The sequence below is a fragment of the Lacibacter sp. genome, from assembly GCF_035299325.1.
Classification (GTDB): domain Bacteria; phylum Bacteroidota; class Bacteroidia; order Chitinophagales; family Chitinophagaceae; genus Lacibacter.
Genome location: NZ_DATGWT010000027.1, coordinates 1 through 57,671, shown reverse-complemented (window position 1 = coordinate 57,671; position 57,671 = coordinate 1). Strand labels below are relative to the sequence as shown.

Annotated in this window: 53 protein-coding genes (1 of these 53 running past the window's edge); 26 read left to right on the top strand and 27 right to left on the bottom strand. The window is 40.7% G+C overall.

Going from position 1 to position 57,671, the window contains the following annotated elements; all coding sequences use genetic code 11:
* The 5 genes from VK159_RS16240 to VK159_RS16220 all read left to right on the top strand — a co-directional run.
* On the top strand, positions 1-40 hold the 3' end of the coding sequence (locus VK159_RS16240; protein ID WP_324231215.1) for a DUF418 domain-containing protein. The gene continues 1,268 nt to the left of window position 1, outside the view; 40 of the gene's 1,308 nt are visible here — the last part of the coding sequence; its start codon lies off the left edge, out of view; its stop codon occupies positions 38-40.
* A 92-nt stretch (positions 41-132) separates the two neighbouring features.
* Positions 133-1,164 carry a radical SAM/SPASM domain-containing protein gene (locus VK159_RS16235; protein ID WP_324231214.1) on the top strand — a complete coding sequence of 344 codons (1,032 nt, stop codon included), beginning with the start codon at positions 133-135 and terminating at the stop codon, positions 1,162-1,164.
* 149 nt (positions 1,165-1,313) lie between these two features.
* Positions 1,314-2,144, top strand: coding sequence for a CHRD domain-containing protein (locus VK159_RS16230; RefSeq protein ID WP_324231213.1), 831 nt, complete (start codon positions 1,314-1,316; stop codon positions 2,142-2,144).
* 255 nt (positions 2,145-2,399) lie between these two features.
* Positions 2,400-3,215 (top strand): CHRD domain-containing protein, encoded by an 816-nt coding sequence (locus VK159_RS16225; protein ID WP_324231212.1) that lies wholly within the window; start codon positions 2,400-2,402, stop codon positions 3,213-3,215.
* A gap of 107 nt (positions 3,216-3,322) precedes the next feature.
* The gene (locus VK159_RS16220) at positions 3,323-4,363 is read left to right on the top strand and encodes an AI-2E family transporter (RefSeq protein ID WP_324231211.1); all 1,041 of its coding nucleotides are present in this window, start codon (positions 3,323-3,325) and stop codon (positions 4,361-4,363) included.
* An 83-nt stretch (positions 4,364-4,446) separates the two neighbouring features.
* Here VK159_RS16220 and VK159_RS16215 read toward each other — a convergent pair whose 3' ends face one another.
* The gene (locus tag VK159_RS16215; protein WP_324231210.1) at positions 4,447-5,496 is read right to left on the bottom strand and encodes an SO2930 family diheme c-type cytochrome; all 1,050 of its coding nucleotides are present in this window, start codon (positions 5,494-5,496) and stop codon (positions 4,447-4,449) included.
* A 108-nt stretch (positions 5,497-5,604) separates the two neighbouring features.
* On the bottom strand, positions 5,605-6,795 hold the full coding sequence (locus VK159_RS16210; protein WP_324231209.1) for a parallel beta-helix domain-containing protein: 1,191 nt from the start codon (positions 6,793-6,795) through the stop codon (positions 5,605-5,607).
* Between the two features lie 87 nt (positions 6,796-6,882).
* Here VK159_RS16210 and VK159_RS16205 point away from each other — a divergent pair, with 87 nt between their 5' ends.
* The 3 genes from VK159_RS16205 (at position 6,883) to VK159_RS16195 (ending at position 8,709) form a co-directional block, all read left to right on the top strand.
* Positions 6,883-7,704, top strand: coding sequence for an NAD(P)-dependent oxidoreductase (locus VK159_RS16205; RefSeq protein ID WP_324231208.1), 822 nt, complete (start codon positions 6,883-6,885; stop codon positions 7,702-7,704).
* A gap of 211 nt (positions 7,705-7,915) precedes the next feature.
* A complete protein-coding gene (locus VK159_RS16200) occupies positions 7,916-8,329 on the top strand; it encodes a PPC domain-containing DNA-binding protein (RefSeq protein ID WP_324231207.1) in 414 nt (137 codons plus the stop codon).
* Positions 8,330-8,331: 2 nt separating this feature from the next.
* The gene (locus VK159_RS16195) at positions 8,332-8,709 is read left to right on the top strand and encodes a hypothetical protein (protein WP_324231206.1); all 378 of its coding nucleotides are present in this window, start codon (positions 8,332-8,334) and stop codon (positions 8,707-8,709) included.
* A gap of 48 nt (positions 8,710-8,757) precedes the next feature.
* On the opposite strand, the gene VK159_RS16190 is transcribed toward VK159_RS16195, so the two are convergent.
* The 3 genes from VK159_RS16190 to lysS form a co-directional block, all read right to left on the bottom strand.
* Complete coding sequence (locus VK159_RS16190) at positions 8,758-10,884, bottom strand: S9 family peptidase (protein ID WP_324231205.1); 2,127 nt, start codon at positions 10,882-10,884, stop codon at positions 8,758-8,760.
* Positions 10,885-11,004: 120 nt separating this feature from the next.
* The gene (locus tag VK159_RS16185) at positions 11,005-11,589 is read right to left on the bottom strand and encodes an outer membrane beta-barrel protein (RefSeq protein ID WP_324231204.1); all 585 of its coding nucleotides are present in this window, start codon (positions 11,587-11,589) and stop codon (positions 11,005-11,007) included.
* Positions 11,590-11,740: 151 nt separating this feature from the next.
* On the bottom strand, positions 11,741-13,261 hold the full coding sequence (lysS, locus tag VK159_RS16180; protein ID WP_324231203.1) for a lysine--tRNA ligase: 1,521 nt from the start codon (positions 13,259-13,261) through the stop codon (positions 11,741-11,743).
* A 159-nt stretch (positions 13,262-13,420) separates the two neighbouring features.
* Here lysS and VK159_RS16175 point away from each other — a divergent pair, with 159 nt between their 5' ends.
* Positions 13,421-14,128, top strand: a complete 708-nt coding sequence (locus VK159_RS16175) for a DUF4197 domain-containing protein (RefSeq protein ID WP_324231202.1) — start codon at positions 13,421-13,423, stop codon at positions 14,126-14,128.
* A 189-nt stretch (positions 14,129-14,317) separates the two neighbouring features.
* Here the strand turns inward: VK159_RS16175 and VK159_RS16170 are convergent, their stop codons facing one another.
* The 6 genes from VK159_RS16170 to VK159_RS16145 form a co-directional block, all read right to left on the bottom strand.
* Positions 14,318-15,103 (bottom strand): sterol desaturase family protein, encoded by a 786-nt coding sequence (locus tag VK159_RS16170; RefSeq protein ID WP_324231201.1) that lies wholly within the window; start codon positions 15,101-15,103, stop codon positions 14,318-14,320.
* A 55-nt stretch (positions 15,104-15,158) separates the two neighbouring features.
* Positions 15,159-15,674 (bottom strand): hypothetical protein, encoded by a 516-nt coding sequence (locus tag VK159_RS16165; RefSeq protein ID WP_324231200.1) that lies wholly within the window; start codon positions 15,672-15,674, stop codon positions 15,159-15,161.
* Positions 15,671-16,126: a hypothetical protein gene (locus VK159_RS16160; protein WP_324231199.1), complete on the bottom strand. Its 456-nt coding sequence runs from the start codon at positions 16,124-16,126 to the stop codon at positions 15,671-15,673. The genes VK159_RS16165 and VK159_RS16160 overlap by 4 nt, the downstream gene beginning before the upstream one ends.
* A gap of 178 nt (positions 16,127-16,304) precedes the next feature.
* Positions 16,305-17,159: a flavin reductase family protein gene (locus VK159_RS16155; protein ID WP_324231198.1), complete on the bottom strand. Its 855-nt coding sequence runs from the start codon at positions 17,157-17,159 to the stop codon at positions 16,305-16,307.
* Between the two features lie 46 nt (positions 17,160-17,205).
* Complete coding sequence (locus tag VK159_RS16150) at positions 17,206-17,634, bottom strand: four helix bundle protein (protein ID WP_324231197.1); 429 nt, start codon at positions 17,632-17,634, stop codon at positions 17,206-17,208.
* Positions 17,635-17,714: 80 nt separating this feature from the next.
* Positions 17,715-18,722 (bottom strand): fumarylacetoacetate hydrolase family protein, encoded by a 1,008-nt coding sequence (locus VK159_RS16145; protein ID WP_324231196.1) that lies wholly within the window; start codon positions 18,720-18,722, stop codon positions 17,715-17,717.
* A 75-nt stretch (positions 18,723-18,797) separates the two neighbouring features.
* On the opposite strand from VK159_RS16145, the gene VK159_RS16140 reads away from it, so the two are divergent.
* From VK159_RS16140 to VK159_RS16120, 5 genes are all read left to right on the top strand, one after another.
* Entirely contained in the window at positions 18,798-20,645 is a 1,848-nt protein-coding gene (locus VK159_RS16140; protein ID WP_324231195.1) for a glycoside hydrolase family 9 protein, read from the top strand.
* A 38-nt stretch (positions 20,646-20,683) separates the two neighbouring features.
* A complete protein-coding gene (locus VK159_RS16135; protein WP_324231194.1) occupies positions 20,684-21,361 on the top strand; it encodes a polysaccharide deacetylase family protein in 678 nt (225 codons plus the stop codon).
* Positions 21,358-22,857 carry a UDP-N-acetylmuramate--L-alanine ligase gene (locus tag VK159_RS16130; protein WP_324231193.1) on the top strand — a complete coding sequence of 500 codons (1,500 nt, stop codon included), beginning with the start codon at positions 21,358-21,360 and terminating at the stop codon, positions 22,855-22,857. The genes VK159_RS16135 and VK159_RS16130 overlap by 4 nt, the downstream gene beginning before the upstream one ends.
* Before the next feature lie 268 nt (positions 22,858-23,125).
* Complete coding sequence (locus tag VK159_RS16125; RefSeq protein ID WP_324231192.1) at positions 23,126-24,013, top strand: cupin-like domain-containing protein; 888 nt, start codon at positions 23,126-23,128, stop codon at positions 24,011-24,013.
* A 99-nt stretch (positions 24,014-24,112) separates the two neighbouring features.
* Positions 24,113-25,204, top strand: a complete 1,092-nt coding sequence (locus VK159_RS16120; protein ID WP_324231191.1) for a rhomboid family intramembrane serine protease — start codon at positions 24,113-24,115, stop codon at positions 25,202-25,204.
* A 35-nt stretch (positions 25,205-25,239) separates the two neighbouring features.
* Here the strand turns inward: VK159_RS16120 and VK159_RS16115 are convergent, their stop codons facing one another.
* Both VK159_RS16115 and VK159_RS16110 read right to left on the bottom strand, forming a co-directional pair.
* Positions 25,240-25,725, bottom strand: coding sequence for a hypothetical protein (locus VK159_RS16115; protein ID WP_324231190.1), 486 nt, complete (start codon positions 25,723-25,725; stop codon positions 25,240-25,242).
* Positions 25,726-25,740: 15 nt separating this feature from the next.
* Entirely contained in the window at positions 25,741-25,905 is a 165-nt protein-coding gene (locus tag VK159_RS16110; protein ID WP_182803083.1) for a hypothetical protein, read from the bottom strand.
* A 220-nt stretch (positions 25,906-26,125) separates the two neighbouring features.
* Here VK159_RS16110 and VK159_RS16105 point away from each other — a divergent pair, with 220 nt between their 5' ends.
* Positions 26,126-26,959 (top strand): CvfB family protein, encoded by an 834-nt coding sequence (locus VK159_RS16105; protein ID WP_324231189.1) that lies wholly within the window; start codon positions 26,126-26,128, stop codon positions 26,957-26,959.
* Between the two features lie 14 nt (positions 26,960-26,973).
* Here VK159_RS16105 and VK159_RS16100 read toward each other — a convergent pair whose 3' ends face one another.
* The 4 genes from VK159_RS16100 to VK159_RS16085 all read right to left on the bottom strand — a co-directional run bounded on the left by VK159_RS16100 (position 26,974) and on the right by VK159_RS16085 (position 33,825).
* Entirely contained in the window at positions 26,974-30,123 is a 3,150-nt protein-coding gene (locus VK159_RS16100) for a T9SS type A sorting domain-containing protein (RefSeq protein WP_324231188.1), read from the bottom strand.
* 253 nt (positions 30,124-30,376) lie between these two features.
* A complete protein-coding gene (locus VK159_RS16095) occupies positions 30,377-31,228 on the bottom strand; it encodes an HAD-IIA family hydrolase (RefSeq protein ID WP_182803077.1) in 852 nt (283 codons plus the stop codon).
* A gap of 33 nt (positions 31,229-31,261) precedes the next feature.
* Positions 31,262-32,320 carry a hypothetical protein gene (locus tag VK159_RS16090; protein ID WP_324231187.1) on the bottom strand — a complete coding sequence of 353 codons (1,059 nt, stop codon included), beginning with the start codon at positions 32,318-32,320 and terminating at the stop codon, positions 31,262-31,264.
* 155 nt (positions 32,321-32,475) lie between these two features.
* On the bottom strand, positions 32,476-33,825 hold the full coding sequence (locus tag VK159_RS16085) for a glutamine synthetase family protein (RefSeq protein WP_324231186.1): 1,350 nt from the start codon (positions 33,823-33,825) through the stop codon (positions 32,476-32,478).
* Positions 33,826-34,075: 250 nt separating this feature from the next.
* Between VK159_RS16085 and VK159_RS16080 the strand changes: the two genes are divergently transcribed.
* Both VK159_RS16080 and VK159_RS16075 read left to right on the top strand, forming a co-directional pair.
* On the top strand, positions 34,076-35,188 hold the full coding sequence (locus tag VK159_RS16080) for a radical SAM protein (protein WP_324231185.1): 1,113 nt from the start codon (positions 34,076-34,078) through the stop codon (positions 35,186-35,188).
* A 22-nt stretch (positions 35,189-35,210) separates the two neighbouring features.
* Positions 35,211-35,798 (top strand): hypothetical protein, encoded by a 588-nt coding sequence (locus tag VK159_RS16075; RefSeq protein ID WP_324231184.1) that lies wholly within the window; start codon positions 35,211-35,213, stop codon positions 35,796-35,798.
* Here the strand turns inward: VK159_RS16075 and VK159_RS16070 are convergent.
* The 3 genes from VK159_RS16070 to VK159_RS16060 are packed head-to-tail and all read right to left on the bottom strand — an operon-like array spanning position 35,773 to position 39,250.
* Positions 35,773-36,543, bottom strand: a complete 771-nt coding sequence (locus VK159_RS16070; RefSeq protein ID WP_324231183.1) for a sterol desaturase family protein — start codon at positions 36,541-36,543, stop codon at positions 35,773-35,775. The two genes, VK159_RS16075 and VK159_RS16070, sit on opposite strands and share 26 nt — an antisense overlap.
* Positions 36,540-37,631 (bottom strand): acyl-CoA desaturase, encoded by a 1,092-nt coding sequence (locus tag VK159_RS16065; RefSeq protein WP_324231182.1) that lies wholly within the window; start codon positions 37,629-37,631, stop codon positions 36,540-36,542. Before VK159_RS16065 ends, VK159_RS16070 begins: the two co-directional genes overlap by 4 nt.
* A complete protein-coding gene (locus VK159_RS16060; protein WP_324231181.1) occupies positions 37,631-39,250 on the bottom strand; it encodes a hypothetical protein in 1,620 nt (539 codons plus the stop codon). Before VK159_RS16060 ends, VK159_RS16065 begins: the two co-directional genes overlap by 1 nt.
* Positions 39,251-39,534: 284 nt before the next feature.
* Here VK159_RS16060 and VK159_RS16055 point away from each other — a divergent pair, with 284 nt between their 5' ends.
* From VK159_RS16055 to VK159_RS16040, 4 genes are all read left to right on the top strand, one after another.
* Positions 39,535-40,293, top strand: coding sequence for an SGNH/GDSL hydrolase family protein (locus VK159_RS16055; RefSeq protein ID WP_324231180.1), 759 nt, complete (start codon positions 39,535-39,537; stop codon positions 40,291-40,293).
* A gap of 86 nt (positions 40,294-40,379) precedes the next feature.
* Positions 40,380-42,287 (top strand): ABC transporter ATP-binding protein, encoded by a 1,908-nt coding sequence (locus tag VK159_RS16050; RefSeq protein ID WP_324231179.1) that lies wholly within the window; start codon positions 40,380-40,382, stop codon positions 42,285-42,287.
* A 137-nt stretch (positions 42,288-42,424) separates the two neighbouring features.
* Complete coding sequence (locus VK159_RS16045; RefSeq protein WP_324231178.1) at positions 42,425-42,802, top strand: hypothetical protein; 378 nt, start codon at positions 42,425-42,427, stop codon at positions 42,800-42,802.
* Complete coding sequence (locus VK159_RS16040) at positions 42,789-43,184, top strand: hypothetical protein (protein ID WP_324231177.1); 396 nt, start codon at positions 42,789-42,791, stop codon at positions 43,182-43,184. The genes VK159_RS16045 and VK159_RS16040 overlap by 14 nt, the downstream gene beginning before the upstream one ends.
* A gap of 73 nt (positions 43,185-43,257) precedes the next feature.
* On the opposite strand, the gene VK159_RS16035 is transcribed toward VK159_RS16040, so the two are convergent.
* Positions 43,258-43,692: a hypothetical protein gene (locus VK159_RS16035; protein ID WP_324231176.1), complete on the bottom strand. Its 435-nt coding sequence runs from the start codon at positions 43,690-43,692 to the stop codon at positions 43,258-43,260.
* A gap of 105 nt (positions 43,693-43,797) precedes the next feature.
* Between VK159_RS16035 and VK159_RS16030 the strand changes: the two genes are divergently transcribed.
* Entirely contained in the window at positions 43,798-44,595 is a 798-nt protein-coding gene (locus VK159_RS16030) for a hypothetical protein (RefSeq protein ID WP_324231175.1), read from the top strand.
* A gap of 299 nt (positions 44,596-44,894) precedes the next feature.
* Positions 44,895-45,431: a hypothetical protein gene (locus VK159_RS16025; protein WP_324231174.1), complete on the top strand. Its 537-nt coding sequence runs from the start codon at positions 44,895-44,897 to the stop codon at positions 45,429-45,431.
* Between the two features lie 340 nt (positions 45,432-45,771).
* Here VK159_RS16025 and VK159_RS16020 read toward each other — a convergent pair whose 3' ends face one another.
* Positions 45,772-46,260 (bottom strand): hypothetical protein, encoded by a 489-nt coding sequence (locus VK159_RS16020; RefSeq protein ID WP_324231173.1) that lies wholly within the window; start codon positions 46,258-46,260, stop codon positions 45,772-45,774.
* Between the two features lie 264 nt (positions 46,261-46,524).
* Entirely contained in the window at positions 46,525-46,980 is a 456-nt protein-coding gene (locus VK159_RS16015) for a hypothetical protein (RefSeq protein WP_324231172.1), read from the bottom strand.
* 159 nt (positions 46,981-47,139) lie between these two features.
* Here VK159_RS16015 and VK159_RS16010 point away from each other — a divergent pair, with 159 nt between their 5' ends.
* Positions 47,140-47,355, top strand: coding sequence for a helix-turn-helix transcriptional regulator (locus VK159_RS16010; RefSeq protein ID WP_324231171.1), 216 nt, complete (start codon positions 47,140-47,142; stop codon positions 47,353-47,355).
* 412 nt (positions 47,356-47,767) lie between these two features.
* On the opposite strand, the gene VK159_RS16005 is transcribed toward VK159_RS16010, so the two are convergent.
* Positions 47,768-50,905, bottom strand: a complete 3,138-nt coding sequence (locus VK159_RS16005; protein WP_324231170.1) for a DUF3427 domain-containing protein — start codon at positions 50,903-50,905, stop codon at positions 47,768-47,770.
* Between the two features lie 559 nt (positions 50,906-51,464).
* On the opposite strand from VK159_RS16005, the gene VK159_RS16000 reads away from it, so the two are divergent.
* Positions 51,465-51,713, top strand: coding sequence for a hypothetical protein (locus VK159_RS16000; RefSeq protein ID WP_324231169.1), 249 nt, complete (start codon positions 51,465-51,467; stop codon positions 51,711-51,713).
* Between the two features lie 97 nt (positions 51,714-51,810).
* Here VK159_RS16000 and VK159_RS15995 read toward each other — a convergent pair whose 3' ends face one another.
* The 3 genes from VK159_RS15995 to VK159_RS15990 all read right to left on the bottom strand — a co-directional run bounded on the left by VK159_RS15995 (position 51,811) and on the right by VK159_RS15990 (position 57,194).
* The gene (locus tag VK159_RS15995) at positions 51,811-52,221 is read right to left on the bottom strand and encodes a DNA mismatch endonuclease Vsr (protein ID WP_324231168.1); all 411 of its coding nucleotides are present in this window, start codon (positions 52,219-52,221) and stop codon (positions 51,811-51,813) included.
* A gap of 81 nt (positions 52,222-52,302) precedes the next feature.
* The gene (locus VK159_RS23685) at positions 52,303-52,458 is read right to left on the bottom strand and encodes a hypothetical protein (protein ID WP_414672831.1); all 156 of its coding nucleotides are present in this window, start codon (positions 52,456-52,458) and stop codon (positions 52,303-52,305) included.
* 164 nt (positions 52,459-52,622) lie between these two features.
* Positions 52,623-57,194, bottom strand: coding sequence for an FG-GAP-like repeat-containing protein (locus VK159_RS15990; protein WP_324231167.1), 4,572 nt, complete (start codon positions 57,192-57,194; stop codon positions 52,623-52,625).
* Positions 57,195-57,433: 239 nt separating this feature from the next.
* Here VK159_RS15990 and VK159_RS15985 point away from each other — a divergent pair.
* On the top strand, positions 57,434-57,671 hold a 238-nt coding region (locus VK159_RS15985), incomplete at its 3' end, for a hypothetical protein (protein ID WP_324231166.1).

The following is a 57,671-nucleotide window of genomic DNA, read 5'->3' as shown; positions in this document are numbered from 1 at the left end:
TAGTTTAACATATTGGAAGCGTCAGCCGTTTGTAAAATAAAATTCAAAGCCTGTTGTGTGATCATACAACAGGCTTTGTTCTTTTGAACTAGTCGTGCAAATACTTTTTTTGCGGCTATCTTTGATCCCTCAATGCCGCAATTACACCGTAACGATATACTCAACCTTTTTTCGAAGATCACGCCACGTCGTGCATGGAATATGACGAAAGTGTGGAGCAGCTACCAGTTAAGCCGATTTTTAAAGAAGCCTGTTCAATGGGGCTACCCCATTTCTATTTCGTTTGAACCAACTACAAGCTGTAATCTGCGTTGTCCTGAATGCCCGAGTGGTTTGCGTGAATTCACCCGGCCAACAGGTATGTTGCAGAAAAGTTTTTTTGAACAAACGATCGACGATATTCATAAAGATCTGCTTTATCTCATCTTTTATTTTCAAGGTGAGCCCTATCTCAATCCTGAGTTTTTACCAATGGTAAACTATGCTGCAAAGAAAAAAATCTATACAGCCACCTCTACCAATGCACATTATTTAACGGAAGAAAAAGCAAAGCAAACAGTAGAAAGTGGTTTGGACCGTTTGATCATTTCCATTGATGGCACCACACAGGATGTGTATCAGCAATACAGAGTTGGCGGCAAGCTTGATAAAGTATTGGAAGGCGCAAAGAATATTGTGAAGTGGAAGAAAGAACTCAACAGTAAAAAGCCATTTGTTGTGTTCCAGTTTTTAGTGGTGAAACCAAATGAACATCAACTGGAAGATGTAAAACAATTAGCAAAAGAAGTAGGTGTTGATGATGTGTGGTTTAAAACTGCACAGGTATACGATTATGAGAATGATCCAAACAAACTCATTCCAACGCTTAACAAATACAGTCGCTATAAAAAAAATGCTGATGGTTCTTATTCACCCAAGAATAAATTGCAGAACCATTGCTGGAAGCTCTGGCATGCAAATGTTATTACCTGGGATGGATTGGTAGTGCCCTGTTGTTTTGACAAAGATGCCATGCATCAACTCGGGAATCTAAAAATGCAATCGTTCAAAGAGGTTTGGCACAACGATAACTACAAACAGTTCCGGAGCGAACTTATGACCAGCAGAAAGAATATTGATATCTGCGCCAATTGCAGCGAAGGATTAAAAGTGTGGGAAGAGTAGTTTTCTGTAACGTTACCATCAACTCATTTCCGGCACGGTTTCGGGTTTGGTTTCATACCTTATTATTTTAAGAGGCAACCAAAGTGAAGCGTTCTCCGTTACTGTGTATTATGGTCAGCTATTTAATAATTAAGCTCAAAACTATCAGCATGAAAACATTGGTATTAAATTCGGCAATGTTGCTTATTTGCACAGCATTTCTTTTTTCCTGCAAAAAAGATAAAAATGATGGCCCTTCAGTAAGAATTGTAAAAGAGTGGACGCTTCCTTTGAGTGCAAAAAATGAAAACCCTGCGCCTGCAGGCCGTAATGAAACCGGAACGTTTGTGTTACGTATTATGAGTGATAATTCTGTTCAATATAATATCACTGTTACCGGCCTTACTGCCGGTGATGCATTAACTGGAGCACATATTCATACAGGCAACCCGGGTGTTAATGGCGGTGTAATTTTAAACTTTGCTCCAACATTTACGGGCGGCTCGGCATCTGGTTCTGTTGCAAATGTTCGGCCAACCTTGCTCGACAGTATGAACAATGGTATTGCCGAATTGTATGTTAATGTTCACTCAACCCAAGTAACAAGTGGGTTGGTAAGGGCGCAGTTAAACAGCACTGTTCAATGGGCGCAGGATGTTTCTCTTTCCGGAGCAAATGAAGTTCCTGCGGTCACAACTACGGCAACAGGTTCTGCAAGGTTTCGTTTAACCACCGATGGCAAATTGTACTATGTTGTAAATGTTACAGGCTTAACAGCAGGCGATGGAGATCTGACTGCCGCACATATACATAACGGTGCTGCCGGTACAAATGGAACTGTTTTGGTTGGATTAATAAGTGCTGTGGCAGATTTTGGTGTAAACAAACAACTGCAGCTAACCGATGTGCAAAAAACAGCAATTGAGGGAACTGGTGCCTTGTATGTAAACGCACATTCTACCCTTTTCCCTGCAGGTATTGTAAGAGGTCAGATTCGATAACAATCACATCTTAAAATATGACCGGGCATTCAGCCCGGTTTTTTTATGCATGTATTTAATTGCTTGTCTTTCTTCAATTCATGTTCTCATTTATCTGACGTTTACTGGTTAGGGAAGAGCATCTTCCTTAATTCTTCTAATACATTTCATGATTCACACATTTTACTCTTGTGGCATGGTTTAAGCCACAATGAGCTACTCAGCTAATCAGGAGAATTTTATATCTCCAATTTCATTATTAAAAAAATGTGCGTTATGCAAAAATTCTTATTAAAAAGTGCGGTGCTGCTATTTTTACCTGCTGTCTTCTTTTCCTGCAAAAAAAATAAAACCGATACAACTGTTGTAAAGGAGTGGTCGCTCAATCTGAGTGCAAAAAATGAAAACCCCGCACCTGCAAGCAGGGCTGAAAGCGGTTTGGCAACAATTAAACTCATGAGTGATAATTCAATCACTTACAATTTTAATGTTACCGGTCTTGCAAGTACTGATGCGTTGACTGCAGCGCATTTTCATTCCGGTAATGCGGGCGCCAATGGTAGTGTGATCTTAAATTTCAATCCTTCGTTTTCGGGAACCGCTTCAAGTGGTACAATTTTAAATGTGCGTCAATCATTAGTTGACAGTTTAAAAAATGATGCGAATGAAATTTACTTCAACGTTCATTCAAACCAGGTTGCTTCAGGTCTCGTTCGTGCGCAGATCAACACAAAAGTTGAATTGGCAATGGATATCATGTTAAGCGGAGCCAATGAAGTTCCGGCAGTAAATACTTCTGCTACAGGTATGGCACAACTCCGACTGACTGCTGATAAAAAATTATACTCAGTGATAACTGTTAGCAATCTTGCAGCAGGCGATGCATTACTTTTTGCACATCTGCATAATGGTGCTGTTGGTGTAAACGGTGCAATTGTATTGGGCATTGCCGGGTCTGCCAGCGATTTTGCTGTTAATAAAGTATATGCTCTAACCGATGCTATTTATAATTCCATCAAAAGTGATGCGATGTATGTAAATGCGCATTCAACACTTTACGCAGGTGGTGTTGTAAGAGGTCAGATCCGATAAAAAACCCTTCCTCTATTATACAGCCGGGCAAAGCCCGGCTTTTTTTATTACATGAAATGATCATGTGATGTTTCTTATACATTCTGTTTTATTTGTAATTTCATTGCATGGCATCATTCAGCAGCCGTTTACGGCAAATTATTCTCTTAGTTGTTTTAATTGCATTGGGCTTACTGCTCGTAAAAGAGCTCTATATTTTTCTGCCGGGTTTTCTTGGCGCTATCACACTTTATATTCTCAGCAGGGGTTGGTACCGCTATCTTACCATTAAGAAAAAATGGAACAAGAGTTTAACTGCAACAGCTTTCATGCTCGGCTTCCTGGTGCTGTTTGGATTACCTGTTTATTATATTATCAATTTACTATCGCCAAAAATTACTGAAGTATTCAGCCATTCAGATGAAGTAGTACAGGGTTTAAAATCTGTTTCGGCACAAATAAAAGAATGGACGGGACAGGAATTGTTTACCGATGAGAACGTAGCTGAACTGCAGAAACGGGTTGCGAATTTTTTCCCCGCTTTTCTGAACAGCACAGCCATGATCGTATCTAACCTTGCGATGATGTTGTTTGTTTATTTCTTTATGCTCACCAATGGCAAAGCCATGGAAGCATCATTCGATTATTTTATACCCTTACACGAAGAAAATATTGATATCCTTGCTAAAGAAACCATCAGCGTAGTAAGAGCAAATGCTATTGGTATTCCGCTCATCTCGTTGATACAGGGGATTTTTGCACTCGTTGGTTATTGGATATTCGGCATCAATGAATTTGTGCTGTGGGGTTTTATTACCGGCGTGTTTGCCTTCTTCCCGATTGTGGGAACTACGTTGATATGGGCGCCGCTGGTTGTGTTCCTGTTTTCACAAGGCAATACCGGACAAGGTATCGGCTTATTGATCTATAGTTTACTTGTAACCGGCAATGTTGATTACCTCGCAAGGGTTACCCTGATGAAACGTTTAGGCGATGTTCATCCGCTTGTTACTGTACTGGGTGTTATTGTGGGATTAAGCTTGTTTGGTTTTTGGGGTTTCATTTTCGGACCATTACTCATCAGTTATTTTATGCTGCTGTTTAAAATTTATACAAACGAGTTTGGATCAATGAATCCGGTAGAAAACCCACATAATCATGGCTCATAATAACCACTAATTGCCATAAAGAGCACAAGAAGAAAATTTACTTTATTGCGTTGTGGTACTTTGCGGCTTCGTGTCTTTGTGGTTCAATTTTTCCCAATTTCTTTTATCCATTTTGAAATCAACGCCACACCTTCTTTATGAACTCTGTTGCGTCCAAGTTCAGGCATCGCAATACCCGGATCAACACTATTCATTCGATAGATCATAAACGATTGGTTGGGTTTACCCGGATCAATGGCATATTTTAAATGACCACTTCCTCTGCCTGCTGCTACAGGTGTTTTATTAATGCCTAAAGCAGTTGGGTTTGTTGTATGTATATCTAAGAACAAGCCCGAAGTATTTGCCGGGCCATCGGGATTATGACAATTTCCGCAGTTAATATCAAGATAGGCTCTTGCACGATCGTTGAGTGTTCCGCTTTGTTCATCGTTCCATTTTGCATTTGCGGGAACCGTTGAGGTTGGCAGATCGATAAGACCCAGTTGTTGCCAATACTGCAATTGATTTCGTTTCCCGTCTGCATAAACATAGTCGCCATTAAGATGCCGGGCAGCAATACCAATCGGAATGATGGTATCCTTACGACCATGACAACCCTTGCATTGCGGTTGACTGGGAACAACATATTGTGCTTTTAGTTTCTTTCCTGCCGCATCAATGTATTCAACAGTTGTTACATCACCAATAGGCTCAAACACCGCTTCTGTTTGTTCTTCGTTCCATATGTATTGATACGTGTGCCAGCCGTCTTCCATATTTGCCAGCAACCTTGTTTCAATAATCCGTTTGCCAAGAGCTGGTTTGCGCACATCGTTGAAGTAATAAAAGTTTTTGATGAGCACAGTACCCAACGGCATATCGAATGCTGAGGTAGAGTTGTAGTTGATCTTTTTACCGGCAGGTACTTTTATAAATCTTGCTTTCTCGGCATAATCACTGAACAATGGCGTATTGAGATCGTAAGGAATGATACCATCAGCAGGTTGCAGCTCATTCAATTCTCCTTTGAAGAAATTGTATTCGCTTAGGTTTTCATGAAACTGAAAAGATGGATCGGTTTGTTTATTGCTGAACGATAGAACAACAAACATAAAAGTCAGCAAAACAACTGTAACGATCAGTTTCTTCATGGTTCGAATGTATAATTTTCAATTGTCATTTCGACGAAGGAGAAATCTGCCGGGCTATGTACTGCAGTTGAACAGATCCCTCCTTCGTCGGGATGACAGTATTATTCATCAATTTTTCAATTCTGTTTTCGGTACCGGCTGCAACGTACAATCATGTTTCGATGCATCTCTGCTGATATGCTTAAAACCGTTCTCTGCATCAAGATTTGCAAAGCTTTGATTGCTGTTATTGCGGATGCAAATCTGTGCAGGTTGTTTTGTATCCACAATCCCATCGTATTGTATATGTGGTACATTTTTTCCGAATCGTAATTTAAAACGGTACATCTTGCCCATACGTCCCTTACCGGTTGTTCGCACTGCTTCACGTTCGTAACTGTTATTATAAATATTGATCTGCGTTGGAAAAGGGTAGTATGATGAATCCTTAATTGGATTTTCGGTAATGTAATAACTCACAATAGCTGTGCTTGCAGTAATATTATTGATGATCTTATTTTCAAACACATCAACGTGATTTGTTGCAAGGATCATTACACCGGTTCCCTGCGGCACTTTACCCACAATATTTCCCTTGGGTGCAAAGTTGACATGATTGTTATGATGCACATTGTTGCGATACACCCGTATGTAACCACCTTTTTTCTGCACAAGATCGGGCAGATCAAAAATTAAAATACCACCGGTATTATTGGTGGCTTCGTTATCATACACATCAGCATACAAAGAATTTTCAATTTCAATTCCAGCTACATTTTCGGTGGCTTTTGAATTTTTTACAATAATGTAACTGCTTTGTCCCACATAAATGCCCGCATCACTTGCACCTCTTGCTTCACAACCATCTATCAACACATTGGTACATTGAACAGGATATAAACCATAAGCCCCATTCTTGCTGTTGGCTCCTCTTGTCCACTCTGCTTTCACCTGTTTAAACGTTATGCCATCTACGTTCTGTGTTTTCACTGCATCTCCTTTGGTATCCTGTACCGTGAGATCCTGCAATACAATATTTTTTCCGTTGGTAACTTTTATTCCCTCTGCACCACTCACCTGGTTGCTGAAGTTAAGAATGGTTTTATCCATTCCTTTTCCTTTAATGAGTACATTTTTCTTTCCATCGAGCCACAAACTCATATTGAGCTGAAACGTTCCTTCCGGCAATTCAATGATTGAGTTATCAGTTGCAGTAACAAACAGGCGCTGAATTTTCTTTTGTTCTGTTTCCTGCGATTGAACAGTTGCAAACGAAACTAATAAAACAAATGTTGAAGTAAGACGAAGTTGGCAAAGCATAAAGGTTGTATAAGGTTGCAGACAAATTACAAATTCTTTTCTATGCTTGCAGGGCTTTCCCTAACTTTCATTACTAAAACGTTTGTTATGTCATTCAATGGAAAAACAGTTTTTATTACAGGTGCGTCGAGAGGTATTGGTAAAGCAATGGGGTTGAAATTGGCGAAGGAAGGAGCCAACGTAGTGGTGGCAGCAAAAAGTGTGGAAGAAAACCCCAAGCTGGGCGGTACTATTTTTTCGGCAGCTGATGAAATGACGGCGGCTGGAGGAAAAGGACTTGCCATTCAATTAGATATTCGTTTTGAAGATCAGATACAGGCAGCTGTTGATAAAACTGTTGCAACATTTGGTGGTATTGATATACTCATCAATAACGCATCGGCTATTTCATTAACTCCAACAGAACAAACCGAAGCGAAACGTTTCGATCTCATGCATAGCATTAATGTGCGTGGTACATTCCTCATGACGAAAGCCTGTATTCCGCATTTACGCAAAGGAAAGAATCCACATATACTCACCTTATCACCTCCCGTTAATTTAAAACCGAAATGGCTGGCCGGGCATATTGCTTACACACTCACCAAGTTCAACATGAGTATGATGACACTTGGCTGGAGCGAAGAATTAAAGAAAGATGGTATTGCAGCAAACGCACTCTGGCCACGTACAACCATTGATACTGCTGCTGTAAGAAATTTGTTAGGCGGTGAGGCATTAGCGAACATGAGCCGTACTGTTGATATACTTGCAGATGCTGCACATATTATTTTAAGCAAACCATCGAATGAATGCACCGGCAATTTATTTATTGATGAGCAGCTTTTTGCTGCAGAAGGAATTACTGATTTAAGTAAGTATAGTGTAGTACCGGGTGGTAAGTTGTTTACTGATTTATTTGTGGACTAAGAGATTGAAAGATGAAAGAAAAATTGTGCGCTTCGTTTACAAATTTTCAACACAGAGAAGCAGAGATACGGAGAACGGAGAGGATTTGAATGTTTGAATTTTGGACATTGGTTTTTGGATTTTTCTTCTTTGTGCTTTAGTGCCTGTGGTTCAAAAAATGAAATACTTATTCATACTTCTTTTATTCGCCGCATGTAAAACAAAACCAGCCATGCAAAACGACGAAGTAAAAATTCACGCTTTCCGTTTAAAACCCGGACAGGATCTGAAACAGGAAATAACCTCTTATGTGCAGCAGCATAAGATTGAAGCAGGCTGGATCATGACCTGTGTGGGCAGTGTTACACAATACAATCTTCGTTTTGCAAATCAACCTGATGGTAGTAAAGCCAATGGTCATTTTGAAATTGTGAGTTTGGTTGGAACAGTCAGCATCAACGGTTCACACCTGCACATGAGTGTGAGCGATAGCACCGGTGCAACAATTGGTGGTCATTTGCTCGACAGCAACATTGTTTATACCACAGCTGAAATTGTAATTGGTGAAGGCAAGCAGCTTGTATTTACCAGAGAGAAAGATGGAACTACGCATTGGGAAGAACTGCAGATAAAACCAAAACAGTAAGCATGTTTAAGCTCAGCCGTTTGCAGGTGATCAGCTTGTTTTATGCAGCAGCTTTATTGCTGTTTACAGTTTACTGGAGTCAGTATTACGACACTTACGCAACAAAAAAAGGTGAAGAGTTATTTATTGCATTGGAAGTATTGTTGTTTGTCAGCTTCTTTTATTTTGTTGTGCTGCAAATCTCCATTGCAAAAACCAATTGGGTATTGACCTTAATGCTGCCGATCATTAACGGCATTATCAGTTTCCTGTTTACCATAGTTGTGTTATGGCTTGGTTCGTTAGATGGCAATCCGGAAGAAGATATTTTGATTTTTGGTACTGTTTATACATCTCTTTCGGGGGTTGAGGGATTGGTGTTGTGGAATAAGACAGAATAAAAAACCGGAGCTTATAACTCCGGTTCTCTATTTCTATCATTCAAAAATTTATCTCAACACATCCTTCGGCACTTCTCTCTCCAATAAATTCTTATAAATAAACATTGCTATTTCATTTTGTGAATGGATCTGCTGGTTACCACCCCAACCATGACGACCACCGGGGTACAACATAAACTCAAAATGCTTTTTCTTCTCCTGTAATTTTTTCACCAGTTGCATACTGTTCTGCATATGCACGTTATCATCCATTGTTCCATGATAAATACGCAGCAACCCTTTGTACTTATCAATGTGTGTGTAAACAGAAGATGATTTGTACCCTTCCGGATTTTCTTTCGGCGTATCCATAAAACGTTCAGTGTAATGAGTGTCGTATAAACTCCAATCGGTAACACTGCCCCCAGCCAAACCATGTGTAAAATAATCAGCACCATATGTTAAGGCATAAGCACTCATATAACCACCATAGCTGAAACCGCTGATGGCAACTTTATTCTTATCAACACCTGCATTTTCAATCAACCATTTTACAATCGTGATCCAGTCTTTCATTTCCCAGTAACCAAGGTTGCGGTGCATGTAGTTGATCCCCTCCTTTCCAAAGTGACCACTTGCACGATGATCCATCGCCACCTGTATCATTCCTTCTTTCGCCCACCATTGTTGCTGCATGTTTAACGCCCAGCCATCAGAAACCGTTCCTGCATTCGGACCACCATAAATGCTGATCATCACAGGATATTTTTTATTCTTATCGTAATTAGCAGGCCAAACAATCCGCAACGGCAGATCATATTTTCCATCTTCACTTTTTACACGCAGCAATTCCGTTTTTGCCAAAGCAGTTGTAGCAAAAGCTTCACCAACTGCATTTCCTAATTCACGAATCACTTTTCCTTTGTTGTTAACTACTACCATTACATCGGGCGTTGCAACGTTTGAATAGTTGGTTACGAAATGCATTCCGTTAGGTGATACTCGAATATTGCGATGTGTAAACTCACCAAATGTTAAGCGCATTAAACCAGTGCCATCAAATTTTACTTTGTACAGATCAAATCTTGCACTGTTGTCTTTACGGCAGGTGAAATAAACGAGTTTGTTTTTTTCATCAACCAGGTTTACAGCAGTAACTGTGTAAGAACCGCTGGTGATCGCATTGATGCGTTTACCACTCATATCATGCAGGTACAAATGATTCCATCCTGTTGCATCGCTTTGCAGAATAAACTGTTTGCCATTTTGCAAAAAAGTAATCCGGTTTGCATCGTCGAGATCAACCCATGTTTTTTGTGTTTCATCGTAGATCACTTTCTTGCTGCCATCTGCCAGGTTCATTTCATATACTTTCAGGTTATCCTGAGTACGTGGCATCCACTGGATCCATAATGCACTGCCATCCGGTTTCCACAAAGGCATACCAAAGTATTGATCATCTTTCTGATTAAAATCCGCCCACACAGTTGAGCCACCATCCGGAGCCACTACACCAACTTTTACTTCAGGATTTTTATCGCCTGCTTTGGGATAACGTGTACGTTCAATAAAACCATGTTGTCCTTCTTCGCTGTAAATAGGAAACATCGGCACTTCGCTTTCATCCATGCGCATGTAAGCGATCTTCTTACTATCGGGGCTCCACCAAAAAGATTTGTAGCGGCTTGCACGACCAAGAATTTCTTCGAAATAAACCCAGCTTGCATAACCGTTCAGGATCACATCGGTACCATCGTTGGTAAGCTGTGTTTCTTTTTTTGTAGCAAGATTGATCGTATACAGATTGTTGTTACGAGTAAAAGCAACATATTGTTTATCTGGCGAAAGAACAGGATTTTTTTCTTCATCAACATTGTTGGTCAAACGTATTTCTTCGTTTGCCATTTTCAAAAACAGATCCTTGTCTTTATAAATAATTTCCGGCACCACCACCATAATATGCATGTCGGGTGCTTTGTAATCGGTTTCTTTTCCTGTTTTAATATCATGTACATATTGTTTTCCTTCACGACGAATAATGAAACTGTTATCGCCTGCCCATTCTACAAACTGCGGTAATGGCTTGGTTACTTTCTGTGCCGCTCCTTTGAGCATCTGATCGGTGGTTAATGCTGTTTGAGCCGATGTTGCTGTGGCAACGATCATCCACAACAGAAACAATCCTGTTTTTCTCATGCTTGAATTTTTTTAAGGGGATGAAGATAATTTTTTTGCTGATTGCCTGCAGGTGAATTGGATGAATGGAATAAAAAAGCCGCAGTTGTTTTCAACTGCGGCATAAATATGAATTGTCGACTACTTTTTCTTTCCGAGATTAACCTGTACACCAAAGTTGAGATTGAGCGTTCCCGTCGAATATTTGATTTGTCTTTCCAAGTCTCTGTTATAAGTAAGTTGCGAAAACAGGCCAATTTTCGGAGTTACAAACCAGGCGACACCTGCTCCACCACCAGCATTCCAGCTAGCCGAAGTGTAACCTTGTGTATTTCCATTAACAAATTTTGTTTTTTCAGATAGCCAAATACGCTCTGCCTCTAGGGTAACATACGGCCTAACGGACTTTTTGCCGATGTAGTATTTTGAATATGACTGTATTCCAAAGCTGTTCGATATGCTCTTTGTATAATAACCGGACATCCGACCTCTTGTCATCCCAAATAAAACGCCTGCTCCAACTTCCCAATTGTCTTTTACAAAAAACCCAACATTGGGATTGAGTTCTATAGAGAAACTCTTGATTAAGCCGTTTGATATATTGCTGTGCTGCCCGCCACTATTGCTTCCAAATTGGCCATTAATATTAATGGTTCCTTTTTCTGTTTGTGCAATGGACGCAATACCTAAGGTGAGTAGCAGTGAGGTTAAGTAAAATGTTTTCATGATTATAAATTTTCAGCAAAGAAATTATCAGACTCTGTTATAAAAAAGCAAAGGGTTGAATATGTTTTTATTTTAACATATTCCGAAAGCAACAAAAAAGCCGCAGCTGTTTCCAACTGCGGCTACTTATTTAACATTTATACTTATCAACTTACTCCACTGTCTTCTCCGGTCTCATCATCGGGAACAACAACACATCCTGAATGGAAGGTTGGTTGGTCATCAACATACACAAACGATCGATACCAATACCAATACCGCTTGTTGGCGGCATACCATATTCCAATGCACGTAAGAAATCATAATCAATAAACATCGCTTCATCATCGCCACGCTCTTTCAGTTTCACCTGGTCTTCAAAACGGTCACGTTGATCAATAGGGTCATTCAACTCACTGTATGCATTCGCAACTTCTTTTCCGTTGATCATTAATTCAAAACGTTCTACCAATCCGGCTTTGCTGCGATGTTTCTTTGTAAGCGGACTCATCTCAACCGGGTAATCAATAATGAATGTTGGCTGAATACATTTTGCTTCGCTTGTTTCACTGAAAAGTTCATCGATCAACTTGCCTTTACCCATTGTGCCATCAACACGAATGTTGAGTTGCTTACACACATCACGCAAACCATCTTCTTCCAAGTTACTTACATCAATACCGGTATTTTCTTTAATGGCCTCGAATATAGAAATGCGTTTGAAAGGTGCTTTGAAACTGATATTTTTATCACCTACTGTTACATCGGTTGTGCCGTGCAATGCAATGGCGATTCGCTCCAACAGATTTTCTGTTACATTCATCATCCAGAAATAATCTTTGTAAGCGGTGTACCATTCAAGAATAGTGAATTCTGGATTATGTGTGCGGTCCATGCCCTCGTTACGGAAGTTGCGGCTGAACTCATACACCCAATCGAACCCACCAACGATCAAACGTTTTAAATAAAGTTCATTGGCAATACGCATGTACATGGGCACATCCAATGCGTTGTGATGTGTACTGAACGGACGTGCCGTTGCACCACCTGGAATGGTTTGCAATACCGGTGTATCAACTTCCAATGCACCATGTTCGTTCAGATATTCACGAATGGTATTGATCATGATGGTACGTTTTACAAACGTATCCTTCACTTGTGGATTAATGATGAGATCAGCATAACGCTGACGATATTTGAATTCAGGATCGGTTACTGCATCAAAGGTTTGTCCTTCTGCTTCTTTCACTACCGGTAATGGCTTCAGTGATTTTGTAAGCACAGTTAATTCTTTCACGTGCAAACTTGTTTCACCTGTTTTGGTGGTGAACACAAATCCTTTCACACCAATAATATCACCAATGTCTAATAATTTTTTAAACACAACATCGTAGAGCGTTTTGTCTTCCCCTGGGCAAATATCATCCCTGCGCACATAGATCTGCAAACGGCCATGACTATCCTGCAATACTGCAAAGCAGGCCTTGCCCATATCACGCACACTCATAATGCGGCCCGCAATACAAACATCCTTGTACTCTTCCTTTGTGTCTTCATTAAACCCGGCCTTAACGGCTGTTGAATAATGGGAAACCGGATATAAAGGTGCAGGGTATGCATCAATGCCCAGTTTAGTTAACTCAGCCAGTTTCTCTCTACGGATGATTTCCTGTTCGCTCAAATGTGTACTCATAACGATTGTTTGATGTAAAGCCTTGCTGTTGTTTGGCTTCTTTTTAACAGCCCGCAAAATTACCGTAAGTAGGGCATACCAGCAAAGCAAGTATCTTCGGCACAGAATATGCAACGTTTTGCATTGAAAAACCGTTTATTAATGAAAACAAACCGACAGATGAAAAAAATTATCCTCTCTCTTACCCTTGCGGTATTTCTTTTAAGTTCTTGTGAGGTATTAAGCCAGTTACCCGGCGCTTCGATGGGCACGCAGGTGACCGAAGGCGAAGCCGGTCAAGGTATTAAAGATGCATTAGGACAAGGACTGGGCCGTGCAGTTGTGAATCTTAACCAGACAAATGCCTTTTTTGGCAGCGATTTCTATAAAATTTTATTGCCACCTGAAGTGCAGAAAGTGGAGCGTACCCTCCGGAATATTGGGTTGGGCAGCACAGTTGACAAAGCCATTCTGCAGATCAATCGTGGAGCTGAAGATGCGGTTGGTTATGCCAAGCCGATTTTTATTGACGCCATTAAGCAAATGAGCATCAGCGACGCCATCAATATCATTCGTGGACCAAAAGATGGTGCAACGAATTATTTCCGTGAAAAAACAAGCGCTGCATTGATCGCTGCTTTTTCACCTTCTGTAAAAGCATCGTTGGATAAAGTAGAAGCAACAAAATATTATGGTGATTTGGTGAATGGTTATAACCGTTTGCCCACAACACGTAACAAGATCAATCCCGATCTTACAGCTTATGTGGTTGGTAAAACGGTGGATGCCTTGTTCGACCAGATCGCTAAAGAAGAACTGGAGATCCGTGAAAATCCATTGAAGCGCACAACAGAAATTATGAAGAAAGTGTTTGGTGCGAAGTGGTAAGCTAAGAGTAGAAAGAAGAGAAAAGAGAATAAAAGAGGGCTGCACTTGGTGCAGCCTTTTGCTTTTATATTGTTTCTCACTGATTTCACAGATCAGCACAGATCTAGATATTCAACTTCTGAAGACTCCTTTCTTTGTGACTCCGTGTCTTTGTGGTAAAAATTGTGAGCGAAGCGAACAACAAATCCTTTACTCCTTCTCCTCATTCAAACTCTTAGCTCTGCCTTTCACCTCATCAAACTTCGCATCATAATCATCACGCAGCGTTCCCAAAAGTCTATCCCAAAACAAAAAGTATAATCCATAATTACCGGTGAAGTATTGGTGATGCTGGTTATGTGTAACAGATGTGTTGATCCACCGACCGATCCACGTACGTTGAAAATTTTTAGGGAATAATTCCCAGCCCAAATGACCATACACATTGTAAAACATCTGGAACAAAAAGAAAAAGAACAGGTGGGCTTTAGTAACAGGTATGGTATAGATGAGTACGATCAAAATACTTACTTCAAGAACTGCTTCCAATGGATGAAAAGCAAAAGCTGCCCAAGGTGAAGGGTTGGTGCTTTTATGGTGAATGAGATGAAATATGCGGAACAGTTTGGGATGATGCATCAACCGGTGAATCCAATAGAAATAGGTATCGTGTATCAGCAACATTAACGGAAAAGCCAGCCAGAAATACAATTGTCCATACTGGTTGATGTCTTTATAAAACGTGGTTGTTTTTCTTATTTCTGCATGGCCAAGAAAGAACCAGGGCACAAATGCAAACAGGAACATGGTACAAAGCGAAAAGAAAATTTCCCGTTGGTAATCTTTGTTGGCAGGAAAGCGTAATTGAATTTTCCTGAATGCGATCTTCTTCTTCAGTAAAACATACCATAACAAAAAAGCCAGTCCGGCAATAACAATATATCGCAAACCAATTACCAGGAAATAACTGATCCATGTACCGTCGGGCTGAAGCATGCTGTAAAGTTAATGCAGGCTCCGGTTACCGCTAATGAAAATGGTTTGTGGGCATCTAATTTTTATTTGATCTGTTCTTATTGTGATGCCAAATCCTGAATTTATCAAACCGGGCTTTCTTGCCATCAATGACATATCGCTTTCGCTTAAACATCCGGAAAAGACTATACCCGAAGAGTAGTGGCGAAAGCCAAATCAGGAAATTAGCTTCACCCAATCCATTATTAAACACCGGGATCACACCAGTGAGCATAAGATAAATAACCGTCATTCCACCCAGGCTCAACAAAAAAACCAGCCAGTTTGCCTCCCTGTAACGGATTGAAATAATATCAGAATAAGGAATTTCCACCTGTTCATAAATAAATCCCTTCCTTACTTCTTTATTTGTTCCCGGGAGAATGTAGATGGAGCTGTCTGTTACATATTGCAGTTGCCCCAGGACTATTTTTCCTCCTGTTGTAATAACTTTTACAAACGGAAAGGTATCACGCTCATTCCAAACAGTTGCAGTTGCATAACTTTTCATTATAACAACAGTTAAGATCAACAAGGTAAATGTGTGTTTCATAGGTGGATGGTTAATTTGATTGAAGGAATTGTAACTCTGCTAATTCTGTTTCGTTGCATTTTTTTGATGACTTGTTCTGTTGTTGATACTGAAAATGCTCTTTTATTTTTTGATGATACAACAAAAAGAGGTTCACCGGTAACAATAGCGGCAATACCGGTTGTGAATGAACTGTTCTCTGTATGATGATTGCTGTTTGTCACCTTAGCTGTAACCGGTACTTCTTTTACGCTTGTTTTTACCATATTAGTACTTGCCGCAATTCTGGCTGCGCCAACCCCGGATAAGAGAAATCCTCTTGCGATAAAAATAATACCTCCAGTTGTTTGCCGGTTAGTTTTAAGCTGATACTGTTTTGCTGAAAGTATTTGAGTGGTGTCTGTGGGTATGGAAGATGCCGTAACGCTGTTTGCAAGCATAGCCACCAGCAGAATTAAGATAAACTTTTTCATACACAGAAGTTTGATAGTAGTTGATGATCGATACAGGTTTTACCCTGTTTCTTTTCTACCACTAAGCTATTTCCGGTCTGAAAAAGTTCCTAATTGATGTTTACATAATGAAAAATGAAGGTTTGCAATTTTTGCCGAACAACGTAACCGAAAAAGAATCTTTTATGAAAATATGCAATTAACTATCAGCCAGCAGTATCTGCCAAGCTTCGTTCACTTTTCCCGCATCTAATAATTCCTTTGCATACCTGTGCAGTTCCTGGTCCATTTCATCAGGATTAATAGAGAAATATTGAATGATATTTTTCAACCGCTCGTCTTCAAACGTTGCATCCACAGTTGGGTAGTCGTGTACATTGGCCAGTTGACCAAGATTGTTGCCGGTTAAGATATTGCTGTTACGGATCGTTTCCGGCAGGGCATCAATACCAATGCCGAGCTGTGTATTTGGTTTGGCTACATGAAATAAACTGTTCTCATCTACTTTGCAATACCAATCGCCGCCGAGGCGTGCAATATGATGCAGCTTCCGCTGGTCGATCATGGTACCTTCTGCATTAAGAATGCTTTCATCAACGTGCATGCGCAACACTTCGCAAATAACAAGATTGCCTGCACCACCTTCAGTGCCGAGTGGCTTTACTTCAATCACCTTGCATTCCATCTTCACTTTGCTTTCTTTTACCATTGGCGGCTTTACAACTGTTGCCACTTCTTCTGTAAATCCAGCTTTCACAAATTCGTTCACCTCTTTAGGAAATTCGCAGCTTGCTAAACTAACTTGTTGCACCATGTCATAATCAACGATGTTGATCACCACCTCCGGCACTTCTAACACATTCTGCAATGTATGTTTGGTAGTATTGTCTCTCACTCTTCGTGCCGGTGAAAACACAACAATGGGAGGGTTCGAAGAAAACAGATTAAAGAAACTGAAGGGGCTCAGGTTAACGTTCCCTGCTTTATCGATGGTTGATGCAAAACAAACGGGTCGTGGAGCAATTGCATGTTGCAGCCATTGTTGTTTTTGCATGGGAGCGAGCTGTTGTAAGTCAATAATCACTGTTACGAGTTAAATGTTATGGGTTACGGGTTTGTACACCCTGTAGTTTTGTTGAACGGGCTTTTTCATCGGTTATTCTGGTTTTTACTTTCTTCATCAGTTCGCCAATCTGGCTACTAAGCAACTTTGATTCATTACACATTTCTGACCCTTCTTTAACTTCAATAAATTTCATCCGAAGAATGAACCTTATCTTATTTCTTATTTCTCCACAAGAACCTTTTGCCATTCGAAGAAAACGATAAAAATCCGGGTTATTGTTATACTCAAAACCTTCGGCTATATTATCCGAAATAGAAAGAGCTGCACCTCTAAGCTGGTCTTTTAAACTAAAATCTTTCTGAATAAACTTATTTGATTCTGCCAGCTTGTAAATCTTTTCGGCAATCTCTTGTGCTTTTTGCCAAATAATCAAATCTTCGAAACAGGTGATTTTTGAATTCATAAATTAAAGTTTAGGTTAACGGGATGTACAAATTAATCAGCACAATCGAATTATGCAACCCTTAACCCATAACTCTTAACTCATAACTTCTTCTTAGCTAAGATCGAAAAATCATCCTCTTCGCTCACCATCGTATTACTCAATCTTCCTAATCCATCAATTTCCATTTCCACTATATCGCCTTCCTGTAACCATTGTTCTGTATAGTTCGGATCGTTGAATTTACCAGTGCCGTTGAGCTCTAAAAAACAACCTGTACCAACAGTACCGCTGCCAATAACATCACCGGGATAAAGATCAACACCATACGATGCACGTTCAATGATCTCTGCAAAAGTCCAATCCATATCAGCAACATTACCTGCGCTCACCTGTTTGCCGTTCACCCAACATTTCATATTCAAATTCCAGTTAAGACCGGTATGATTTTCTTTTGCGGGCACAACATGTTGTTGCAACTCATCGAGCGTTACCAACCATGGACCAATTGCTGTAGAAAAATCTTTTCCTTTTGCCGGACCAAGATTCAGCAGCATCTCTTCCATCTGTAAACGACGTGCACTGATATCATTCATGATCATCAATCCTGCAATGTATTCATCAGCTTCTTCTGCACGGATATTACGTCCGTGCTTACTGATAACAATCGCAACTTCCAATTCAAAGTCGAGCTTTTCAAAATGATCGGGCATGCAACGCACATCACCCGGGCCTTGTATGCTGTGATGATTGGTGAAATAAAAGATCGGGTATTGATCGAACTCAGGGATCATATCCACCTTACGATTTCTTCTGGCAGCTTCCACGTGCTGACGAAACGCATAACCATCCCTGCAACTCGGAGGCATAGGAACTGGTGCCAGCAATTGCACTTGCTCAACAGGCACAACATTACCCGGCATTAAGCGACCTTCCTGTACTGCTTTTAAACTTGCCTGGGCAAGTTCAAGATACTCATCCCAGTATTGCAGAAACATATTCATGCTTGTTGGCAGATCAGGATGTAGCGTGTCCATATCATACACAAGTCCGTTGTACAATGCCGCTAACTGTTCGTGTTCGTCTTTTAAGTAAGAGATCAATTTCATAATGGCAATAGTTTAATACTGAAGAGGCCAAAGGTAGAGAAATCAACAGCACAGAAAATTTGTTACCTTAATTCTATGAAGACCTTTGTTACCATTGCTATAATCATCCTTGTATTTGTTGCACTCAAAAACAAACCCGGGGCAGAAACTGCATGGATACGCATTAACCAACTCGGTTATTTACCCAACGGAGCCAAAGTAGCTGTTTGGTGCAGCAAAGGAGAGAAAGGAATCAGTTATTGGGAATTGGTTGATGCAGGCAATAACAAAGTAGTATACAAAGGAACTGCCGGAAAAAACTTTGGCGCTTACGGACCATTTCAACAAACACATCGTTTAAATTTTTCTGCATTTAAAAAAACAGGGAAGTATTATTTGAAAACAGGCAACACGGTATCTCCTGTATTTACAATTGGTGAGGATGTTTATAAAGGAACTGCTGATTTCTGTTTACGCTATATGCGGCAACAACGGAGTGGCTTCAATCCGTTTCTGAAAGACAGTTGTCATACACAAGATGGTTACACATTGTATGGAGCAGCTGCCGGTTTACCCGATAGTACATACATCGATGTAAGTGGTGGCTGGCACGACGCAAGTGATTATTTACAATACTCCACTACCAGCGCCAATGCAACGTATCATCTGCTGATGGCGTATCGTGATTTCCCAACTGTGTTTACTGATGAAAAACTGGCGAATGGCTTAGATGGAAAAAATAATCTGCCCGATGTTTTGGATGAAGCCAAATGGGGGTTGAACTGGTTGTTGAAAATGCATCCACGTGATGATTGGATGTTTAACCAGTTAGGTGATGACAGAGATCATATCAGCATGCGTATTCCAAAAATGGACAGCCAGTATGGAAGAGGCTTTCAACGACCCGTCTATTTTATTAATGGAGAAAAACAACAACGTGGAAAATTTTTAAACAATACAACCGGAACAAGTTCAACTGCGGCGAAGTTTGCAAGTGCGTTTGCGTTGGGGTTTGAGTTATTTGGGAAAATCGATCGTGATTATTCTAATGAATTGGCGATTAAATCTTCTACTTCCTTTGCTTATAGTTCAAAAAATAAAGGAGTAACACAAACGGCATCTGTAAAGGCCCCATACATTTATGCAGAGGATAATTGGAAAGATGACGTTGAACTTGCCCACATCCAAATATATAATAGCCAGGAAAATAATCTTGAAAACTACAGATCCATATCCATTACGGCTCATCCAACACCTCCCTCCAAAGAGTTGGTTAACGCTTCTTATAAATATGCAATTCAAGAACCCATCACCCCTTGGCTTGGTGCTGATACCGCCAATCACTACCAATGGTATCCATTTATCAATCTTGGACATTACGAATTAGCAAAGCAATTAAAAGATAGCCGCAGAGATACCATCATTGGTTTTTACAAAGAGGGCATCAATCGTGTCTGGAGCAAAGCCAAACAAAATGCTTTCTATAGGGGCGTTCCGTTTATTTGGTGCAGCAACAACTTAACCGTTTCATTCGCCATGCAATGTTACTGGTACGGGCAATTAACCAACGATCAGCAATTTGCAGAACTGGAGCAAGCCAATATCGATTGGCTCTTTGGTTGCAACCCGTGGGGCACAAGTATGGTATATGGTTTACCTGCCTGGGGCGATACACCTGTTGATCCGCACAGTGCATTTACCCATCTGAAAAATTATCCGATCGATGGCGGTTTGATAGACGGACCGGTTTATACCAACATCTTCAAAAGCTTAATTGGCTTGAAACTATACCAGCCTGATGAGTATGAGCAATTCCAAAGTGAGTTAGCAGTGTATCATGATGACTATGGTGATTACAGCACCAACGAACCAACCATGGACGGCACCGCATCACTCATTTATTTGCTGGCAGCGATGGAGGCGCAAAGCAAGCCAAAAAAGTAAACGCCTCCGCAGGAGGCTTTCGTTATGATCGTGGAGCTGTGGTGCGTGGCGATACAACAAAGAAAGAGTTAGCGCTTGTGTTCACCGGTCATGAGTTTGCTGATGGCGGAACAAAGATTCTGCAAACATTGAAGCAACAAAATATAAAAGCCTCTTTCTTTTTTACAGGAGATTTCTATCGGAACAAAAACTTTCAGCCGCTTATTCAGCAACTCAAAAAAGATGGTCATTATCTTGGCGCACATTCCGATAAACATTTGCTTTATACGGATTGGAACAAACGTGACAGCCTGCTTGTTAGTAAACAGCAATTCAAAAAAGATCTGCTGCAGAATTATGCAGAGATGAATAGTTACGGCATCAGCAAAACAAAAGCAAGTTTCTTTCTTCCTCCATACGAATGGTTTAATGATTCAATAACTGTTTGGACAAAACAACTTGGCTTGCAACTCATCAATTACTCGCAGGGCACAAGATCAGCAGCAGATTATACTTGGCCCGAATTACCGAACTATCAAAGTAGTGAAGCCATTTATCAATCTATCTTTAACTATGAGCAATCAAAACCTTCAGGCTTGAATGGCTTTATTCTTTTGTTACACATCGGCACGGATCCAAGGCGAAGCGACAAATTTTATCATCTTTTGCCGCAATTAATTCAACAAATCAAAACAAAAGGTTATAAGCTGAAACGGATTGATGAAATTTTGAAATGATCTCTGCGATCAACTCCTTTTCTCCTTTCTCTCCCGATAGTTATCGGGATAAATACGCTAAAAAATTCCACTTACATTTGCTTTCTATGATCACTTCTATTAACGACTTCAAAAACGTTTTCTTCATTGGCGTTGCCGGCACCGGCATGAGTGCCATTGCGCAATATTTAAAAGGCATTGGTAAAGAAGTAAGTGGAAGCGACCGCTACTTTCATCCGGGTGAACCAAATGAAACAAAAGAAAAGCTGGAAGCAGAAGGAATCCTTTGCTTTTTGCAAAATGGAGAAGGCATTACTACTGCAACTGATCTCGTCGTGGTATCAACTGCTGTTGAAGATACCGTTGAAGAAGTGATCAAAGCCAAACAACTGAACATTCCTATCATCAAACGTGCAGAGTTGTTAGCCATTATTGCCAGAAGTAAAAAAACAATTGCAGTTGGCGGCACCAGTGGCAAATCAACCACCAGTGCCATGTTGTTTGATATATTGCAACATGCAGGTATGCAACCCAGCATCATTAGTGGTGCAGGATTAACCAGTATCATCAAAGAAGGAAAGATCGGCAATGCAAAAGTAGGTAGTGGAGATTGGCTGGTAATTGAAGCCGATGAAAGCGATGGCAGTATTGTAAACTATACTCCCAAAGTTGGTTTACTCATCAACATTGATAAGGATCATAAAGAGATCGATACACTCATTGAAATTTTTGAACAGTTCAAAAAGAATACCTCACAATTCTTCGTTGTGAACCAATCGCATGCGTTAGCAAAAAAATTATCAGCAAATCCGGCACATAATTTTTCAGTTGATGTAAACGATGATGCTGCTTATCATGCAACCGGTTTTAAACAGGATGGTTTCAGCATTTCATTCAACATTCAAAAAAGCGGAGGGCAATCACTCATCACTGATCACTCATCATTCATTCTGCACTCTCTCGGCAAACACAATATGGAAAACGCCCTTGCTGCTGCAACAGTTGCTCATCTCATCGGCGTTCCATTGCAAACAGCTGCCGAAGCGTTGAAAAATTATGAAGGCATTTACCGTCGCCACCAGATCATCGGGCAAAAGAATAGTGTTTGGCTGATCGATGATTATGCACACAACCCGGCCAAATGTGCGGCAAGCATTGAAGCTTGTCAGCCATTGGCAAAAAAGGTCATCGCCTGGTTTCAGCCGCATGGTTACGGACCAACAAAATTCCTGCGCAACGATTTTGTAGAAGAGATCCGTAAGGCCCTGCGCCCGGAAGATGAAATATGGATGAGCGAAATTTTTTATGCCGGTGGCACTGCCGTAAAAGATATTTCAGCCAATGATCTTATCAACGATCTCAAGGCAAAAGGGTCACAAGCCTTTTTTGTTGAAAACAGGAACGATCTGGTTGCAGCCCTTCGTCCGCATTTTACAGAAGATTGTGTGTTGCTGCTCATGGGTGCACGTGACCCCGGACTGGAGCAGTTTGCAAAAACGGTATGGGAACAGTTGTGAGATGTCTGATTTCTGATGCAGGAACTATGATTGAGAGTAATTTGGAATTTGGATTTTGGACATTTGGTTTTCCTGTGCCTTGTTCCTTGAACCTTGTGCCTTGTTCCTTTCAACCTGGATTTTAGATTTTGGACATTGGGTTTTCTTTTTGTTTTCAATTGTAAAAATTTAGTTGCATCTGACGTCTATCAGCCTCACAAGGCTTGCCGTTCCTCAAATTGGCCTAAATTTGTGCCGCTTACAACTGATTAGTGTAAAAAAGGCAAACATGAAGATGAATATCGAAACAGCAATTCCTATCGTGGATGGCACAACCATCACCCGTAAAGAATTTACCGAAAAGTACCTCAAACCCCAGAAGCCTGTTATTCTTCGTGGCTTATGGAAACAATATCCTGCTTACGAAAAGTGGACGATGGATTATTTCAAACAATCCATGGGCGATATAAAAGTGAAGCTGTTCAGCACCAAAAAAGCCAACCCAAGTGAAACATTAAGTGTGGCACATGCTGAAATGAAGTTCAATGAGTATCTTGATCTCATCGAAAAAGAACCCACCGATCTGCGTTTGTTCCTGTTCCCCGTTTTCAAACACAAACCCGAACTGTTGAAAGACTTTGGGTACCCAAACATCACGGGCCGTTACATCAAAATACCATTTATGTTTTTCGGGCCGAAACATTCGGTAACCCGTATGCATATGGATATTGATATGAGCAATGTGTTTCTCACACAGTTTGTTGGCAAACGTCGGGTGGTATTATTCCCTCCTGATCAAAGTGATTTTTTATATCGGTTACCGTTTAACGTGCATGGTTTGGTGGATATTGATAAGCCCGATTTTGAAACATATCCTGCCATGCAATATGCAAAAGGTTACACCGGTTACCTGGAGTATGGCGACACCTTGTATATGCCTAGTGGCTACTGGCACCATATTGAATATGCTGAAGGTGGGTTTGGTTTATCCGTACGTACCATTGGCGCAAGCGTGGGTACCATCCTGACAGGTTTATGGAACGTAACCCTGCAACGTAAGTTCGATGATATCATGTTCAAGATACGTGGACAAAAATGGTTTAACTACAAAAAGCAACTGGCCATTAAACGTGCAGAGAAAGCGATGCAGAAGATACAGGCCGCAGCTTTGCAATAAAAGAAATCAATTAAGGAAAGGGTTGCAATTCGCAGCCCTTTTTTTATTCTCATAATTTCCGGAAGAAAGTTATTTTTATCTATCACTTAACCACCCTCTATGCCTCAGGACGAAAACGGTAGTCTTTCAGTTACCTACACTATCATTGGCATCAATGTTCTTGTTTTTATGATCATGGGGTTACAGGGCGCAGGTATTTTCGAAGCAAATGGTTTGGTGCATCTTCGCTGGGGAAGCAATTACGGGCCGCTTACAGCAAGCGGCGATTGGTGGCGATTGTTTACCGCAATTTTTCTTCATTTCGGTATTCTCCATCTTGCGTTTAATATGTATGCACTTTTTTCTATTGCTGCATATCTCGAACCGATGTTGGGAAAACTACGGTACATCACTGCTTATTTATGTTGCGGCATACTCGCCAGTCTTGCAAGTTTATGGTGGCATACTGATTCAGTAAACAGTGCCGGTGCATCCGGTGCTGCGTATGGAATGTATGGTGTATTCCTGGCATTGCTTACAACGAACATCATTGCTAAAAAAGCACGAAAGCCATTATTACAAAGTATTGTGATCTTCGTGCTTTTCAATCTTGCTTACGGACTGAAGGGGGGCATTGACAGTGCTGCTCATATAGGAGGATTGGTAAGTGGCGCCATCATCGGTTACTTGTTTGCTTTCAGTATCAAAAAAGAACAGAAAAAACAAACTGCTTCATGGGCTGTGCCTGCAATTGTTGTGCTGAGTGTGTTGATTTGTGGTTGGTATCTGCAGCAAAACAAAGTAACAGCAGAAGTGCGCAACAATGTTCTTCGTGATATAAAAAACGATAGCTACCCCGATGTAGATCGTTTCAAAGAATTGTATGAGCAATTTGTGATTGTACAGGATGACGCCTTGCAGATCTATCATCAACATGGCGACAACCTCTCGAGTTTACCTAAACCGGTACAGGAACAATTCAAGCATAAGCTTGATCAGGCAAACAGCATTGCGGTAAAAATGATGAACCTGAACGTGGGTGACGAAATGAAAGAATTAGCAGCAACGGTTAACCGGTATGTTGAATTACGCAAAAAGGAAATGGAGCTCACCATGCGAATTTCAGAACAGCCAACCAATGCTGACACGCTGAACCAGGAGCGGGAACTGGTGAAGAAGGAAATTGATAAAGAATTGCTTAAACTAAAATAAAAGAGGGCGACCAATGGTCGCCCTCTCGTTACTTATCAGGCCATAACACTTTGACCTTCCCAATCATCTTTTATTTTTCTGAGTTTAATTGCATAAGGAATCAGTAATAATAATTCCAACCTTAGTGATAATACAAATCCATTTCCTTCTTTAAAAAATGGATAACCAAACATTACAAATCCACAAATAACAATTCCAATAAGAGCGTCTACAATTCCCAACTTTATAGCCCACCCAGTTTCTTTCAACAAACCAATAGAAACAACCCCTTTCAACAAAAAAAGACCCATAAGTAAAAGACCAGTGATGGACAGTGGTCCATTTGTTTCAATTCCATAAAGTGACATATGAAAACCGAAACCTAAGAAAGCAACAACTAAGCTTATCGGAACTAGCAATCCAAAAATCAAGAAGATCCACATGAACACTTTAATCCACCAGGGAAGAAGCTTAGATCGTTTGATTTGCGAATTAGTAATTATTTCAGTAAGGACGTCTGGCTGATGTTCCATAGAGTTCATAAACAAATCAAACATTTACGCTCCTCTTTGTGCGCCGCCAACATGCTTTCCGGCATTACTTGACGTTTTTGTATTTGCCTTTCCGCCTCCTTTTGGTGCAATAAACATGGATGATTTATTACCTGCCGGCGCATTTTTCTTTTTGTCTTTTTTATTCTTTCCTGTATTAAACAACGACATAACTATGAGTTTTAGTGAATAATAATAGTGGGTTCGTTTGACGCTGCAAACGGACGTGAATATACCAATTCTTTTTTTGAGCCACAAAGACACGAGGCTAAAGAAAACCCAAAATCCAATGAAAGTCACAAGGGACAAGGTACAAGTTCAAGTTACAAATCATAAATCCAATATCAGAAATCAGCCATCTTCTTCAGTCTCTTAACTTATCTTCGTTCTAATGGTAGAAGTTGGTCAATATAACCGTCTTATCGTAAAGCGTTTGAAAGATGCCGGAGCTTATCTTGATGATGGAGCTGAAGGCATCCTGCTACCAAAGCGTTTTGTGCCACGTGGCACAAGAGCGGGCGATGAATTAACGGTGTTTGTTTACCACGATGGTGAAGACCGGTTGATCGCTACCACACAACACCCAACCGCCGTAGTGGGCGATTTTGCTTTGATGAAAGTTGTAGGTACCAGCCCGCATGGTGCTTTTTTAGATTGGGGTTTGATGAAAGACCTGTTTGTACCCAAGAGCAAACAAATTTCAGCCATGCGTTTGGGTGGCGAATATTTGGTGCATGTATATATCGATGAGCAAACAGGTCGTGCAGCAGCATCGCAATACATTGAACATTTACTGAGCAATGAAGAACTGACAGTAAAAGAAAAAGATGAAGTGGAGTTGATCATCTATCGGCAGACAGAATTAGGCTGGTCGGTCATCATCAACAAAAAACACATCGGGCTTTTATTTTTCAGTGATGTGTTTCAACCACTCAACATTGGTGATAAAGTAACAGGCTACATTAAAACCATTCGTGAGGATGGAAAGATCGATGTAGGTATTGGCAAACAAGGTTACCAGCGTGTAGAAGATGAAGCACAAAAAATCATGCGTCTGCTTGCAGAAGGAAACGGCTATCTCCCCTACCATGATAAAAGCGATCCCGAAGAGATCTACAATTTCTTCGGCATGAGTAAGAAAGCATTCAAAATGACCATTGGCAAACTCTATAAAGAGAAAAAGATAGAGTTAACGAAAACCGGAATTAAAGCGGTAGAACAATAAGTAATTTAATTTCTCTACAATATTGTTAGCTTAACTGCTTTTAGTGTTTGTTGTTTCCCGGTTTTAATCACCAATACATAATTCCCCGCCTGTAATCTGTTACTGAATTGTATTTGCTTTGTTTGCCCCGGGCTCCACATCAGCATATTACTTTCAATTAATCTTCCTTCCGTGTTATACAACAACCACTGGTAACGGCCCGCTTCTGTATTACCAAGATCAACTGCCACCATATTGGAAAGAACAGGATTAGGAAACAGCTTAAACCCTTCTACTCTTACCGGTTCATCAACTGAAGTAACAACACCCGTTTTAAGGAGCACAGTTTGTATGTATGCGTTTTCATCCAGGTCGGTTAAGTCGACATTTGAATTTCTTACACCCACTCTGCTATTAAAGAAAACAGGCGACCCTTGTGACGTGTATGCAAAGCTGATTAATGAATCGTTATAAATATCACATCCAAGCATTGTTTCCAAATATGGAGAAGCCACTCTGAATACTTTTTTGGCAACAAAATTTGTATCGAACTGAATTGTAACTGCATCTGACATACCTGCATTGCCCACATTTACGGTATCTATCACAAGCGGACCAAAATTGCTTCCCGAAGCATAAAGCATTTTATTATGTGCCTTTAAAGAAGTAAACACAAAGTCTGGCTTAACCTCACTTCTGGAATTGAAAACCCGATGTTTGTAATAATTTAAATCTGTGTCCATTCCCAGGATGAAACTTAGGTAACTGCTACTATCAGTTATAATGCGGTTATTGTTGAAATAAATGGAGTCTTTTAAATTAGATTTTCCAAGCAATAAAAAAATCTTATTATTTACTTGTGCGCTTGTTTTGTATATAGAGTTTAAAGGACCAATGGTTGCAGAACCATTCATACTAAAAAAGCTTGTATTTGCGACCAGCAGGTATAATTTATTACCCGTACTGGTGGGCAGGGGATTTGTTACAGAATAATTGGTTGCTGCACTTAATCCATTGTGAAAGCTAAACGTATTTCCTGACGGACTCTGACTCAGGTTACTAACCCATAAAATTTTAAAGCTCTTTGCCAGCGTATCTGTGATTAGTTCTGTCGGCAATGTCAAGGATGTATTTGCAGACGCTGAAAACTTAACTGCATCCAATATGTTTCCAGAAGTGTCGAACCTTGCAACATACATGCCTGATGTGCTCGTAAATGATTTCCCCGGCACGTTAAGCGCTGTGGAAGTTCCCACACTTGCAACTGCCAGGCTTCCATCAGAAAAAACATCAAACATAGGCGCTGCACTAAAAGGCGCTGGTAAGAACAGTACTTTAAACTTTCCGTCTTTATCAAATATTAAAAAGCCGGTTGTTTGCGGCGGGTTTGATGTTACGAAATAAATAGATGTATCAATTCGAATATAATTATTCGTTCCACTATTACGTGGCCCAACCAATGCAAATGAAACATAGACCATTTCATTTCTTGTGGCAATTTTTTGAATTTGAAAATTAGCGAAGCTGTGATTTAATCTTTTATACCAACTTACCTGGTCCTTCTTATTCATGCCTACAAAAAACAAATCACTTTTCGCCAGGTTGCTGACAATATTTGTTGAATCAATATCAAGCGCAGTTTTGCCTTTCGCCAGTCCAACGATGGCCTTACTGCCATCGGAAAAATATTTCACATAGTTAGTAATTTCACCTCTGTCCGCATTCGTTTTCATTCCACCGCTTAAAACATTGAGTGAAGTATCTACTATCCATGGATTCCATATATTATCGATAAGATGTAAAAAATAAAGCTTCCCTTTCCTTTGCGTAAAAAAAGCAGGTGTTACCGTGGGGCTTTCATAAAGCGTATGATCTCCAAGCCAGGTTACTTTACTATCGCTCAAATCTTTTCTTGTTCTAACTACAAAGCTTTTGCTGGGCCCGGCAAAGTCAATTTTAGCTTTTAACCCATAGACTAAATCAACCTCTTGTGTCTGTGGGCTGATACCTTTCACGGGCAAGGCATTATTCATTCCAGTTATACGGCCACGGAAATAATAATAATTACTATCGGCTGCTGTATGACTTAAACCGACTCTAAGAACAAAACCACCTATTCGCTGAATATTTAAAGGTTTTACTTTGGCTGTTACAAAGTTTGTGTCCATTACTACAAGCAAACTTTGGTCACCCACAGGTACATTAAAACCATCGAGTGTATAGCTCCCTGTATTACCGGAGCCAGCTAAAATCATGAACAAAGAATCGCCTTTTTCAGACATTGTAAATCCAGTATTCTCCAGCCATAAAGTATAACCATACCCTTCCCCATTTGGATTTAATATTTTATACTGAATGTCTGAAAAAGAGGTATCGGTTTTTATCAGCAGTTGGTAATTTGATCGAACGGGAAAGTTAATTGTTTGAGAAGCAAACTGCATACTTTCGGTAGTTGCTGTATTGAGCAAAAATATCAGTTTATTGTTAGCAGCCGGAGCAGAGTTGATTAACGTAGGGTTTGTAGAACCGGGCGGTGAGGAGCTCAACAATTTATGGCCTTTGAAAGTGCCGTCCGTAGCCATGTAAAGAAAAAATGCTCTATTGGTTGAAGCAGCATTTTCCAACAATGATTCTTCGAAGTAAAGCGAAGCTGTATTCATATTGTTTTGTACTCCATAAACATAAAGAATGTCGGATGATGGCATAAGCTTTGGAAACGGTAGTGAGTTTTTTCTTACCCACTGAATTCCTCCAGCAGTTGTATCAATTTTTAAGATAAGTGAAGTAGGAATACTTGACGAGTAAATATTATAGGTTACATCATCAATTTCTGTCGCTTGATAAATCATCATGCTTAGATAAAGCGATCCGTGATGAAACACAAAACTTGAAAAAAGATCTGTACCGGTATCACCAATCTTTTTGGCCCATACAACCTGGCCATTGGTATTCGTTTTTACAACAAATAAATCTTCAACACCATTACTTGTAAACAATGTTTGATTATTAATGACAAGTGCACCTTTAAATGTTCCGGCATAATAAATATTCCCAGCGCTGTCAGTTGCCTGTGCCTGCATTTGCGAGGAGGGTTCCTGGTAACCCAGCAATTGATTCGATAATGTTTGACTGAAAATTGAAAACGAAATAAGGAGGGTAACGGCAAGAAGTATAGATTTCTTCATAGCATCTGTTTATTGGGTACTAAAAATAGTGCATTCATGTAGAAAAAATACAGCAGACTCAACGGAACAGTGTCCTTGAATTCATATTTTCCAGACTACTGTTTTTCAAAAATTCATCTGTTACGCAGTTGTATAAATTGTTACTCATTTATAATAAAAAACAGCGCACTAAAAAGAGTGCACTGTAGAATAAAGTCGAATAATAATAAAAAGAAAAACCAGGATAATTTTTGCAACTAGTCTAAATACCACATCATACTACCGCACTTTCACAAACATAAGTCGGCACAATACCTGTTGCACGGATTCTTGTTTCTGCATCATCGGGTAATGTATTACCTGAAAGAACCAGCACAGTATCTAGTCCAAACTTATTACCACCAAGAATATCGGTGTGCAACGTATCACCTACCATCAGGATATCTTTTTTGCTCACCGGAGTGCGCTCACGAATAAGATCATAGGCAAACATGAACATCTGCGAATCGGGTTTGCCAAAGCGGATGAATTTTTTACCGACTATACTTTCGATCATGGTTGCAACACCACCAATGGCAATCGATACTTCATTACTTCCGGTGATGGGATAAATATGATCTGTATTTGCAACAATAGCAGGTATGGTTCGCTTACGTAAAATATTTACCGTTCTGTTCAGATCATCAAACCAGTTAAAGCCTTCATCATCCAATAATACCAATGCGTTTACCTGGTCAATATTGTATTGTGTAATGGCACTCACAGGCAATGTGTGCAAACCCGAACTATCAATATAATGTGCCGAACTTTCGGTACCGAGATATGCAACAATTCCATCATTCACTTTCAGATCAAGATATTCTTTCGCCAGCATACCTGATGAAATAATCCGATCGTGTTGAATAATATCCAATCCAACTTTATGATAACTCTCCGCCAGCTGCATCGGGCTTCTCGATGCATCATTCGTCACGATATAATATTCTTTGCCCTGCTCTTCAAGATAGGCAAAGGTTTTTTCCATGCCGGTGATAAGCCCGTTGTAACTTTTGATAACGCCGAAGGCGTCGAAAAAAATTATTTTGTACTTATCTACTACCGATTTAAAATCCTGAACTGAAAACATGCCGTTGTTGGGTTTTAAGAGTTACAGCAGGTGTTATTTTTTCACAGGTTCCTCTTTTATCTTCAAAGCCTTGATCAATTTCTCCGCATCAAAATCTCTGTCAACAGAAGGAAGATAGATCTCATAAGCTTCTGCTTGTAATTTTTTTGCATACTGTTCGCTGAAGAAATAACTGCCGTCCTTAATAACATAGTTCAATACAAAAAAACGATAGCCTTCTTTTAAGAAACGCAACTCATCTGCAGTAAGCGGATTTACTTTATGGTATTCTTCCAGGAAAAGAATAAACCGGTCTTCCATCATGGTGTTGATATAATAACTGAACACCGTTCTGTCGCCCGCATCACTCACCACCCTGCTGAAAAAATAAAAATCCATCATGCGGCTGCTCATACGGAACCAGTCATAATCCCAACGTGAATACAATTCAAGTTTATCTGTTACCGAGAAGTTGCCGATGTTCCAATCAATAAACACTGGGATGGTTTCAAATGAAGCCGCATTTGTTTTCAACCGGTTCTTCAAAAAAAGTTCGCAATGATATTTGATCATATCGGCCTGCGCCCTTGTGCCGAACTGTTTTTCATCAGCTTCCACCCGCTCCATCAATGTATAAATATCGGTGCGGAGTGTTTTAGATGATTTCGGTAAATTATTCCGAAGCTTCGAACATGCTTTGTGAAACCTGCCGATCTGTTGACCGAACTTACGGATCAGTTTATCATCCAATCGTTTGGGCATACGCTGCAACACACGTACGGGATTATAAAAAACCACCCAGGCATCTTTTTTCTTATAACGGTAATGATACGTGTACACCCGGTTATTTTTCAGCAACGATTTCGCCAGCAGGTTTTCAAACGGGTACAACAAGTTGTTTGAAAGTGTATGGATGATGCGATGATCCTCTTTGAAATGTTCGTACTTACCAAAATAAGAAAGCTTGGCAATCACAATATCTTCATCTTCAAAAGTAATGCGGTACACATGGTTGGTTGATACCATGGCACTGATCTCTTCTATATGTGCAATCTTTTTCGTGGCGTCATAACCTTCCCACGCTTTATGAATAATTTTTAATGCTTCAGTCATACTTGTTGTTTAAACCACTAAGGCACGAAGGCGCAAAGGAACACAAAGATAGAGGTCAAGGAACAAGGTTCAAGACACAAGAGAGAATACCCAAAGCCCAAAATCCAAGGTTCAAGTACCGAAATCATAAATCCTACATCCGAAATCAGACATTGTTAGATGATCTCAAAATACCGCTTCAACTCCCAATCAGTTACATGTTTATCAAACTGACGGCATTCCCATAAACGTGTTTTTGTAAAATGATCAACAAACTCATCACCAAACAGATCTTTTGCAATGGACGACTGCTGCATATGTGTTGCTGCTTCCAGTAAGGAAGATGGTAATACGCCGTTGTCTTTATCCGTATAACCATTCCCTTTTGTTGCCGGAATATTTAATGGCAGTTGATGTTTGATGCCATACAATCCCGAAGCAAGTGAAGCTGCAATAGCTAAATAAGGATTACTGTCGCTTCCCGGTACACGCATTTCAACACGGGTATTTTTAACGGTGGGGTGCAACACACGTAATGCAGTTGTTCTGTTATCTATACCCCATGTAATGGTAGTAGGAGCCCATGCACCTTCCACCAAACGTTTATAACTGTTGATCGTAGGAGCATACATAGGCAATACATGTGGCAAACAATAAAGCAGGCCCGCAACATAATTCTTCATCAGTTCACTCATGTGATGCGGATCTGATTCGCTGTAAAAAATATTTTCTTTGGTTGCAGGATGCCACAGGCTTTGATGAATATGTCCGCTGCAACCCGGCAACTTTTCATTCCACTTCGCCATGAAAGAAGCCATGATGCCATGCTTGTAAGCAATTTCTTTCACAGCTGTTTTGAGCAGCACGGCTTTATCGGCTGCAGCTAATGTGTTATCATGTGCAATAGCTGCTTCATACACACCCGGACCGGTTTCTGTATGAATACCTTCAATGGGTATGTTGAATTTGTTGAGCAGGTCGATCAGGTCAAAATAAAAATCACTTTGCAGCGAAGTGCGGAGAATAGAGTAACCAAACATGCCCGGCGTCATTGGCTCAATGGAGGTGAATTGTTTTTGCTCTAAACTCTGCGGAGTTTCGTTAAAGTTGAACCATTCAAACTCCTGTGCAAATTCTGCATGGTAACCCATGTCTGTACATTGCTTCACTACTTTCTTCAGCAAAGAACGACTGCAGGCTGCCACATCAGTGGCACTGAAATCGGCTAAGAAAAAGGGCAGATCATTTTGCCAGGGAATGGTACGCAGTGTTGAAAGATCAATATGCACCGGCTTATCGGGATAGCCCGTATGCCAGCCCGTTAGTTTCACATGATCATAAGCTGCATCATTACTGTCCCACCCAAATGCTACATCACAAAAACCAATGCCACTTTCCAATGAATCGAGCAGCTTTTGTTTACTGATCACCTTGCCCCGCAACACGCCATCAATATCTGCAAAGGCAAATTTTACCTGTTCTTTATCATGTTGCTGCAGGTATACGATCAATTCCTGTTTCGTCATTTACTTGTTGTTTAATGAGTGTTTACAAAGTTGTAGTTTATAATGGGTATTTCAAAGTGAAAAGATGATGAACAGGTAACAGCTATCGCTCCGGGCAAAATAGCTTCAAAAAAGACGTGGAGCCGATCAAAGAAAAGCCGCACTATTCAACAACACAGTAGTAATAACATAAAAACTTTCTTATATTGTAATACAGCAGATTTCTTTCCGGTATTTGGATTTTTTCATTAGTCATTTCAACCCAAATCGCATGAAACCAAAACTTAGGAGAATATACCCGCTTGAGTACAACATTGTGCGCATTCTTCTTATAAGCAATATCTGGTGGCAAGGCTGTTTATTATATAAAAATCCAATCCGTTCGTTTCGTGCAGTGGTAAAGCTTGTAACCCGTTTTAATAAACTGTTTGGCAGAAAAAAACTTGTAAGGGCGTTTAAGCTTGATGGAAAATATGTTTGGGATATGTTTAACCCTGCATGGCCTTCGGCAGGCTTCAACAAGTTCTTTGAAACACACCTGATCGAAACGGATGCAATTACCGGTTCGGAACAAATACTCCGCCGGCTGCTGATAGCTATAACCAAACGCTGCCCTTTGCAATGCGAACACTGCAGTGAAGCAGCCACACTTTACCAGCAGGATGTTCTTTCATATGCTCAATTTGTTGATCGTATTGAACCGTTTGTTCAAAACGGTGTGGGGCAATTGGTTTATTCGGGAGGTGAACCCCTGAGTCGTTTTGAAGATTTGCTGAAACTGCTCAGTCATTTTAAAAGCAGGTGCGACCAGTGGATCTATTCATCGGGTTATGGACTAACAGCAGAAAAAGCTGTACTGTTAAAAAAAGCCGGCTTAAACGGTGCGGCGATCAGTCTCGATCACCATCTCGAGGAAGCACATAATAAATTCAGGGGCAATAAAAATTCTTACCATTGGGTTGTTGAAGCAATAAAAAATCTGCAGAACGCAGGTATAATGGTTGCGGTAAACACCTGCCCTACCAAAAAATATATTGAATCGGGCGAATTAGAGAAACTGGTTGAACTCTGCAAACAACTCAATGTGCCTTTTGTAAATATGCTGGAGCCAAGAGCTGTAGGCAATTACCAGGATATGGACGTTGAACTACAGCAACAGCACAAAAACACACTCGAGGAGCTAAGCATTAAATTTAATTTCAACAAAGAGTATTTTAACTACCCAACAGTATTGTATCCTGCTTCTTTCAGAAAAAATGCACCTTGCGGTGGCGGCCGTTCTTATCTGTTACTCGATTACGATGGTACATTATATCCCTGTCCGTTCTGCAAAATAAGAATATCGGTACCTAAACAAAACCTCGCTTTATGCGAAGCTGTATAAGTGTTGCTTCATTCTCGTTTCTATGGTAAGCATTACTAACCAAAATAAAGAAACTGCACTAAAAGTGCTTACTACTGCTTTCGGCAATATTCCCGGTGTATTGTGGGTAGTTAAAAAAGACAGGCATATTCAAAAACGCATCTATGTATTATGCAAATTCTGTCTCACTGTTGCTATGCAAAAAAAAGGAGCGTTTATTACTTCCGATAGTAAAGGCGTTGCGTTACTCTTCAAAAGCTGGTATAAACAAAACCCTCTACAGTTTCTTGCAGGGTATTTCCGTTTGGGGCAATACTGCATTGGATGGAGCAGGGCCATCAGCATTATTAAACGTGAACACGAAATAACCAAACGCCGACCCAAACACAAACACCTTTACTTCTGGATGATTGGCGTGGAAGATCACAGCTACGGCCTTCAAACAATTATTGAGTTGCGTGATTTTGTTTTTGACTATTCACGTAAAGAACAGCTCCCCATTTATGCAGAAACAACTGTAGAAAAAATGCTCACACTGTATAAACGCTACGGATTTCATGTGTACGATGAATGGGATACCGGAAAGGATGGCATAAAAGTATATTTCATTTACCGTAACTGGGATGCTTAGCTTTTTCCTTGCGAAATTTAACGACTGAACGAAGTTGTTTAAACGAATGATGATAGCCGGGATGGTTACTTGCAAACAGCCGGTCCCAGATATTCAGATATATGCCAAAGTTGTAGTGTACATATTGATGATGCTGTGAATGGTGCAGAGAAGTATTAAAGATGTTAAACAGCTGATGCTTATTGGGCCGAAGCTCATAACCCGAATGACCATACACCGTAATAAACATCATAAAAAAAACAAACAGCATTAATACTATTTCGTGAAGAGGGAACAAAAAAGCCAGCAACGGAACAATACCGATTTGTATAATACACTCTGCAAAGTGAAACGAAAAAGCCGACCATGGATTGGTAGTATGCGATTGATGATGCACACGATGCACCTGCTTGAACCAAAACCTTAAATGCAATAGCCTGTGTGTAACATAAAAATAAACATCGTGTACCAGCAATGCCAGTAAAAAACTCGCAGGAAGATAGATGATGCTGCTTAATTGTGCCGGGGTTTGTGAATATACTTTTGTATAACCACCGTCAATAAAAAAACCCAACAAAAGACCTGTTAAAGCAAAAACTGCAAGATTACTGATCGTATTGCGGTATTCTTTCTTTGTTGCTGTTAATGCAGCAGAGGTATTAATACGGTACACGTTGGCTTTACCACGAAAAATAAAATCGAGATAATGAAAATACAGGATGCATAAGAATGCAGCACAGGGTATAAAAAGCATCCACCTGATCATTCTAAAATATGTTTAGCAGCAGCCATGCCGTTGTTTTTTAAGAGACGGAAATGCGAAATATATGCATGCAAAAAACTGTCTTCGTGCTTGTATGCCAAACCAAACTCTGCTGCAGTTTGTTTTATAACAGGTGTAACATGTATGTAATGCACATGGCATATTCTAGGAAACAAATGATGCGCTACATGATGATTAAACCCTCCAAACAAAAAATTAAGAAACCAGTTATTGGTTGCAAAATCAATAATGGTAAGCAGCTGGTGATGCGACCATGAGTGTTGCATAACGCCACGTTCATCGGGCAGAGGAAAATGAGAATCTTCTGCCACATGCGATGGTATCAGCGCCAGTGTTATTAAAAGGCTGGCACAAAAATTCATCAATAAAAAAGCTAAAAAAATCATTCCCGCATCAAGTTGCGAAACAGTAAGAGGAATAACAAGTATATAGGAAATATAAAACAGCTTAAAAAAAACAAGCTTTGCAATTTCTTTCCTGGAGTGGCCCTTAAACTGAAGCGACCCGATCTGCTTTGCAAAAAAATCCTGGAAGTCTCGTACAAAAAGCCAGTTAATGGTATAAGCAAGATATAGCAATGGTGCATACAGAAACTGGTAACGATGGATAGGCTTTAATTCATCTCCTGGAAAAATACGCACCAACGGATTCTGTTTCAGATCTGCATCGCTATTTAAAATATTGGGATAGCTGTGATGTGAATATACATGCCGTCTCTTCCAAATGTAGGAATTGGAGCCCAGCAGATCAAACAAAAACAATACAATGCCATTAATCGCTTTATATTTTGAGATAGACCCATGTGCAGCATCATGCGCCACATTTATGCCAATAAGAATGGCGAACGGACCCATTAATACCATGCTCACAAACGCAGCTGCTGTATTATCAGAAAACAGCAGGTTCAGGTATAACAGCACATAAGTTGAAATAAAAAAAACTGCTTTCAGGTAAAAAAAGAAATCAGCATACCTGCTTTTTTTACTACCCGCAAAATAAATTTCCACCCGCTTCTTCAGCGTTTCATAAAAAGCATCCGGCTCGGGTGGAAAATGAATTTTTTCGTGCATCAGTTTTTTGCTGTTCGTTCATACAAATCGTTGTACAGGCTTTGCGAAAACTTTGATAACTCTCCCGGGTTCTTAAATTTTTTCAGCTCCTTCCGGTACGTTTTTCCTGTAAACTCCTCTTTGGATGTATAATATCCTTTACTGCGAAGGATGATCGTTCGCTGCAATGCCGGGTTCAGTAACAGGTTTGTAAACGTAACGGAAGTAGATGCTTTTTCGCCGAGATGTTCCATATAGCTGTTGTCATCATAACTCAGCTGTTGCAAATAATCCTGTCCCTTATCTCCTTTTGCAGCAACCGGTTTTAATACCTGTGTTTCAATTTTAACCTCAGGCGAATAATCGATGCCGGCATAATCAAGTTCCCAAAACATAAAGCCCGTGCGCAAACGCAGGTCGAGCCGTTTTGAACCTGCCGGTATATTCAGCGGAACAACAATTGAATTAAAATTTGTTTCACCAATAAGATCAATTTCATCAATCACTTGCCAGCCTTTATCTGTTTTAATTTCCACCTGCATTTGTATGCCTTGTTCTCTCATCCATTTTTCCCGTTCTTCTTTCGATATGTTTTTATTTTTTTCAACCCACCGGCTGTAGTTTTTACCAAACAAAGAGCTGAACTGATGATACACAAAACCCGACCATGATGTGTTGCGCAAACGAACCAGCAGTTTGGCCTGCTCCGGTTGTTGTTCGGGCACTGCAAACTGCATGTATGCTTCGCTAAACCTTGCATTGGTGGCTGTGTTAAACTTATACGGTTGCAGATCAGCTTGTCTTATTTCACTCATAATTGTACGGCCATTAATGTCGTTGGCAAGCAATGGCTGTTGCAGCTGCTGTATGGTGAATAAGCGACCCTGTTTATCGGCAAACACCTGCACATCTTTTGGATGTATTGCAACCATCAGCTCCAGCATATTGGTATACTGCTGCTCGTTCAATTCATTTACAATATTTACATTGTAGTTCGAAGAACTGCTAAAATAATCAGGCATCTGTTTGTGATCGAAACGTTCAAGCTGCGGAGCTTTTGCACCGGTGTACATAGAGTTGGTAAGTTCCTGTGAGGTGCCGTTATCTACATACACATGCGGGCAGTTACAGGCGATCGCCAAAAAAATACCAATGGCAGCTGCTGAAATTCCGAGTGGCAGTAAAATATTCAATGCTGATGCATGATCTGAAACATCAACCTTTTCAATATCACTTACTAAAAAGCGCATACTGCTGCTGTCGGGTGTCGCAGCGTTCTTCACAAAAAAATGAATTTGTTTTACTGCAGATCTGTCTTTCCGAATTCCTCTTCTAGAAATACCATCACTATCCACAATAACTTTGTTATAAAGCTCCAGCGCTTGCCCGCTTAATGGTCGCAGGTTACCGCTTACTTCTTTGCTGCCCTCGTTGTATTGCACATTGTAAAGTTCTTTCATGCTGCCACCATAATGAACCACCAGGTAATTGGTCCGGTCGAGTTCTTTCCAGCGGGAAGCTATGTTTGATTGATAATAGTTGCTGCGCTCTTTATTTTTTGCATACCTGTAAAATGTGCAGCCTGAAACTGTTGCAGAAAACAAAAGCCAGGCGATGAAGTTGAATAGCTGTCGTACCATGGCAGTGGATTTTGGTTATAGTAATATAAACATTAAATCCGGATATTAAAAGCAGGCAACGAACATTCTGTATTTATGAACTCTCCTTTTTTAAAAGACATCTGCTCTTTGTTTGTAATTCATAAAGGATATTTCAAAGTGTAAAAAATTTATACCACGGAGTGATGGAAGCCACCGGAAGATAAAATCCCCGTCTGACCAATTCATCCGGGCAGGCAAAACCCAAATTCCAAATTACCAATTCCCGGTATCTCTGCGCCTCTGTGTCTCTGCGGTAAAAAATAATGAGCATAGCGAATACTCTTCTAAATCTGAACCTTTCTCCATCTTTATCCGTAATTAGTGGTATGAAGTTGTTGCTCATCTGCATATGCATCTTTCTTCTTTCTGCCTGCAGTAAAGACGAACCCAACCGCACGGTAGTAACACCGCCTTCCTCTCCAATCATTCATTCATGGCTGGCGCTCGGTGATTCATATACCATTGGACAAGGCGTTGCAGCCAATGAACGTTTCCCTGCACAAACTGCTGCACTGCTGTTGCAGCAAGGCATACAGCTGCAAACGCCCACTTATATTGCCACAACCGGCTGGACCACCACAAACCTTCAATCAAACATCAACAACAGCAATCCCAATAAACATACCGTCGTGAGTTTGCTCATAGGTGTAAATGATCAATTTCAAACAAGAGATACAACAGGATACCGTCAACGCTTTACGCAGCTGTTGGAAAAAGCCATTGAACTCGCCAACGGCAAAAAGCAAAACGTATTTGTATTATCCATTCCCGATTATAGTGTTACACCTTTTGCTGCTTCGTATGATACGGCACAGATCAGGAAAGAAATTGATTGGTTCAACAACATCAACCGGCATGTAACACAGCAATACAATTGCCCGTATCTCGATATTACAGCATCAACACGTGAAGGCCGTACCAACAGAAACCTTATTGCTTCTGATGGATTGCATCCTTCTGCTGCAGAATATAAACGCTGGGCCGATAAGCTGGTGCCAATGATTACGCAGGTATTGAAATAACTCCGTTGTGTTACCCCTCAAACCTTAATCGTTAACTTGCGTTGTAATGAAGTAATTCAGCAAACCTGTTCGTTATAAAATAAACCATGGCCAGAGCAACCCGTCGATCAAACAACACAAAAGATACAGGATCAGCAAAAGCAAAGATTTCAAAGGAGAGTCTCAAACAGGCACTCATCCTGTTCACCTATTTAAAGCCATATCGTGGTAAATTTATCTGGGGCCTGGTGTTTATTGCGGTATCTGCATTTACCACCAGTTTGTTTCCTTTCTTATTAGGAAAGATGATCGATGCCGCTTCACCGGGCGCCAGTCTTCCCGGCATGAGCAGTGTTTCACAATTCGATTTTGGATTAAAAAATATTAAGCTCTCCTTAAACACAACACTGCTGCTCATTTTTGCGCAACTGAGTTTACAAACTGTTTTTTCGTTCATGCGTGTGTATCTGTTAACGGCAGCAGGTGAACGTTCTTTGGCCGATATGCGCAAAGATGTGTACAGTAAACTGCTCACCATGCCCATGAGTTATTTCACCGAAAAAAGAGTGGGCGAATTAAGTAACCGCATCTCCAGTGACCTGTCGCAGATACAGGATGCCATCTCCTTTACACTGGCTGAATTTCTGCGTGGCATCTTCACACTCATCATTGGTTTGTTCTTTATTTTCTGGATCAGTGCAAAGCTGGCCCTGATCATGCTGGCTGTGGTTCCCATTATTGCCATTTTAGCGGTGCTGTTTGGTATGCGCATCCGTAAGATGGCCCGCAAAGCACAGGATCAACTCGCCGAAAGCGGAACCATAGTGCAGGAAACCTTCCAGGGAATCTCTATTGTAAAAGCATTCACCAGTGAGTTTTATGAGATCGGTCGGTATGTAAGAAGCATACAATCAGTAGTGACAACGTCCATCAGCAATTCACGCTACCGTGGTGCATTTATTTCGTTTATGATCTTTAGCGTGTTTGGAAGTATTGCGTTTGTGATGTGGGTGGGTGTTGGTATGATTCAATCGGGTGAACTCACGTTGGGAGCACTCACCATGTTTGTGATCTTCTCGATGTTTGTGGGCGGTACGTTTGCTGGTTTTGCTGATATGTTTTCGCAACTGCAAAAAACATTGGGAGCCACACAAAGTGTGCGGGAAATTTTACGTGCAGAAGGCGAACCCGTTTCATTAACCGATATTGAAATAGAACCACAACATCAACTGAAAGGAAATGTGCGGTTTGATAATGTTGCCTTCAGTTATCCCGGACGAAAAGATGTGCCCGTTTTAAAAGGACTCACACTCAGTGCTGCCAATGGAGAACAGATCGCTATTGTGGGACCAAGCGGTGCAGGTAAATCAACCATCGCTTCGTTGCTCCTCCATTTTTATGAACCCGATAAAGGCACCTTGTATTTTGATGAACGACCTGCCGCATCTTTTCCTCTCTCACAATTGCGCAGGCAAATGGCGTTTGTTCCACAAGAGGTATTGTTGTTTGGCGGCAGCATTAAAGAAAATATTGCCTACGGTAAACCCCATGCAACCGAAGAAGAAATTATGGCCGCTGCTAAAAGCGCCAATGCACATTTATTTATTCAACAGTTTCCTGAACAGTATGAAACCATTGTGGGTGAACGGGGTATTAAATTAAGCGGTGGTCAGCGGCAACGCATTGCCATTGCACGTGCTATTTTAAAAGATCCGGCAATTTTAATTTTAGATGAAGCCACTTCATCACTCGATAGTGAAAGTGAACAACTGGTGCAGGAAGCCTTGGATAATCTCATGAAAGGCCGCACTTCGTTTGTGATTGCACACCGTCTCTCCACCATCCGCAATGCCGATAAAATTGTGTTGATCGACAAAGGTGTTGTTACCGAAAGTGGCACACATACAGAACTCATGAGCCATAACGGGCTATACCGAAAACTCAATGAGATGCAGTTTGAGTTTGGGATTGTAACCCAATCGCCGGCAGTACAGGAAGATGAGGTGGAACAATAGTTCATTTACCCTCCTTTGCCCCGGCTAACCTGTAAATTGTATAAACGTTCTCCAAAGCTGTATAACATTTTGGAATAAGAAGGCAGCTACCTTTCAGTTAATTGTACAGTTGTTTGTACAAGGCAATTTGTAAACGAATGAATGACGAATTGTTCAAAGGCCTGCTGCAGGATTGCATGGAAGCAACTTCACGTTGTTCACGTGCATGCCTTGGGGAGGAAGAAAGCCATTTCCTCATCCGTTGTGCGAAGTTGAATCAAACTTCTGTTATCATCTCTAAACTGGCCATGAAAGCGATCACCGCCCGCAGTGAGCTACTCTCGCAGGTATGCCGTTTATGCATCGAAATTTTTACCACCTGTGCCGAAGAATGTGAAAAGTTTACTCACCTGGAGTATTGCACACAATCAGCTGCTGTTTGCCGGAAAAGCATAGCTGAATGTCGTTTATACCTCGCAACACTGTCTGATGAATACAGCACTACAAAAACAAATGAACACCATGAACTATATTAAAAAACTTACATGGACAATGGGCCTTGTTTTACTGTTGGCCGCATGTACAGGCAGCCCCAGCGTAAATCAACTGCTGGCCAATAAAGAAACAAGAGCCGCCATCATCGACACGATTGCCAATGATGATAAAATGTCGGCAGAAATGATGCAGGCCATGATGAATAACAAAGACAGTATGCACCGGCACATGGGAGCCATGATGGAAATGATGCGGCAGAACCCCGGGATGATGAACACCGTCATGAGCAACCTCATGGAAGCATCAAAGAAAGACAGCAACATGATGATCCACATGTATGAAAACATGATGGACAATAATGAAATGATGGAGCGGATGAAACAGCGGATGATGAAGAGGAAAGATACCAGCACAATGCGGTGATTAACCCCCTTATTCGCCGCATATTTTGCGGCGAATAGAGGTTAATGCATCAGAAACTGAACAGCCATCATTTCTAATGCACCCCCTCTTTACTCCAGTCAACCACCGTTTTATCAATCTCCAGGTCAACATGGCAATCATTACAATTGTTGATGAGTAAACGGTACGATTCAACAGCTGTCGGAAAATCAGTTTTATGCAGGGCCTTGCGGATATCGTTGATGGGAGGAGCAAGTTCTTTATTATAAGATTGTTTAAACGGCCGCAGCAGTTTGCGGTGTTCTGTAAACTTCAGCGTCAGTATCTGTAAAGTACTGTCCATTCCTTCCAGTAACCACAGCGAATAATCTGCATCCTGTTTGCGCAGGTATAATCCAAGATTATCACAGTACATCGCTAAGTCGAGCATGTTTTCATCGAGGTCTTTTTTATTCTCCACCCCGTTGCTGCACTGCACAAACAAAAACACAATGCCAACAATAAAGACCATCACGAGAAGTGCTTTCATACAGTGAAAGTAAAAGGGATTGCTGAAAGAGAAAAGAGAAACCCGTACTCAGATTTTACTGCACAACCGAACATACCTCCACAAAAAAACTTAACTTCAAAGAAGATGTTACGATCCTGTATCATACTCTGTTTGTTGTTGCTGATGCAACAAAGCAATGCGCAAAAACTCATGCAGTTGCCCGACAACATTGCCCAGCTTGCCGAACCCTTACAGGTAAAACAAAAAGCAGGGATTGGTTTTCTCCGTTATGAATTCGGGCCTTACCGTTTACTGAACAGCCGCAAAGGATGGACGAGTAAATCAAACTCAACAACCGAACGGCACGATGTACTCTCCCGTCTTTTATCGAACGTGGAAGAAGTGGAACAAAGCATCAAAGAGAAACGATCATTCAAACTGCTGCGCAACGATACCGATACAGCTATTGTGAACATGGCCATTTCCACTACGCTTTATTATTCTCAACCCAAGAACAACATCTTTGGCCGCAACGAAGGACCCGCCACTTACAATCGTGGTAAGAGTGATCTCATCACAACTATTCTTTCAGCCGATACCAGCGATTGGATCTTCAGTACTGCCCAACAACAAACAGGTGGCGTGGTAAGTATTTCAGAAGAGATCATCGGTGTGCTCACCAATGGTATCCGTGAAATTGAACTGCTGCCGGTGAATCATTATGCTGATGGAAAGAAAGCCATGTATGTGCTGGGTTATGTATTCAGAGAGAACGGAATACCCATTGCGGCGGTTCAGTTCAGAGGTTTGCCCATGATGGCACAGAAGCAAAGTTTTGTGTGGCTCCCGAAAAACGAAAGCAAGGAATTGCAGTTTGTGATTGCTGCTGTGGCAACGGCTATGATGGCCATGAGTCAGGAAATGATTGCGCCGGGTGGGTAATTTTTTGAACCACGAAGACACAAAGGCACGGAGAAAAATACAAAAGAAAAACTGTTGGTGGTAAGGGTTGCCATACGGTCGGCACGGCTTCGCCGGTCTGAACGATGGGTGGTTAGGGTTGCCAACCTTTCGAAGGTTGGCAACCCTGTTCAGCGGCCGCTCTTGCTACAAAACCCATCGAATGCTTGCAATTGCTGTTTTAATCAACTACCTTATTACCGATTGTAATCTTTCATTACCTGATTACATCTCGTCCCTTCCCTTTCCTGCATCATTTTTAAACCCAAAACCATTTTTACATGAAACAGATCTTTGCGTTTTTTTGTCTTGCCTTTGCGTTCACCGCCTGCAACAATGCGGAAACCAAAACTGCTGAAACAACAACAGAAGCCGCTGCTGCTGCCGATGTTAACTTGCCTTACACACTCACAGAACCTTACAAAGACTGGGCGATCGGCAGTAAAGAAAATGTAGCCGCTGCTATGGCCGGACTAAAAGCCTTTGTTGATAAAGATTTTACAGCGCTGGCCGCAGCCACAGGCGATTCTATTCAACTTGACTTTGATTATTACCAGGCGAAACTCAGCCGTGACAGTGCCATGAAATTTTTCGCTGATGCACGCAACATGTATAACGATCTTGTGGTGACCATGGGCGACTATGTATCCGTAATATCAGCCGATAAAAAAACAGAATGGGTAACCCTTTGGTACAAACAAAGCTGGAAAGATGCAAAAGGTGTGGCCGATTCCATGAATGTTGTCAACGACATCAGAATGGAGAATGGTAAAATGGTACAGCTCGATGAAAAAGTGAGTCATTACCAGAAGAAGTAAACGTTTTTGTTTTTATAGTAGGCCCTCCGTTAATGGAGGGCTTTTTTGTGAGAATAGAATGGTTGCATCCCGAACACGCAACGTCCCTTTCAGGAGACATTGCTATGAATAAGGTTTGCCAACCTTCGAAAGGTTGGCAACCCTGCTCAAAAGCTGCTACAATGAGCTTGCTACCTTGTCGGATTTATACGTTGTTAACGCACTATATACGCTTAATCTACCTAGTATCGTGGGAGTATCGTGCCTTTAGCAGCGAAGGATGAGCGAAGGATGGTGGCAATAGCCAATTGGCAATTGGCAAAAGGGGAATTGGCAATTGGCAAAGCCGAGAGAGCCGGAACTATGCGAAGCCCAGCAATTCTTCTTCCGAAACCGTTTCTGCGAATTCTTTTGGTTGTGGTTTTGGTTGAAACCTGCCGGGAAAGGCGGTGAGGATATTTCCTTTACTGTCGGTAAAGACAGTGAGGTGGGCGGTGTGGCGGCCTTCCTGATCGAAGCCGATCTCTGTATCACATTCAAGGATACGGTAGCTGCCGGAATGGTTGGGTGCGGAATGTTGGGTGCAATCTTTTGCCTGTCGTATATAGTCGAGAATGGTGCTGATGGGTATGCAGAATTTTCCGGCACCGGGGTGGCGTGGTATTTTATGGTAATGCCGTTCGAGGATGTGGACCAAGGCTGCAGGGCTGAGGTAATAATCGAGTTTCTGGAGTTTCTTTTTGCTCATGTGTGGCACCTGGCTGAGTGCAGCGGAGGAGAGGTCGCTGATCCATTGCTGGATGTCGGCGAGGGTGTAGAGGAGGCGGATGAGTTCCGGTTCGGAATACATAGTTCTAAGTTTTTAGTTGTTGGTGCTTACGGATTGAAGAGAATAAATGCTGTGTGCCACAGCTATTCGTTCTTTTGTCTTGACACAAAAGAACCAAAAAGTCAAGACGGGAATTATTACCCCCAATTCCCGTCGGAAGCCTTGATTTAGCATTTCTGCTACTGTAATGAACTGCTGTTGTACATGCACAGTCATCCTGTGTGTTGCAGTTTGATTTATGGTAGCATATTGCTTTTTAATGGCGTGTTCAGACTTTAGACTGGCTCAATCTTTAAGTTTGCGGCGGGGTTTGCGGAACCATTTTTTGAACCAATAGGTGTGGTGCTTATCACGCCACTTGCAGTAGGCATCGAGCAGTTTGCTGTTGCTGTTTTTTGGGAAGAGCAAACCACAGGCGTCCATTTCTTTAAACATTAGGCGGAGGTCTTCTTCTGAATAGTGGTGCTGACCGTAGCCGTGTGCAATAAAATAGTTGATGAGGTTTTCTTTGGCCTGATCCCTGCCCTCTCTTTGCCAACTGCCGCAAGCGAGGTTATCCATAAAATCGTGGAGCAGTTGTTCCGGTTCTACTTCTACAAGGCGGCAGAGCAGCAGGAAGGGATAAGGGAGGGTGAAGTGATAGGTTGGGTGGCGGGTGTAAGCACCGGTTTGCCATTTTAGCAAGGGTTTGAGTTTTCTTAGTTTTTTGTAACGGCTGGCTATGGAAGGGGTCTTTTTCATGTAAAGCTTTTTAACTATTTGGGATTGAAAAATTGACTACTTGTATAGAATATCAATACCAAAGTATATAATAACCCACAATATTCCTAGCAATTGTATAGTTTTTTATGCTTTTTTTATCTTTCAAACTACAAAACGTATAGAAAAACCTAATAATCAATGACAACGCTTGGCCTTTATCTTGCCCAGAAGTCGGTAAATAAATCTGAAGTTGCCAGAAAAGCCGGGCTAACTAAGGCACGAATGAATGAGCTTACACTAAATGAGCGTAGTCATTTAAGAGCTGAGGAACTTTACTTGATAGCGCTTGCTATTGATGTGAAGCCGGGGGATTTGCTTGAGGTGTTATATGGCGATCTTACTTTGGGAAAATAAATTGACTTTTCGATCTCGATCAATTAGTATTGAACTTCTTCGATAACGAATCTTAAGGTTGTTTTCTTAATGAACTAGTGACTGCGAAGCAAAAGAAATTGAGTGTTAATTCACTTCAACTACTTCTAGATTAGAAACACAATAATCAGAAAAAATATCATCAAAGAGTTTTTTCTTAAAATCAGAACTTCCCAAAAGTATTGTAGAAAACACCTCTATCCTGTCATCAGGGCTTAATAAATTTAGTTTTTCTGTATCACGAAAAAATTTCATGAAGTCATCTCTTGTTAGTTCGTTCTTTTTTGAATTAAACATTTTAAAAGAGTTGTGAAGCTTTAAAAGTTCTGTTTAATTTACCTAAACAAATATTTCAGGCGATAGTCATTACGAATGAAGTATCTAATATACCCTATTACCCAACAGCCATTTTAGCCGAATCTTTCCATAAGTATGGAGGCATTGGTTCGTTTAACTCCCACTTAATGCTCATTGGCCTAGAACCATAATAATCTTGAATATTTCCTTCTCCTAGGAATACAAAAGATATTTTATTTCCAAATTGATCTTCATTCTTCTCTCTAACAAAAAGGAGAATTCGTTTATCCTTTTTCTTGTGGTCGATATAGGAGAGTCCCTTTTCCGAATCTGGGGTAACCGCATTTTGAGATTGCCAATGAAAAACCTTGTCACTTATTGCAAAGTCATCATATAAAGTTGTAGGAGAAAAATTTTTCTCAGATTTATTCAAGGTTATAAAAAGCAACTCTGTATTATATTTTTTAGAAAACGCAACCCCTTCTCTTATACTTGATTTCTTCTCAAATGAACTAAACCCAAAAGCAGAAAGTATTTGATCTCGGGTATATCTACTATGAACCCTAAGCGGTTGTGAGAATGGCAAATTAATTTCTCTCTCTAAAAAATCTATTCTATCTACCAATAGCTCAAGGAGTTCAATTATTTCCTTATTCAAGATTTCGTTTTTGCCAAGTGTGTTTATACTTTCTTCAAGGGAAGAAAAGCCTCCCTCGCTTTGCCAAACATCATAGTGAAGCATTAAACACATTGCTTTTTCTTCTTCGGTTAATTCTTCAATTTTAATTCTAAAGCTTTTTCTAGCTAGTTTTATTATAAATTCAAAGTACGTGTTAGAGCAACAAGACAGCCACTTTAAGCTTATTGCCCTTAAAATTTCTTTTTCATTAGTCAATGGGTAGTCGTTTTCTTTTCCCGCCAATACACAAAGGCGTTTCCAAATTGCTTTACTATAAATTGTTTGAAGAGGAAGATGGTAAAAATTTATAAAGTTTTTTAATGTGAGCGGTAGTGTCGTTTGGTGTTGATAATTTTTGATTTTATTTAATAGTTGATTCCGGTTAGGAGATGTAGCTTTTTTTATGTTCATTAGAATTGTGTCTTTTGCCTTTTTCTCTAAAACAATTGTGCATCCTAATGGCAAATGAGGAAAATCATCTTCGATTTCTTTTTGAACTGAGGTTGTTGTTTTACCAACTAAAGCCCTAAACTTTCCTTCAAAATCATATTCCGGTCTTGCATTTCCTACAAAGTCTAAAACAGTTAGGCACTCTTTTCCATCAGCTAAGCGCAAGCCTCTTCCAAGTTGTTGAAGAAAAACAGTTAAGCTTTCTGTCGGCCGCAAAAACAATACAGTGTCAATGTCAGGAATATCAACACCCTCGTTAAAAATATCAACAACAAAAAGGTAGTTAATTTCTTTAGACAAAAATCTCTCTCGTATCTCATCTCTTAATTCATTTCGTGTACTAACAAGGTAATCTGCTTTATACCCGGCCAACATAAATTTTTCGGCCATGAACTGGGCGTGTTCTCGAGTAACACAAAAACAAAGGGCTCTAACGTCATGTGAATCGCTCAAATACTTTTTTACATTGTAAAGTATCTCTCCAACCCTTCTATCATTCTGCGTATAGATACGGGAAAGTTCACTAGGCAAATATCTTCCGTTAACCCATTGAACCTTGGAAAGATCAGTACTATCAGAAATGCCGAAATATTGGAAAGGACAGAGTAGTTTTCGGTTTAATGCTTCAGGTAATCTTATCTCGGCTGCTATTGTATCACAAAAATCTTTAAGTATGTCTTCGCCGTCCATTCTTTCCGGAGTTGCCGTTAGGCCGAGTAAAACTTTTGGTTCAAACCTTTTTAATATTGGTCGATAACTTGATGCAGCAATATGGTGTACTTCATCAATTATGATAAAATCATAGTATGTCGAGGTTAGAGATAGAGTTTCAATTCTATTGTTTAAGGTCTGAACAGAGGCGAAAAGACAATCAAATTTCTCTGGTTCAATTCCGTCTACCCAAAGGTTTCCAAAGTTGTTATCTTTTAATATACCCTGAAACGTTGCTTGTGCCTGTTGAAGAATTTCCTTTCGGTGTGCAACGAACAGTAGCTTAACTGTCCCGTCTTTTTGCTTAAACCTCTTGAAGTCAAACGCAGATATCACAGTCTTACCCGTTCCTGTTGCTGCAACAATTAAATTTTTGAACCGTTTGTGAACAATTCTTTCTACTTGCAACTTTTCCAAAATTTCCTCTTGAAAAGGAAATGGCTTTATATCAAAATATGCAGCAGAATTATTTCGATCAGATACTCTTTCCTTTTTTAAAGCTTTTCTTAGTTTTTCGGAATCACGATTCGTTTCAAAGTTTTCAAATTCTTTGTCTAACCAATATGTTTCGAATGTCTTTTGAAATTTATCGATAATATGACCTACTTCTTTTGTTGTAACTTTTAGATTCCATTCTAAGCCATTTGTTAACGCAGATCTTGAAATATTTGATGAACCAATATAACCTGTATGAAATCCAGTGTTCCGATAAAAAAGATAAGCTTTTGCATGTAGCCTTTCATTATCTGTATTATAAGAAACCTTTACTTCTGTATTTTTTAAATTGGATAAAAATTCAATCGCCTTTAGATCAGTAGCACCCATATAAGACGTTGTTATTACTTTTAGTTTACCTCCTCTGTCTGTAAACTCAGTTAACTCTCTTTCAAAAATTCTTATACCTGTCCATTTAATGAAAGAAACTAGAAAGTTAATTTTATCAGATGAAAGAATTTCCTTTTTTATTTCACTTTCCAGAGATATGCCAGCGTTGTTTCCTGTAAATAATTCACTTTGCGCTAATCTAGTGTAAGGAGTAATTTCTTTGAGATGCTTTTCAAAATCAACAAATCCGGCATCAAGCTTTGAAAAAACAGCAGTAAGTATTTTCCCTTCTGTTTGTATCAAATCTTCATCGAAGGTTTCAGCCTTTATTTCACTTTGTAATAAGAGTATAATCTTATTTGAAATCTCAATTTGCTTTTCAATACTGTGTTCACCAGCAATAAGTGTCAATGCAAATCGAATAACATCACTTAAATACTGAGAAAGTATTCTTGCGGCTTCGCTCTTATCAATTGAAGTTTCCTTAATATAAAAAATGCTCTTATCTAGATCTTTTAATTTAGAAAAAACCAACTTATTAATTAGCTGTTCATATAGGCCTTGGTTCATACGTTACGCCATTGATTAATCTTAAAGATAGCAAAGTGATAAATAGAATCAATATACTCTGGTTCAAAGTTTACGCCCCATTCTACATTTCGATGCAAATTTTCTACGGCTATCTGAAATCTCATAATTTTCTTTAGCTGCTATATATGCGATATCTGCAACTGCTTCACAAACAGAATAGACCTGTTTATTCGTCATTGTATTTTGGTTTAAGCGTTCATGAGTACAATAGTAAAGCATGTGACGTAAAATACATTTGCCTTTAAGTCACGTTCAGTTCGTGGCAGTAATTAATCAGGAGAGTTTTTTTACCAGAGCGGTAAGTGTTTGATTGAGCTTCGCTGGTTTTAATTTACACTCCCACACAGTTATTCACTTTCCAACCATCTTTCTTCAGCAGCTTCATTGCTTTCACATCATTCAAACGATTCTTATTGATCTTTTCTGCTCCGAACCTTTTCTTTCACAAACAGGGGGGATGAACAGTAATGCCGGTATAATGCTTGCAGGTTTCTCTTTTAAACCATAGATTTGTTTCTATAATCACATACTATTTCCTATGACCGCAAAACTTTATGAAGCTGCCGCTACAAAAGCAATTAAAGCATTCCGCAAAAAAAAACTAAGCCAAGGGTTTCCGTTCATGATTAACTCCGATGTACTTATCAGCAGCCAATGCTACCTGGAATATCCGGATGGTTCCATTAAAATTGTTGAGGCAAATACGAAAAAGCATGACTTTCATGTTGTGTACGAGTTGTCGGAAAGAGATGCTGATGATATACGGCGCAAATACAAGCTTGTATAACTTCAACCCTACTTTTATTATTGGCTTACGAAGTTTCTGCAAAAACTAAACAAGCTTATAGGTGATCAAAAAGCAAAGCAAAAAGGATAAAGCGAATCTATAATTTCTTCAATAATGAACTAAGTGTTTTGTCAAACTTTGCAGGTTTTAACCCGCATTCCCAGGTGGTAATCATTTTCCAGCCATCTTTCTTCAGCAGCTTCATTACTTTCACATCATTAGCAATATTCTTATTGATCTTTTCTGTCCACCACTGCGTTCTTGTTTTGGGTATGGTAAAGTATTTACAGTTTTCATGTCCGTGCCAGAAGCAACCGTGTATGAAGATGACGGTTTTGTATTTCGGTAATACGAGATCGGGTTTGCCGGGTAATGTGTTATCGTGAAGTTTGTAACGAAAGCCCTGTGCATGTAAATATTTGCGCAGCAGCATTTCGGGCTTTGTGTGTTTGCCTTTGATCTGTTGCATATTAAAACGACGCTGCTCTTTTGAATGCACATCTGCCATGTGTATAAAGGTAAAACGAGAAGTTGATGCCGGTGCGCCACCCCTTGTGCTTCAGTTGTGGAATGCTCTGCCTGCTCAGCGCTAAGCGTGTGTTGCACAATGCAGCAAACCGGTGCGGGTGACGCACCGATTCAGCAGCAATTCGGGCTTTGTGTTTTTGCCTTTGATGCGGCTCATGTTGCAGGAGCGTTGTGCTTTGGTATGTACCCGCCCCGAAGTCGGGCAGGCATCGGGCATGCGAATAAAGTCAGGCCACGGATGGACACCGATAAACGCAGATATGATCCACGAATGAAAGAACCTTACGTGGCCTTCCCGCATCCGTGTTATTTTGAACTCAGGTTTTGCCGGGATCGTTTACCGGCAATATGCGGCAGTGGAACCCGACAGTGGACGAATCGTTATTTTATGATCATGAAGGGTTTGTTTAACTGCCTGCTTCCGTTTATCCATAATACCTGATAAATACCAGCAGCCAGTTCTTTTACAGAAACGGAGGCCTGCTTTTGATTTCTTTGTGCAACAATTGTTTTCACCACTCTGCCATGCATATCGATAATTTGAAGTTGTGCATTCCTGGTGGAAAGCGGATGTTTAATCATAATTACATCAGTGGCAGGGTTGGGATTTACGGTTAACTCTTTTGCGGTGTTGTTACCAACATTGTTTACATTGGTTACAATACCATAGGTAAAGCCACCGAGTGTTGCCGTACCACCGGGCGTAGTAACGCTTACATCGCCTGTGGCACCGTTTGCAAGAACTGCGGTGATGCTGGTATTGGAATTAACGGTAAATGTGGCAGCAGACACTCCCCCGAATTTTACCGAGGTTGCTCCGTTAAAATTCGTTCCTGTAATGGTGACGGGGTTGCCTTGTGTGGCAGTAACAGGATTAAAAGATGTAATAACAGGAGGAGCGTAAAACTGAAATAAATATTTATAAAAGAAGCCTCCTGCTGTTTCAACAACTACCTGCCCTGTGGCACCTAGGCCCACAACAGCCTCAATCAATGAAGGGCTGATAACTGTAAATGATTGTGCCGGCACATTTTCGAAATAGACAGCTTTGGCGGTGGCAAAATTTGAACCGTAAATGGAGACTTTTGTACCTGTGGTACCGCTTGTTGGAGAAAATGAATCAATAACGGGAGGAGGTATATAGGCAAACCCTTGCAGAGAAGCCGAATCTACATTCCCAATTACAGTTACAGCACCCGAAGCTCCAAAACCAACGATTGCGGTTATAGAGGTATCGGAATTTACAGTAACCGATATGGCTGGTTCGCCACCGAATTTTACGCCGGTAACCCATCTTAAGTTTTTTCCTTTGATATTAACAGATGTATTCTGGCCACCGCTGTCAGGACTAAAGGATGTAATAACAGGAGGCAAGCCATATAAAAATCCCGGCAACGAAGAGTTACCCAACGGGTTAGTAACAGTTACATTACCCGACGATCCGGTACTTACCACGGCTGAAATAGTTGAAGGCGACAGTACTGAAAATGATTTGGCAGGCATGCCGCCAAAGCTCACTACGGTTGTACCGGTAAAATTTGATCCTGTTAACGTAATCACTGAATCGATGATCCCGTTTCCCGGGCTAAAAGAAGTGAGGTGAGGTCCGTTTGTTTTGTTTTTGAAAATATAAATATTTCCCGGGCTGGAAAAGGTGCCTCCTGCGCAAATGATTTCAGGGCGTCCGTCATTATTGAGGTCTCCTGTGCATAAGCCTGCCGGACTGCCACTGTTATTATACAGATAGGTAAACGGCGAAGCAAGTGATACAGAATCTGCTGTACTGTTATTCCTGAGGGTACCAATTGCACGCAATGGGTTGCCATTATTAAATGCTATGTCGGGTTGGCCATCACCATCAAGGTCTTCAGGTGTTAGTACAACGGGGTGGAAATAACCGGTCTTCCTGTTATTCGCTAAACGAAAAAGAATGTTCCCTGCAGTTGAATAATTTTTTAATACCGATATGGAAAAAGAAGAGGCCGTGTTGGATACAGCGATATCAATTTTACCGTCGTTATCCAAATCGCTTAGACATAGATTCGATGAACCATAGTAATCAGTTCGATCATCCATTATTGCAAAGTTTACCGGCGATTCAAATAACAGGTTGCCTCGGTTGCTGATATTCCGTAGAACTGTTACAGAGTCTGTAGTTGCATTGATCAGTACAATATCAGGTTTCCCATCCGCATCCACATCGCCTGCTTTAATGGTGGCGTTGTGTTCACCAACGTTGATTGAAATCATGGGGGCCAGTGAAATTCTGTTGAGGAAACTTGTATTCCTGATAATCGATACTGTTTTGTACCCTGTTATCAGGATATCCTGTTTGCCATCACCATCCATATCAGCGGTTGTAAATGCTCTTACATTCGATGGAAAATCGGCCAGGTAATAATCTTTCCGTTCCGAAAAATCGATGGTACCTTTTACAGATGTGTTCTTAAATACAGACAATGTATTGGAATAACTGCCGGTGGCTACAATATCTTTCTTCCCGTCGCCATCCATTTCTACACTTTCAATAAGACCATACGGGGAGAACCCGGCAATATCCACTTGGCTGTGAAAGGAGATGTTAACTGAATCTGACTTATTGCGGAGCAAAGAAATACCTGAACGGGTTGCCTGCACTACGGCGAGGTCGTTTTTGCCATCACCGTCAAAATCGGTCATACAAACATCTTGCGGAGATGCCCCGGTTTCAAGTGCGATATGATCACTGAACGATCCCGATGATATATTCCCTCCATTGGGAAAAATGGGAATAAATGCGTTGGGTGAAAAAGCGGTTAAGGAATTTGTGGTAATAGAAACCGGGCCGTAACCTGCACCTGGCGGCAACTGAACTGTAAGCGTATTGGCAGAAGCTGCTAATACTTTGGCCCTGACGGGGCCGAAATAAACGTAATTGAGAGCAGTATCTGTACTAAAATGATTACCGGTAATCGTTATTACTGTACCCACTGTTGCTTTATTTGGGGAAACAGCGATAATACCCGGAAGAGGTGGTGGAAGATAGGTAAACCCAGCCAACGAATCGGATCCATCGGGATTGGTTACGCTCACATAACCGGAAGCACCTCCCAGTACAGTAGCAATAATTGTTGTGGGTGATGTTACCCTGAAGGAATCTGCAGGCACTCCACCAAAGCTAATGTTACCGGTGTTGGTAAAGTTAAAACCGGTGATTGTTACGTTGGTACCAAGGGTGCCCGTGGTGGGAGAAAAGGAAGTGATGATTGGCGGAGCGATAAACATAAAACCAGGTATCCGGGCCGAATCCACGGGCGTTGTAACAACAATATCGCCCGTGGCACCCGTATCTACCACGGCGGTGATTGTTGTTGTATTTACTACTGTAAACGAAGAAGCGGGTATGCCTCCAAAGCTGACTGCATTTACACCTGAAAAATTCACACCGTTTATAGTTATTACAGTTCCTTTAATCGCTGGTGACAGAGGTGAAAATGAAAAAATCTGCGGACTCGAAGTTCTGTTTTTCCAAACGCTAACCCGAAACATCCCTGCTTCAAAAGCAAGATCAGGTTTATCATCTCCGTCAAAATTTGCGGAGATTACTTTTGAATTATAACCCGTGAGCGTTTTGACACCTGCATTAAATAAAACTGTGCCGCCGGCAGAGCTGGTATTTTTAAAAAGTGAAAATGACAGCACGCCGGTGTTTACAACCAGATCGGGTTTACCATCCCCATCAAGATCGTTGATTGCCATGCCTCTGGGCGCCAGTCCGTCGGAATGCGAACCATCGTTTTGAAATGTAATTGCGCCCACAGAACTTGTATTTCGCAGAATCAGTACCCGTGCATCAGCATAATGCCCAACAACGATATCTGATTTACCATCATTATTTAAATCACCGATTTCGATTTCATCAGGGTTTGTAAAAGTGCTTATATTCACCAGCGGCGCAAACGACAAATTTCCGGTTGTACTTGTATTTCTGAAGATTGTTATTGCGTGTAAGCTGAAGTTCGGCAGTATAATATCGAATTTACCATCGCCATCAACATCAGTTGTTCTTAGTTCCTCAATTGATCCGCCTGCTGCCTGCAGGTCAGTTTTCGGAGCAAATGAAATGGTTCCGCTGCTGCTTGTATTTCTGAGTAGGGAAACATATCCATCCAGATTAACTGTATTGATTATAAGATCTGATTTTCCATCTTTATCCAGATCAGTGATTGAGATGGCCGCAGGTTGTGTAGCTGTGGTAAAATCAATTTTCGGGGCAAATGAAATGTTCCCACTTGTAGAAATGTTTTTAAATACCGAGACGGTATTGCTTACAAAATTCGAAACCACTATATCCAACTTTCCATCTCCATCAATATCACCTACCGAAACGGATCGTGGGCTTTGTCCTGTAGTAAAATCATTTTTTGTTGCAAATGAAATATTTCCGCCTGTGGATGTATTCCTGTAAACAGACATTGTGTTATTGAACCTGTCTATCGTAATGACATCTATTTTATCATCGTTATCTATGTCAGCAATAGTATATTTTGTTGTTTCAATATTTGCGTCAACAGAATCGATACGGGCTGCATATTCAAAAGATTTCGAAGAAAACGCTGAAGCTGCGCCATTAAACGTAACTGTAAAAAATCTGCCTGAATACGCTGTGAGATTATTAACAGTAACCGTGATTGGTTGGTACGTTGCACCGGCCGGAACAGTAACCGTGAGCGATGTTGCTGAGGCCGCTGTTACAGTAGCTTTCACAACTCCAAAAAATACACTGTTGCTTGCGGCCGTAGTACTAAACCCGGAACCCGTAATAGTAACGCTTGCTCCAACAGGTGCGGATGTGGGGTTGAATGAACTTATTGCGGGTTGCGCCAACGCATTCAATGAGAGTAATAAGGTGAGAAGGCAGAGGCCACTTATTTTCAGTAATACGCTTTTACAGGATAGGGATTGTTGAATCATCGGGATCAAATCAATTTACATCAAAAATACATATATTCTACAGACGTGGCGGTTCAGCGGGCTTTGTGTTTTTGCCTTTGATCTGTTGCATATTAAAACGACGCTGTTCTATTGAATGCACATCTGCCATGGAATAAAGTTAAGAAGGCACAAGGATCAAGGGACAAGGAACAAGAAAGGCACAAGGGACAAGGATCAAGGCACAAGAAAGACACAAGGGACAAGGAACAAGATTCAAGGTGCAAGAAAGACACAAGGAAGAAGAAGGAATGTCCAAAATCCAACTACCAAAATCCAAAAGAAAAGGCACAAGGGACAAGGATCAAGGCACAAGAAGGAATGTCCAAAATCCAGTGTACAAAAAACAAGAAAAAGGCACAAGGCGCAAGGATCAAGGCACAAGGATGAATAAAAACCAAACCCCAAAAAACAAATTCCAAGGAAGGATAGGTATGCCATACTTAGAACACGCTGATG

Excerpts from the sequence above, each read along its gene's own strand:
- VK159_RS16010 (WP_324231171.1), top strand. The coding sequence starts at position 47,140 with ATGACAACGCTTGGCCTTTATCTTGCCCAGAAGTCGGTAAATAAATCT.
- VK159_RS16120 (WP_324231191.1), top strand. The coding sequence starts at position 24,113 with ATGCCTCAGGACGAAAACGGTAGTCTTTCAGTTACCTACACTATCATT.
- VK159_RS16170 (WP_324231201.1), bottom strand. The coding sequence starts at position 15,103 with ATGCTTCAGCCCGACGGTACATGGATCAGTTATTTCCTGGTAATTGGT.
- VK159_RS16040 (WP_324231177.1), top strand. The coding sequence starts at position 42,789 with ATGAACTATATTAAAAAACTTACATGGACAATGGGCCTTGTTTTACTG.
- VK159_RS16005 (WP_324231170.1), bottom strand. The coding sequence starts at position 50,905 with ATGAACCAAGGCCTATATGAACAGCTAATTAATAAGTTGGTTTTTTCT.
- VK159_RS15995 (WP_324231168.1), bottom strand. The coding sequence starts at position 52,221 with ATGGCAGATGTGCATTCAAAAGAGCAGCGTCGTTTTAATATGCAACAG.
- VK159_RS16015 (WP_324231172.1), bottom strand. The coding sequence starts at position 46,980 with ATGAAAAAGACCCCTTCCATAGCCAGCCGTTACAAAAAACTAAGAAAA.
- VK159_RS16160 (WP_324231199.1), bottom strand. The coding sequence starts at position 16,126 with ATGAAAAAGTTTATCTTAATTCTGCTGGTGGCTATGCTTGCAAACAGC.
- VK159_RS16115 (WP_324231190.1), bottom strand. The coding sequence starts at position 25,725 with ATGAACTCTATGGAACATCAGCCAGACGTCCTTACTGAAATAATTACT.
- VK159_RS15990 (WP_324231167.1), bottom strand. The coding sequence starts at position 57,194 with ATGATTCAACAATCCCTATCCTGTAAAAGCGTATTACTGAAAATAAGT.
- VK159_RS16080 (WP_324231185.1), top strand. The coding sequence starts at position 34,076 with ATGAAACCAAAACTTAGGAGAATATACCCGCTTGAGTACAACATTGTG.
- VK159_RS16050 (WP_324231179.1), top strand. The coding sequence starts at position 40,380 with ATGGCCAGAGCAACCCGTCGATCAAACAACACAAAAGATACAGGATCA.
- VK159_RS16125 (WP_324231192.1), top strand. The coding sequence starts at position 23,126 with ATGAAGATGAATATCGAAACAGCAATTCCTATCGTGGATGGCACAACC.
- VK159_RS16185 (WP_324231204.1), bottom strand. The coding sequence starts at position 11,589 with ATGAAAACATTTTACTTAACCTCACTGCTACTCACCTTAGGTATTGCG.
- VK159_RS16130 (WP_324231193.1), top strand. The coding sequence starts at position 21,358 with ATGATCTCTGCGATCAACTCCTTTTCTCCTTTCTCTCCCGATAGTTAT.
- VK159_RS16195 (WP_324231206.1), top strand. The coding sequence starts at position 8,332 with ATGTTTAAGCTCAGCCGTTTGCAGGTGATCAGCTTGTTTTATGCAGCA.
- VK159_RS16055 (WP_324231180.1), top strand. The coding sequence starts at position 39,535 with ATGAGCATAGCGAATACTCTTCTAAATCTGAACCTTTCTCCATCTTTA.
- VK159_RS16070 (WP_324231183.1), bottom strand. The coding sequence starts at position 36,543 with ATGATCAGGTGGATGCTTTTTATACCCTGTGCTGCATTCTTATGCATC.
- VK159_RS16175 (WP_324231202.1), top strand. The coding sequence starts at position 13,421 with ATGAAAAAAATTATCCTCTCTCTTACCCTTGCGGTATTTCTTTTAAGT.
- VK159_RS16090 (WP_324231187.1), bottom strand. The coding sequence starts at position 32,320 with ATGACTGAAGCATTAAAAATTATTCATAAAGCGTGGGAAGGTTATGAC.
- VK159_RS16210 (WP_324231209.1), bottom strand. The coding sequence starts at position 6,795 with ATGCTTTGCCAACTTCGTCTTACTTCAACATTTGTTTTATTAGTTTCG.
- VK159_RS16165 (WP_324231200.1), bottom strand. The coding sequence starts at position 15,674 with ATGAAACACACATTTACCTTGTTGATCTTAACTGTTGTTATAATGAAA.
- VK159_RS16145 (WP_324231196.1), bottom strand. The coding sequence starts at position 18,722 with ATGAAATTGATCTCTTACTTAAAAGACGAACACGAACAGTTAGCGGCA.
- VK159_RS16105 (WP_324231189.1), top strand. The coding sequence starts at position 26,126 with ATGGTAGAAGTTGGTCAATATAACCGTCTTATCGTAAAGCGTTTGAAA.
- VK159_RS16225 (WP_324231212.1), top strand. The coding sequence starts at position 2,400 with ATGCAAAAATTCTTATTAAAAAGTGCGGTGCTGCTATTTTTACCTGCT.
- VK159_RS16035 (WP_324231176.1), bottom strand. The coding sequence starts at position 43,692 with ATGAAAGCACTTCTCGTGATGGTCTTTATTGTTGGCATTGTGTTTTTG.
- VK159_RS16220 (WP_324231211.1), top strand. The coding sequence starts at position 3,323 with ATGGCATCATTCAGCAGCCGTTTACGGCAAATTATTCTCTTAGTTGTT.
- VK159_RS16140 (WP_324231195.1), top strand. The coding sequence starts at position 18,798 with ATGAAGACCTTTGTTACCATTGCTATAATCATCCTTGTATTTGTTGCA.
- VK159_RS16150 (WP_324231197.1), bottom strand. The coding sequence starts at position 17,634 with ATGAATTCAAAAATCACCTGTTTCGAAGATTTGATTATTTGGCAAAAA.
- VK159_RS16235 (WP_324231214.1), top strand. The coding sequence starts at position 133 with ATGCCGCAATTACACCGTAACGATATACTCAACCTTTTTTCGAAGATC.
- VK159_RS16045 (WP_324231178.1), top strand. The coding sequence starts at position 42,425 with ATGAATGACGAATTGTTCAAAGGCCTGCTGCAGGATTGCATGGAAGCA.
- VK159_RS16215 (WP_324231210.1), bottom strand. The coding sequence starts at position 5,496 with ATGAAGAAACTGATCGTTACAGTTGTTTTGCTGACTTTTATGTTTGTT.
- VK159_RS16230 (WP_324231213.1), top strand. The coding sequence starts at position 1,314 with ATGAAAACATTGGTATTAAATTCGGCAATGTTGCTTATTTGCACAGCA.
- VK159_RS16075 (WP_324231184.1), top strand. The coding sequence starts at position 35,211 with ATGGTAAGCATTACTAACCAAAATAAAGAAACTGCACTAAAAGTGCTT.
- VK159_RS16030 (WP_324231175.1), top strand. The coding sequence starts at position 43,798 with ATGTTACGATCCTGTATCATACTCTGTTTGTTGTTGCTGATGCAACAA.
- VK159_RS16085 (WP_324231186.1), bottom strand. The coding sequence starts at position 33,825 with ATGACGAAACAGGAATTGATCGTATACCTGCAGCAACATGATAAAGAA.
- VK159_RS16025 (WP_324231174.1), top strand. The coding sequence starts at position 44,895 with ATGAAACAGATCTTTGCGTTTTTTTGTCTTGCCTTTGCGTTCACCGCC.
- VK159_RS23685 (WP_414672831.1), bottom strand. The coding sequence starts at position 52,458 with ATGCCCGATGCCTGCCCGACTTCGGGGCGGGTACATACCAAAGCACAA.
- VK159_RS16200 (WP_324231207.1), top strand. The coding sequence starts at position 7,916 with ATGCAAAACGACGAAGTAAAAATTCACGCTTTCCGTTTAAAACCCGGA.
- VK159_RS16095 (WP_182803077.1), bottom strand. The coding sequence starts at position 31,228 with ATGTTTTCAGTTCAGGATTTTAAATCGGTAGTAGATAAGTACAAAATA.
- VK159_RS16110 (WP_182803083.1), bottom strand. The coding sequence starts at position 25,905 with ATGTCGTTGTTTAATACAGGAAAGAATAAAAAAGACAAAAAGAAAAAT.
- VK159_RS16020 (WP_324231173.1), bottom strand. The coding sequence starts at position 46,260 with ATGTATTCCGAACCGGAACTCATCCGCCTCCTCTACACCCTCGCCGAC.
- VK159_RS16065 (WP_324231182.1), bottom strand. The coding sequence starts at position 37,631 with ATGCACGAAAAAATTCATTTTCCACCCGAGCCGGATGCTTTTTATGAA.
- lysS (WP_324231203.1), bottom strand. The coding sequence starts at position 13,261 with ATGAGTACACATTTGAGCGAACAGGAAATCATCCGTAGAGAGAAACTG.
- VK159_RS16100 (WP_324231188.1), bottom strand. The coding sequence starts at position 30,123 with ATGAAGAAATCTATACTTCTTGCCGTTACCCTCCTTATTTCGTTTTCA.
- VK159_RS16000 (WP_324231169.1), top strand. The coding sequence starts at position 51,465 with ATGACCGCAAAACTTTATGAAGCTGCCGCTACAAAAGCAATTAAAGCA.
- VK159_RS16190 (WP_324231205.1), bottom strand. The coding sequence starts at position 10,884 with ATGAGAAAAACAGGATTGTTTCTGTTGTGGATGATCGTTGCCACAGCA.
- VK159_RS16205 (WP_324231208.1), top strand. The coding sequence starts at position 6,883 with ATGTCATTCAATGGAAAAACAGTTTTTATTACAGGTGCGTCGAGAGGT.
- VK159_RS16060 (WP_324231181.1), bottom strand. The coding sequence starts at position 39,250 with ATGGTACGACAGCTATTCAACTTCATCGCCTGGCTTTTGTTTTCTGCA.
- VK159_RS16155 (WP_324231198.1), bottom strand. The coding sequence starts at position 17,159 with ATGCAAAAACAACAATGGCTGCAACATGCAATTGCTCCACGACCCGTT.